The organism is Bartonella sp. AP21QHHD, from assembly GCF_042196205.1.
GTDB lineage: Bacteria > Pseudomonadota > Alphaproteobacteria > Rhizobiales > Rhizobiaceae > Bartonella.
Genome location: NZ_JBHIPT010000108.1, coordinates 1 through 57,671 on the forward strand (window position 1 = coordinate 1; position 57,671 = coordinate 57,671).

45 protein-coding genes and 2 pseudogenes (1 of these 47 running past the window's edge) are annotated in these 57,671 nt (G+C 38.3%); 22 read left to right on the forward strand and 25 right to left on the reverse strand.

All coding sequences use genetic code 11. From position 1 onward, the window contains the following. The 9 genes and pseudogenes from ACFIMC_RS07185 to ACFIMC_RS07225 form a co-directional block, all read left to right on the forward strand. Positions 1–96, forward strand: a pseudogene (locus ACFIMC_RS07185) (trwi protein); the annotation flags it as partial. Positions 97–335: 239 nt separating this feature from the next. Then, positions 336–464, forward strand: a complete 129-nt coding sequence (locus ACFIMC_RS07190; protein WP_375685722.1) for a TrwH protein — start codon at positions 336–338, stop codon at positions 462–464. Positions 465–478: 14 nt separating this feature from the next. Beyond that, positions 479–1,177 carry a type IV secretion system protein gene (locus ACFIMC_RS07195; RefSeq protein WP_375685724.1) on the forward strand — a complete coding sequence of 233 codons (699 nt, stop codon included), beginning with the start codon at positions 479–481 and terminating at the stop codon, positions 1,175–1,177. A 798-nt stretch (positions 1,178–1,975) separates the two neighbouring features. Next, positions 1,976–2,677, forward strand: coding sequence for a virB8 family protein (locus ACFIMC_RS07200; RefSeq protein ID WP_375653398.1), 702 nt, complete (start codon positions 1,976–1,978; stop codon positions 2,675–2,677). A gap of 13 nt (positions 2,678–2,690) precedes the next feature. Next, positions 2,691–3,497, forward strand: a complete 807-nt coding sequence (virB9, locus tag ACFIMC_RS07205) for a P-type conjugative transfer protein VirB9 (RefSeq protein WP_375606008.1) — start codon at positions 2,691–2,693, stop codon at positions 3,495–3,497. Continuing rightward, positions 3,497–4,654 (forward strand): type IV secretion system protein VirB10, encoded by a 1,158-nt coding sequence (gene virB10, locus ACFIMC_RS07210; protein WP_375606219.1) that lies wholly within the window; start codon positions 3,497–3,499, stop codon positions 4,652–4,654. Before virB9 ends, virB10 begins: the two co-directional genes overlap by 1 nt. Beyond that, on the forward strand, positions 4,629–5,690 hold the full coding sequence (gene virB11 / locus ACFIMC_RS07215) for a P-type DNA transfer ATPase VirB11 (RefSeq protein WP_375671983.1): 1,062 nt from the start codon (positions 4,629–4,631) through the stop codon (positions 5,688–5,690). Before virB10 ends, virB11 begins: the two co-directional genes overlap by 26 nt. Before the next feature lie 1,167 nt (positions 5,691–6,857). After that, positions 6,858–7,133 (forward strand): hypothetical protein, encoded by a 276-nt coding sequence (locus ACFIMC_RS07220; protein ID WP_375680967.1) that lies wholly within the window; start codon positions 6,858–6,860, stop codon positions 7,131–7,133. A 23-nt stretch (positions 7,134–7,156) separates the two neighbouring features. Continuing rightward, positions 7,157–7,408, forward strand: a complete 252-nt coding sequence (locus ACFIMC_RS07225) for a hypothetical protein (protein WP_375680966.1) — start codon at positions 7,157–7,159, stop codon at positions 7,406–7,408. Between the two features lie 1,596 nt (positions 7,409–9,004). Here ACFIMC_RS07225 and ACFIMC_RS07230 read toward each other — a convergent pair. The 7 genes from ACFIMC_RS07230 to rimM all read right to left on the reverse strand — a co-directional run bounded on the left by ACFIMC_RS07230 (position 9,005) and on the right by rimM (position 15,142). Then, complete coding sequence (locus tag ACFIMC_RS07230; protein ID WP_005774220.1) at positions 9,005–9,784, reverse strand: succinate dehydrogenase iron-sulfur subunit; 780 nt, start codon at positions 9,782–9,784, stop codon at positions 9,005–9,007. A gap of 14 nt (positions 9,785–9,798) precedes the next feature. Beyond that, a complete protein-coding gene (sdhA, locus tag ACFIMC_RS07235; RefSeq protein WP_375636535.1) occupies positions 9,799–11,643 on the reverse strand; it encodes a succinate dehydrogenase flavoprotein subunit in 1,845 nt (614 codons plus the stop codon). Between the two features lie 6 nt (positions 11,644–11,649). Beyond that, on the reverse strand, positions 11,650–12,036 hold the full coding sequence (gene sdhD / locus ACFIMC_RS07240; RefSeq protein ID WP_375612246.1) for a succinate dehydrogenase, hydrophobic membrane anchor protein: 387 nt from the start codon (positions 12,034–12,036) through the stop codon (positions 11,650–11,652). A gap of 18 nt (positions 12,037–12,054) precedes the next feature. Continuing rightward, positions 12,055–12,456 (reverse strand): succinate dehydrogenase, cytochrome b556 subunit, encoded by a 402-nt coding sequence (sdhC, locus tag ACFIMC_RS07245; RefSeq protein WP_375680965.1) that lies wholly within the window; start codon positions 12,454–12,456, stop codon positions 12,055–12,057. A gap of 495 nt (positions 12,457–12,951) precedes the next feature. Further along, positions 12,952–13,392 (reverse strand): 50S ribosomal protein L19, encoded by a 441-nt coding sequence (gene rplS / locus ACFIMC_RS07250; protein WP_375612245.1) that lies wholly within the window; start codon positions 13,390–13,392, stop codon positions 12,952–12,954. Positions 13,393–13,601: 209 nt separating this feature from the next. Then, complete coding sequence (gene trmD / locus ACFIMC_RS07255; RefSeq protein WP_375612244.1) at positions 13,602–14,300, reverse strand: tRNA (guanosine(37)-N1)-methyltransferase TrmD; 699 nt, start codon at positions 14,298–14,300, stop codon at positions 13,602–13,604. Positions 14,301–14,584: 284 nt separating this feature from the next. After that, positions 14,585–15,142 (reverse strand): ribosome maturation factor RimM, encoded by a 558-nt coding sequence (rimM, locus tag ACFIMC_RS07260; RefSeq protein WP_375618306.1) that lies wholly within the window; start codon positions 15,140–15,142, stop codon positions 14,585–14,587. Positions 15,143–15,274: 132 nt separating this feature from the next. Between rimM and ACFIMC_RS07265 the strand changes: the two genes are divergently transcribed. Next, entirely contained in the window at positions 15,275–16,096 is an 822-nt protein-coding gene (locus ACFIMC_RS07265; protein ID WP_375612242.1) for a SapC family protein, read from the forward strand. Between the two features lie 3 nt (positions 16,097–16,099). Further along, positions 16,100–17,068, forward strand: coding sequence for a tyrosine recombinase XerC (locus ACFIMC_RS07270; protein ID WP_375671984.1), 969 nt, complete (start codon positions 16,100–16,102; stop codon positions 17,066–17,068). A gap of 18 nt (positions 17,069–17,086) precedes the next feature. Here the strand turns inward: ACFIMC_RS07270 and ACFIMC_RS07275 are convergent, their stop codons facing one another. Then, entirely contained in the window at positions 17,087–17,359 is a 273-nt protein-coding gene (locus ACFIMC_RS07275) for a BolA family protein (RefSeq protein WP_375612716.1), read from the reverse strand. Between the two features lie 124 nt (positions 17,360–17,483). Here ACFIMC_RS07275 and ACFIMC_RS07280 point away from each other — a divergent pair, with 124 nt between their 5' ends. The 3 genes from ACFIMC_RS07280 to cobT all read left to right on the forward strand — a co-directional run bounded on the left by ACFIMC_RS07280 (position 17,484) and on the right by cobT (position 21,197). Further along, entirely contained in the window at positions 17,484–18,104 is a 621-nt protein-coding gene (locus tag ACFIMC_RS07280; RefSeq protein WP_375606021.1) for a J domain-containing protein, read from the forward strand. A 202-nt stretch (positions 18,105–18,306) separates the two neighbouring features. Continuing rightward, on the forward strand, positions 18,307–19,287 hold the full coding sequence (gene cobS, locus ACFIMC_RS07285; protein ID WP_375636542.1) for a cobaltochelatase subunit CobS: 981 nt from the start codon (positions 18,307–18,309) through the stop codon (positions 19,285–19,287). A gap of 14 nt (positions 19,288–19,301) precedes the next feature. Next, entirely contained in the window at positions 19,302–21,197 is a 1,896-nt protein-coding gene (gene cobT / locus ACFIMC_RS07290; protein ID WP_375671985.1) for a cobaltochelatase subunit CobT, read from the forward strand. Positions 21,198–21,246: 49 nt separating this feature from the next. On the opposite strand, the pseudogene ACFIMC_RS07295 reads toward cobT, so the two are convergent. From ACFIMC_RS07295 to rpmB, 3 genes and pseudogenes are all read right to left on the reverse strand, one after another. Beyond that, positions 21,247–21,393 (reverse strand): annotated as a pseudogene (locus tag ACFIMC_RS07295) (HaeIII family restriction endonuclease); the annotation flags it as partial. A 1,193-nt stretch (positions 21,394–22,586) separates the two neighbouring features. Beyond that, a complete protein-coding gene (locus ACFIMC_RS07300) occupies positions 22,587–23,270 on the reverse strand; it encodes a VUT family protein (protein ID WP_375671986.1) in 684 nt (227 codons plus the stop codon). Between the two features lie 120 nt (positions 23,271–23,390). After that, positions 23,391–23,708, reverse strand: coding sequence for a 50S ribosomal protein L28 (rpmB, locus tag ACFIMC_RS07305; RefSeq protein WP_375671987.1), 318 nt, complete (start codon positions 23,706–23,708; stop codon positions 23,391–23,393). 296 nt (positions 23,709–24,004) lie between these two features. Between rpmB and ACFIMC_RS07310 the strand changes: the two genes are divergently transcribed. The 3 genes from ACFIMC_RS07310 (at position 24,005) to ACFIMC_RS07320 (ending at position 27,625) form a co-directional block, all read left to right on the forward strand. After that, positions 24,005–24,787 (forward strand): SURF1 family protein, encoded by a 783-nt coding sequence (locus ACFIMC_RS07310; RefSeq protein WP_375632432.1) that lies wholly within the window; start codon positions 24,005–24,007, stop codon positions 24,785–24,787. Between the two features lie 720 nt (positions 24,788–25,507). Continuing rightward, on the forward strand, positions 25,508–27,127 hold the full coding sequence (gene purH / locus ACFIMC_RS07315; RefSeq protein WP_375680964.1) for a bifunctional phosphoribosylaminoimidazolecarboxamide formyltransferase/IMP cyclohydrolase: 1,620 nt from the start codon (positions 25,508–25,510) through the stop codon (positions 27,125–27,127). A 345-nt stretch (positions 27,128–27,472) separates the two neighbouring features. Further along, positions 27,473–27,625 carry a DUF1127 domain-containing protein gene (locus ACFIMC_RS07320; RefSeq protein WP_375612720.1) on the forward strand — a complete coding sequence of 51 codons (153 nt, stop codon included), beginning with the start codon at positions 27,473–27,475 and terminating at the stop codon, positions 27,623–27,625. Positions 27,626–28,551: 926 nt separating this feature from the next. Here ACFIMC_RS07320 and ACFIMC_RS07325 read toward each other — a convergent pair. The 3 genes from ACFIMC_RS07325 to htpX form a co-directional block, all read right to left on the reverse strand. Next, positions 28,552–30,297 (reverse strand): heparinase II/III family protein, encoded by a 1,746-nt coding sequence (locus ACFIMC_RS07325; RefSeq protein ID WP_375612721.1) that lies wholly within the window; start codon positions 30,295–30,297, stop codon positions 28,552–28,554. Between the two features lie 64 nt (positions 30,298–30,361). Then, complete coding sequence (locus ACFIMC_RS07330; protein WP_375634343.1) at positions 30,362–31,726, reverse strand: RsmB/NOP family class I SAM-dependent RNA methyltransferase; 1,365 nt, start codon at positions 31,724–31,726, stop codon at positions 30,362–30,364. Positions 31,727–31,773: 47 nt separating this feature from the next. Further along, positions 31,774–32,820 carry a zinc metalloprotease HtpX gene (gene htpX, locus ACFIMC_RS07335; protein ID WP_375634341.1) on the reverse strand — a complete coding sequence of 349 codons (1,047 nt, stop codon included), beginning with the start codon at positions 32,818–32,820 and terminating at the stop codon, positions 31,774–31,776. An 83-nt stretch (positions 32,821–32,903) separates the two neighbouring features. Here htpX and ACFIMC_RS07340 point away from each other — a divergent pair, with 83 nt between their 5' ends. Further along, positions 32,904–33,119 (forward strand): DUF1674 domain-containing protein, encoded by a 216-nt coding sequence (locus ACFIMC_RS07340; protein WP_273790074.1) that lies wholly within the window; start codon positions 32,904–32,906, stop codon positions 33,117–33,119. A gap of 135 nt (positions 33,120–33,254) precedes the next feature. Here the strand turns inward: ACFIMC_RS07340 and rpsP are convergent, their stop codons facing one another. The 4 genes from rpsP to ACFIMC_RS07360 form a co-directional block, all read right to left on the reverse strand. After that, positions 33,255–33,629 carry a 30S ribosomal protein S16 gene (gene rpsP, locus ACFIMC_RS07345; protein ID WP_375654305.1) on the reverse strand — a complete coding sequence of 125 codons (375 nt, stop codon included), beginning with the start codon at positions 33,627–33,629 and terminating at the stop codon, positions 33,255–33,257. 16 nt (positions 33,630–33,645) lie between these two features. Next, a complete protein-coding gene (locus ACFIMC_RS07350; protein ID WP_273790075.1) occupies positions 33,646–33,975 on the reverse strand; it encodes a chorismate mutase in 330 nt (109 codons plus the stop codon). A 24-nt stretch (positions 33,976–33,999) separates the two neighbouring features. After that, the gene (gene ffh / locus ACFIMC_RS07355; RefSeq protein WP_375671997.1) at positions 34,000–35,568 is read right to left on the reverse strand and encodes a signal recognition particle protein; all 1,569 of its coding nucleotides are present in this window, start codon (positions 35,566–35,568) and stop codon (positions 34,000–34,002) included. 230 nt (positions 35,569–35,798) lie between these two features. Then, positions 35,799–36,455: a carbonic anhydrase gene (locus ACFIMC_RS07360; RefSeq protein WP_375612226.1), complete on the reverse strand. Its 657-nt coding sequence runs from the start codon at positions 36,453–36,455 to the stop codon at positions 35,799–35,801. Between the two features lie 310 nt (positions 36,456–36,765). On the opposite strand from ACFIMC_RS07360, the gene ACFIMC_RS07365 reads away from it, so the two are divergent. Then, positions 36,766–41,430 (forward strand): NAD-glutamate dehydrogenase, encoded by a 4,665-nt coding sequence (locus tag ACFIMC_RS07365; RefSeq protein WP_375683777.1) that lies wholly within the window; start codon positions 36,766–36,768, stop codon positions 41,428–41,430. A gap of 1,313 nt (positions 41,431–42,743) precedes the next feature. Here ACFIMC_RS07365 and ACFIMC_RS07370 read toward each other — a convergent pair. The 4 genes from ACFIMC_RS07370 to ACFIMC_RS07385 all read right to left on the reverse strand — a co-directional run bounded on the left by ACFIMC_RS07370 (position 42,744) and on the right by ACFIMC_RS07385 (position 48,178). Beyond that, on the reverse strand, positions 42,744–43,730 hold the full coding sequence (locus tag ACFIMC_RS07370) for a DUF2125 domain-containing protein (RefSeq protein WP_375668526.1): 987 nt from the start codon (positions 43,728–43,730) through the stop codon (positions 42,744–42,746). Between the two features lie 798 nt (positions 43,731–44,528). Further along, positions 44,529–45,275: a glutamine amidotransferase gene (locus tag ACFIMC_RS07375; RefSeq protein ID WP_375638436.1), complete on the reverse strand. Its 747-nt coding sequence runs from the start codon at positions 45,273–45,275 to the stop codon at positions 44,529–44,531. A 147-nt stretch (positions 45,276–45,422) separates the two neighbouring features. After that, positions 45,423–46,982, reverse strand: coding sequence for a heme biosynthesis protein HemY (locus tag ACFIMC_RS07380; protein WP_375642816.1), 1,560 nt, complete (start codon positions 46,980–46,982; stop codon positions 45,423–45,425). An 11-nt stretch (positions 46,983–46,993) separates the two neighbouring features. Beyond that, complete coding sequence (locus ACFIMC_RS07385; RefSeq protein WP_375671991.1) at positions 46,994–48,178, reverse strand: COG4223 family protein; 1,185 nt, start codon at positions 48,176–48,178, stop codon at positions 46,994–46,996. A 308-nt stretch (positions 48,179–48,486) separates the two neighbouring features. Here ACFIMC_RS07385 and tsaD point away from each other — a divergent pair, with 308 nt between their 5' ends. The 3 genes from tsaD to ACFIMC_RS07400 all read left to right on the forward strand — a co-directional run bounded on the left by tsaD (position 48,487) and on the right by ACFIMC_RS07400 (position 52,199). Further along, on the forward strand, positions 48,487–49,581 hold the full coding sequence (tsaD, locus tag ACFIMC_RS07390; protein WP_375671992.1) for a tRNA (adenosine(37)-N6)-threonylcarbamoyltransferase complex transferase subunit TsaD: 1,095 nt from the start codon (positions 48,487–48,489) through the stop codon (positions 49,579–49,581). Positions 49,582–50,177: 596 nt separating this feature from the next. After that, the gene (locus ACFIMC_RS07395; protein ID WP_375634332.1) at positions 50,178–50,612 is read left to right on the forward strand and encodes an EVE domain-containing protein; all 435 of its coding nucleotides are present in this window, start codon (positions 50,178–50,180) and stop codon (positions 50,610–50,612) included. A 906-nt stretch (positions 50,613–51,518) separates the two neighbouring features. Then, positions 51,519–52,199 carry a response regulator transcription factor gene (locus ACFIMC_RS07400; RefSeq protein WP_375671993.1) on the forward strand — a complete coding sequence of 227 codons (681 nt, stop codon included), beginning with the start codon at positions 51,519–51,521 and terminating at the stop codon, positions 52,197–52,199. Between the two features lie 911 nt (positions 52,200–53,110). Here the strand turns inward: ACFIMC_RS07400 and ACFIMC_RS07405 are convergent. From ACFIMC_RS07405 to lysA, 3 genes are all read right to left on the reverse strand, one after another. Further along, positions 53,111–53,881, reverse strand: coding sequence for a class I SAM-dependent methyltransferase (locus ACFIMC_RS07405; protein WP_375629065.1), 771 nt, complete (start codon positions 53,879–53,881; stop codon positions 53,111–53,113). A gap of 222 nt (positions 53,882–54,103) precedes the next feature. Then, positions 54,104–56,533, reverse strand: coding sequence for a TIGR02302 family protein (locus tag ACFIMC_RS07410; RefSeq protein WP_375671994.1), 2,430 nt, complete (start codon positions 56,531–56,533; stop codon positions 54,104–54,106). A gap of 126 nt (positions 56,534–56,659) precedes the next feature. Then, a protein-coding gene (gene lysA / locus ACFIMC_RS07415; RefSeq protein WP_375671995.1) for a diaminopimelate decarboxylase crosses the window boundary here: on the reverse strand, positions 56,660–57,671 show its 3' portion. It continues 269 nt past the right edge of the window; 1,012 of the gene's 1,281 nt are visible here — the last part of the coding sequence; its start codon lies off the right edge, out of view; it ends in the stop codon at positions 56,660–56,662.

The window sequence follows — 57,671 nt, forward strand, 5'->3', positions numbered from 1 at the left end:
ATTATATCCATCATGCTGTTACTCAAACTATCAAGCATAGCCAATTCTCTCGCAAAAGGCATTACATTTGGACATCTATGGAGACATAGAAACTAGATGAGATAAAAAGCAATGGTTCCCGTAACAGACGCCCTTAATATCCATATGACAAAATAACGAGGATATCCAATCCTAAAGTAAAAAATATTTGCACTGAAATTGAGCTATTTTCATAAATTAAAATGGAATAAAAAAGTAAAATAATTACACACCATGCACTTTACTTTATGTTCAAAATAGGAATAATGACAATAAATATCAGGATGTATATAATAGTAAAAAAGAGTCATATTAAAATGAAGTCGATCATTCTTGTAATTTTGATTGCAAACCTTTTATCGGCTTGTGCATTAGCACCAAAGCTAAAACAGCCCAATGATAGGAACCGCGTGCCTATTAATAAAACAATCCCTGCCGAAANATGATTACCCTTTGGGGAATGATAAATTTAACTCTAACGTCTAACTTTAGTTGGGGTTCTGGAACTCAAGGCTCAACTGTTCAAATTCCTTTTTCAAAAGCAGAATATCTGGAAATTATTAAATTGTTAAAACAACAAATTGAAGAAAACGAAAAGCAGATCGAAAACGCGGAAAAAATCCATCAGTTTATAATAGGGCATAAAGTACTAACATCTACACTAGGAGAAAATTTTAGTTTTTTCTTACCAGTTTCGCCTTTTGTTTACCCAGACCCAAGCACAAACTACCAAACCACATATGTTGGGCACTATAGAGCTGTTTTTCGTCAACTTGTTCTCGACGAGAAAAGGCACGGCTTCCAGAAATTGCCGTATGATAAGATACGCGAAATAATTAATACACGTCTTAAATATAGTGGAATTGTCGAAAAAGCTGTAAGTTTACAAACTTTCAAAGACATAGATAAGCGCTTTAGACAAGTGGAAAGTTTCTTAGAGCAGATTAATAAAACACAAGATCTGAAAGAACTTTTTGATCTGCAAACGCGCATCAAGACCATGTCATCCATGATCCAAAATGAATATACAAAGCTACAAATGGTCAGAAATTTAAGCGATGACGAAGAGACTCTTATCGAACTACAAAAACGTAAATTGTATAGAAAAATTGTAACCTTTTACAACAAAAATATGCCTAAAATAAGATCTAACCAATAAAGCTCTTTACAACATTTGCTTTTTTCATGAAAACAAAAGCCGATGTAGAAGATTCAGTACTATCTGAACAATTCAGAGAGGCACAAAGGTTTTATCAAAGCTAAGATANGGCACATGCAAACAATGTTGATGGAAATCATGTAGGTGGTAACGTGCGGCTAAATCTTTTAAGGGCACAGATTCTTTCGGAATCAGATACTAAACAGAGTTCACCTGCTTCACCGCCACAACCTGCTCTACCAGCGGAATATCGGGAGCTTATTGATCTATTAAAAAAAGGGGAAATTATTGAGCTCTTAAAAAAACAGCTTGCGTTAAAAAAAGAACAACTTTCACAAATAGAAAAAGCCTATCAGGCTATAACAAAGAGTCAGAAAACTGAACCTCAAAAAATAGACTTTTCTAGTTTTTTTCTCAAAGAGCCAGAATCNACTGAATCTAGCTCCAGCAAATGCAGGTGTAAGCGTAACTTTCGAATCCCGAACACCACCTAAGGACCCAACTGTAGACTTACCACCTCCTCCACCGCCACCACCTGCTCTACCAGCGGAATATCTGGAGCTTATTGATCTATTAAAAAAAGGGGAAATTATTGAGCTCTTAAAAAAACAGCTTGCGTTAAAAAAAGAACAACTTTCGCAAACAGAAAAAACCTATCAGGCTATAACAAAGAGTCAGAAAACTGAACCTCAAAAAATAGACTTTTCTAGTTTTTTTCTCAAAGAGCCAGAATCNTAATGATAGGAACCGTGTGCCTATTAATAAAACAATCCCTGCCGAAATCAAGCGAGGAGACAGATGAAAACAAAACAAGCAAAACCAGTGAAAGCCGAACAACTTAGAAGTTATTATGAAGAAAGCCGTGGCTTAGAACGTGATCTTATCAATGAATTTATAAGGTCGCGCAGAACGGCATGGCGTGTCGCGAGTACTGTGGGTCTTTTTGGCTTATTCGGTATGATATGTGGAGTTGTTGGATTTTCTCAACCAGCTCCAACTCCCTTAGTATTGCGCGTTGATAATACGACGGGTGCAGTTGATGTTATCTCAATCATGCGTGAACACGAAGAAAGCTATGGTGAAGTTGTAGATAGATATTGGCTAAACCAATATGTGCTTAACCGCGAAACTTACGACTACGATACTATTCAACTGAACTATGACACAACAGCACTTTTAAGTGCGGCATCTGTTCAACAAGAATATTATAAAATCTATGATGGAGAAAATGCACGGGACAAAGTGCTTTCCAACAATGCACGTATCACAGTTAAAGTACGATCAATCCAGCCTAATGGACTCGGTCAAGCAACTGTACGTTTTACGACTCAGCAACTTGACAGCAACGGTGCTGCTACTGGACCAAAACAGCACCAAATTGCAACAATTGGTTACACCTATGTTGGTGCACCCATGAAATCATCTGATCGATTGCTTAACCCCCTTGGTTTTCAAGTAACAAGTTACCGTTCTGACCCAGAAATACTGTTGAATGATTAAGGAATTGATTGTTATGAAAAAACTTGCGTTCGTTGTTCTATTGTCTTCGTTTTCTTCTCTTTATACGGTACCTGTGCAGGCGCTCAAAAGTCCATCAAATTCACAATATGATCATCGCATTCGCTATATAACATATAACGAAGCCGATGTGGTTCAAATTGAAACAGTTCTTGGTGTGGCAACACATATTATTCTTGAAGAAGGTGAACAGTACATAACTCATGCCTTTGGCGATTCTGAAGCCTATGCCTTTGCTCATAAAGGGCGGCATATTTTTATTAAACCAAAAGCAGAACTTGCCAATACCAATCTCATCGTTGTAACCGACAAACGGAGTTATAAATTCCGACTACAATTTCGGAATGACCGTGCGGGATCAACATATGAATTGGCTTTCCATTATCCCGATTCAAACGATGAAAAGTCAGAAGAAAACAATCGGCGCCTTGCGATTGAACGTGGTTTTCACCAAAGCGTCAACGGCTATAATCTCAGTTATACCATGAGTGGTCACCAAGATATTGCTCCGATAAATGCTTGGGACAATGGGCGTATTACTTACTTTAAATTTCCCGCTAACATGGATATGCCATCGATTTATGTCGTAGATGCTGAAGGTAATGAAAGCTTAATACCACGCACCGTTATCGGCAGTTCTAATGATATTATCGCCGTTCATAAGGTCAATCCTAAATGGCTTATACGGCTTGGTAAACGCGCTCTAGCTGTTTTTAATGAAGCCTATGACCCCAATGGCGTACCAAACACAACAGGGACAGTATCTTCGGTGGTTTATCGTATCAATAAAGGAGGAAAATGATGTTTGACAATAAGGAAGGAGAGGGAAAAGGTACAAAACTGGACAACGTCGAACAAAAACATATTGAAGGTACCTATGGAGGGTCCGAACTAGGTTCTGAACGTCGTCCAACAATTCCAGGTACCCGTGCATTGTTAATGGTAGGACTTATTGTCATAGTAGCGATACCGATTGCCTTGACTTGGAAAGCTTTTAAAATGCGTAATACCGTGGAGGTTGAGGAAGAAAAACCACAACAAATAGTACAGCAAATTATACCAAACTATGTCCCTCGGATTATAGAAGAGCCAAAGATTGTAGAAGAAGCAGAAAAATCAACACAAACAGAAGATTCAAACTTGGATATTCCACCGGCATTGAGTAAACTTCTTCAAACAGCCATTCCTCCACATATGCTCCAAGATTCTGAAGAATTAGCACGCAAACGTATGCTCAGTTCTAGCCTTAACAACGGTGGTAGCGAAGGATCTACAGATACAAATAATAAAGCATCGAATAATGATAGAGGTAATGGCGTATTATTTGATAACCTTCAGCCCGTGCGTTTAGGTCAATCACATGCGATGCAACTTCGTAACCGTGACTTTTTGATTACACAAGGAACGCAAATAGATTGTACGTTAGAAACAAAAATCATTACATCACAACCCGGAATGACGACGTGTCATTTAACACGCGATATTTATTCCACGAGTGGACGTGTTGTTTTGCTTGACCGTGGTTCTAAAGTCGTTGGTTTTTACCAAAGTGGCATACAACAAGGACAAACGCGCGTGTTTGTGCAATGGTTACGCATTGAAACGCCTTCTGGTGTTGTTGTCAATCTTGACTCACCAGGCACAGGTCCTCTGGGTGAAGCGGGTATTGGTGGCTGGGTTGACAGACATTTTTGGGAACGATTTGGTAGTGCAATTATGGTAAGCATTATCGGTGATTTAGGAGAATGGGTAAGAGGAAAAGTTGGTAAAAGCAGCAAAGAAAATAAAGATAACTCACAAAATAAAGGAGCTCAGAATGCTGAATCTATAGCAATCGATGTTCTTCAAAATTCCATCAATATCACACCAACACTTTACAAAAACCAAGGCGAACGAGTAAATATTTTTGTTGCTCGTGATCTGGATTTCAGCGATGTCTACAGTCTCGTCACACGTTAACTCGATACAAAAAGATCAAGCAGTTTTTCAGCTTCTGCAACCGCTTGATTGTTTTTTAGAAGATCCCACGATCACTGAATTATCGATTTGCCGCCCCTGTGAAGTATGGACGAAAAGCTTTAAGGGTTGGCAAGTACATAGCGTACCAGAGTTAACAACCACTTTTTTGCAAACGCTTATTACAGCTATTATCGTTTATAACGGTATGGCTCCTAGAAGTATTAATTATGTGCTCTTGCCTGGTGGACAACGTGGTACAATTATACAAACACCAGCTGTTGTTGATGGTGCTCTTTCCTTTGTAATTCGTAAACATTCTCTCATAGTTAAAACGTTAGAAGAACTCAAAGAAGAAGGGGCATTTGACGATTTTTCTGATGTAAGTTTTAATAAGCCTTCAGCAAAAGAAGCCAATAACTTGTTATCGAGGCAGGACTTCACACGGTTGGAACCATTTGAAGTTCAACTCTTACAAAGTAAACGTGAGGGAAAAATTCTTGAATTTTTGAAAGAATGCGTCCTTCACAAACGCAACATTATTATTGCAGGCAAAACAGGATCTGGTAAAACAACATTTGCGCGCTCTTTAATTGAAAAGGTCCCTGTAGAGGAGCGTATTATCACAATTGAAGATGTTCATGAGCTTTTTCTACCCAATCATCCCAATCATGTACATATGATTTATGGTAACAATGTAGGCCGTGTTTCAGCTGAAGAATGCCTAGATGCGTGTATGCGTCAGTCGCCTGACAGAATTTTTCTCGCTGAATTGCGAGGCAATGAAGCATGGGAATATCTCAATTCGCTCAACACTGGTCATCCCGGATCGATTACAACAACGCATGCCAACAGCGCTTTGCAAACATTTGAGCGATGTGCCACCTTGATTAAAAGATCAGAAATTGGCCGGCAACTCGAGTTAGAAATGATAAAAATCGTTCTCTATACAACAGTTGACGTAGTGTTGTTCTTTAAAGATAGAAAACTCTCTGAAGTCTTTTACGACCCGATTTTTGCTAAATCAAAAATCGCTTAAGGGGAGCTTCCTCTCTCGGTAATATGAAGCAAACAAAAATAGCCGTAACTAATTGTTACGGCTATTTATTTAACTTTTCCTATTCTCTTTGCTTCTCCAATGGATTTTCTACACTCTTCATGAAGAAAAAAAGAAAAAAGTTAATAGACAACAACTCTACGAGAAAACCAAATTATACATAAGGCTCTCTTTATTCTCTTGCCTTTGATCATTCTTTCCATTTACCTTTTGAAAAAGTATCTTTGATGCAAAAAAGAAAAAATAGCTGCAAAATAAATATTTAAACAAAAGAAAAGAATAAATTTTGATTCGCCTATCAATGAAAGCTTCGTAAAATAGGTACTTTCGATCATCACAAATAATTATCGTCATCAAGACCAAAACTTATCGTTTAAAAATTCTAAGCACTATTTTCAAGTGATTAATAAATATGTTTTTTAACCAAACAATCTCCAAATACGGAAAACCTCATACGAAATAAATTATCATTTCGATTTAGCATCCATAAACCACGTTCTATTTGGTAATAAAAAGTATAGTGGTATATAGACGTCTTCTTCGGACGAAGAAAGATTCTTAACCTCCAGTTGTTCGTAAACAACCAAATTTCTCTTAAGAAAGCTTTGCTAACCATATCACGTGGCTTATGTCCCTCTCCTAAAGATGATATCCATAGACTACATAAGGTAAGCTCTACTCTGAATATTCCTGCTCTCTTCTCTGCACCACAAAAGGCAAAAATTCCTAAAAGAACAGATCTACAATCACTCTTCTTAAGATGCATCACATTGTCTTATAAAGAGTGTTCATTATTTTGCGTGTTGGATAAAAGATCTTAGTACCGTAGGATTCTCTCATTTCAAAGCTGTTTATTAACCAAAACCATGTCTCTTGCACATTATAAGTAAATAAAGCCGTATAGAATGAAACTGTACAAAAAAGCACTAAAAATGCCTTTTATAAACCATCCAAAATGCCAAAAATTGTCACAACATTGGGAGTTTGCAAAGTGTCTAATGGCGCCCAACTTGTTCTTTTATGAAGTGTAAAAATGGAGATGCTCTATAAATTTTATATTATTCATCGGGGCTTTACCATTATACCATCCACGAACTCTGTAGTGAAATAAGCTTAGGCACCTTAAAGAAAGGTTTCTTAAAAACAAGCGTGCAAATTGACAAGCAAAGTGTATTTGGTTCGGGGCGTTCTGTTTTACATAAGGGTTTTGATCTTATTAAAGAACGAGAGAAACAAAAGCGTGAAGCAATGCGTAATCTCTATTATTTAAAAGACATTACTCTAGATGCTTTTAAAAGTCGTAAAGCAGAATTTAAAAATGATGCTAAAAATGGAAACTTGTTTGCACCTTTACAGCTTCATATTCTCCTCAAATTAGGAGGCTGTATAGCGACTTTCAAAGATTACGCCAACAGAGATACATAATACTCTTAACTCCCATCTGATAAGTGAAAGCTGCAACAGCAAAAGCTCTTTTAGAAAAACAACGCCATAAAGTCATTAATAAACCGGCAATGAATTGGAGAAATGTTCCAGATTTTTATCAAACACTCTGCAAAGCAACAATAATGATACAACTGGCTTTGCATCTGCTTATTCTTACAGGTGTTCGTACCCATCTCTTGCATCAATTCGTGAAGATCAGATTGAAGAGGATATATGAACAATTCTTGGCTCGAGAATACGAACGGTCTGCGTGATACTACAGGAGATTTCGCATGCCATTATGATCACAAATATTAAAAATTTTAAAATAAGCACGCTTGTTTTTTCGCAATGATTTCTGTTTTCTGTAACCGGTCGTAGTCCTTATTAATGTGAATTTCCTATCACAATATATAAGAGAGATTAGACTAAAAACCTGTCCACGTAGATTTCGCTCTCATTTACGTAATTGGCTAACAGACTCCACCTATCACACCTCAAAGGACGAAGCCTCTTAACACGCAAACTAATCTGCAAACAATCCGCCCCCTCGCCTAGCAGATTTCACCTTCTAACCACTCTAATTACCACATCCTAAATACGATAGTGTTTTATGGCACAACAGAATAAATACCAAAACAATGACTGATTATACCGTTAATACTTGGACACCTCTTTTTCATGTTAAGAAATATCTTTTATGCTGAAAAATAAAAAACACTTTTACTGCTTAAACAACTTTCTTAGGCATACATACAAGAACAATGAAATACCCTAACATAATAAATAAGATCTAAACCTAGAAATCTCTATTTTTTATAGATAAAAACATATAAAATCAAAACCTCCGAAACTCGTCAAAATACAACATATTTTCTTTGATTATTGAATTTATTCAACTCAAACGAACCTACAAACACCGCTTATTCCACATTCGCAACATGTGTTCTTAGAATTCTTACTATCGTTTTCTAAATTTTTAGAGAAACCTATAAATTTGCTATTTTTCAAACGTCTTATCTGCTCTTTAATGAATTTAAATCTATGACGTTACAATAATTTTAAATTACTTCCCCCTGAACTGTATGATCTATCTCTACAATAGATAGGGATTTTACGTTCTCCATTTTTTAAGAACTATAAATTTTGTTTTTTAATGCTATTAACAATCCAATCTTTAAAATAAAAAATATGACCTTTAAATATATAAATGATGTTATCAAAAATTCCTAATCCTGAATATTCGCAATGTTTTCGATATTATAATAAACGTATCGTAAAATGACAAACTGTCATAATGATCACTTCTTTGTATTTCATATGAATAATTTACATGCGTTATAATATTTGTATCAGCATTTATTTTTTGTGCTATATTTATACAGAGTGATCTTTTTTATAAAAAATGATCAATTGAATCTGCGTCAAAGTATAAATTATGATGCGAATTTAATAAAAATAAAAACACATGGCATATTGATTTTATTGTTTTTACATAGAATGCTATTTAAAGTATAGTTTACTCGAAAGACTAATGCCTTTTTAAAGGCAATAATAACTATACTAACCGCCTTATAGAAGCCAATAAATTTTTAGAGATTAAGCCTCAAAGAGGCACAAAAAACACGCACAATTTTCTATTTTTCTTTTTACTGTTCATTAATCGGTTAATTTTCAAAGATAATATTCAACTATGAGTTTTCTACTCAGCCATTGCAAGAATTGCTTAAATTTTTAGGGATTACTTCACTTTTAGAATGATGATAGCTACTGCGCCCCCCATAAGCAGCCGATCTTCTTTTAGAGATTTAATTGCTAAAAGGAGATACAATTTCCCACCTTGCGCTTTATTTTGATCAATCAGTAAATTTTCAAAGGCGGCGTTCAACCATGAGTTTTTTAATTTCAGCAATCGCTTTCGCTGGATTTAATCCCTTTGGACAAGTTTGCGCACAATTCATAATCGTATGGCAACGATAAAGGCGGAAAGGATCTTCTAAATTATCAAGACGTTCACCACACATCTCATCACGTGAATCCGCAATCCAGCGATAAGCTTGAAGCAAAACAGCGGGCCCCAAATAACGATCACCGTTCCACCAATAACTTGGACATGAAGTCTGACAACACGCACACAAAATACATTCATAAAGGCCATCGATTTTTTGGCGATCGGAGTGACTTTGTAACCATTCTTTTGCAGGTTCAGGAGAAACTGTTTGCAACCAAGGCTCAATGACTCGGTGTTGTGCATAAAAACGCTTTAAATCAGGAACCAAATCTTTAACAACCGGCATGGAAGGCAACGGATAGACCTTAATGGGATGTTTTACATCATCCATCCCTTTGGTACAAGCTAATGTATTGGTTCCATCAATATTCATCGCACATGAACCACAGATGCCTTCACGGCATGATCGACGAAGTGTCAAAGTTGGATCAATATGGTTTTTAATAAACAAAAGCCCATCAAGAATCATAGGACCACAAGCAGAACGATCCACATAATAAGTATCTAAATGAGGATTTTCCTCATCATCAGGCGACCAACGATACACGTGAAATTCCGTCAGCTTTGTAGCACCTTCAGGTTTAGGCCAAACCTTTCCCGGTTTTACTTGAGAATTTTTGGGAAGCTTAATTTGTACCATATTTCATTCTCCCCTTAATAAACCCGTTTTTTAGGTGCAATGCGCTTTAAATCGATCCCACCATCAGCTTCAGATGTTAACGGGTCCACATGGACAGGTCGATATGATAATGTCACCTTACCCTCTTTTGACAAATGTGAAATCGTATGTTTACGCCAGTTTTTATCATCACGCTCTGGATAATCTTCACGAGCGTGAGCGCCACGGCTTTCTGAACGTGCTTCGGCAGAATGAACAGTCATGATTGCATTCGCCATGAGATTTTCAAGCTCTAATGTTTCAACCAAATCAGAATTCCATATCAGAGAACAATCTGTGACTTTGAGATCCGACAATTCCCCCCAGATTTTATTCATCCGTTGACATCCCTGTTTCAAAGAATCTTCTGTACGGAAGACTGCTGCATCTTCTTGCATCGTGCGTTGCATTTTTTCACGCAATACAGCTGTTGGTATTGCCCCTTGTGCAAAACGTAAACGATCAAAACGCGCTATAATTTCGTCAACAGCTTCTTCATTGATGGGTGGAATTTCTGCATTCCGATCAATAACTTCACCCGCGCGAATGGCAGCAGCACGACCAAACACCACAAGATCAATTAATGAATTTGACCCCAAGCGATTAGCACCATGAACAGAAGCACATCCTGCTTCTCCTACCGCCATCAGCCCTGGTTGAATACGATCAGGCGAATCAGCCGTTGGATTGAGAACTTCCCCGTAGTAATTGGTAGGAATCCCACCCATATTATAATGAACCGTTGGCAAGATGGGGATAGGCTCTTTTGTTACATCCACCCCTGCAAAAATCCGTGCTGATTCTGAAATCCCTGGTAAACGCTCATGCAAGATTGCAGGATCAATATGATTGAGAACCAAATGAATATGATCCTTCTTAGGTCCAACGCCACGCCCTTCACGAATTTCAAGTGTGATACAACGCGAAACCAAGTCACGTGAAGCCAAATCCTTAAAGGAAGGTGCATAACGCTCCATAAAGCGTTCACCTTCAGAATTGATTAAATAGCCTCCTTCACCACGAGCTCCTTCTGTAATTAAGCAGCCAGAACCGTAAATCCCTGTCGGATGGAATTGCACAAACTCCATATCCTGAAGTGGCAATCCAGCACGTGCGATCATTCCACCACCATCACCCGTACAGGTATGCGCCGATGTCGCAGAAAAATAAGCGCGTCCATAACCACCGGTTGCAAGAACAACCATTTTGGCAGAAAAACGATGTATTGTACCATCATCGAGATTCCATGCCACAACCCCCGTACAAACCCCATCCGTCATGATGAGATCGAGTGCAAAATATTCAATAAAAAATTGCGCATTATGCTTTAAGCTTTGTCCATAAAGCGTATGCAAAATGGCATGGCCTGTACGGTCAGCTGCTGCACAAGTACGCTGAACAGGTGGACCTTCACCAAATTGTGTCGTATGTCCACCAAAAGGACGCTGATAAATTTTGCCTTCTTGCGTTCGCGAAAAAGGAACGCCATAATGTTCTAATTCATACACAGCAGCAGGAGCATTACGCACCAAATATTCCATTGCATCGGTATCGCCCAACCAATCAGAACCTTTCACGGTATCATATAAATGCCACTGCCAATTGTCAGGTCCCATATTTGAAAGCGATGCAGCAATTCCCCCTTGTGCTGCAACCGTATGTGAGCGCGTTGGAAAAACCTTCGTAATACAAGCTGTCTTTAATCCTTGTTCTGCCATACCCAGTGTCGCACGTAATCCTGCACCACCTGCCCCAACAACAACAACATCAAATTTATGATCCACAGTGCGATAAGGGGCGTTACCTGCTTTAGCACCCAGAGATGATCCTGTACCCGCCATACTTGTTTAACCCCCTAATGCAATTTTCAAAAGAGAAAAAATAATGATACCACCTATGAGAAAACAAAATAAAATATTTAACGTCAAAAAGAATATCCGAAAACCTTCACGTGGAATATAATCTTCAATCACTACCTGCATACCAAGTTTCATATGATAAAGGACCGAAAAAGTCATCAATCCCATCAAAATAGCAACAATAGGATGTGCAAGTCTTGCACGCACAATACTATAATCCTTGCCCACAAGCGAAAGAATAAGAACAATAAAAAATATCAAAAGTGGTAGATTGATAAACCCCGTCAAACGTTCTAGCCAAAAATGCTCTGTTCCTTCATGAGCACTGCCACGCCCCCGTACTTTTCCAAGTTCCGTTCGAAAATCTTTTTTCATGTCTCTTTTCACCCCCAGCTAAACAACGGTATATCCAATAATCCAAATCGCAAAAGTAACAATAAGAGAAATAAACACTGTCGCCCAAGCAGTGACTGTTGCCTTTTCTTTTGCCAAAAGGCAAGGCTTCAGATCCCAAACAATGTGGCGAACACCACCAACCATGTGATGAACCCCTGCCAAAGTATAAAGAAACAAAATACACAATCCAAACCAAGAACTATAAATTTCGTAAACTGTTCTAAATGTCTCCTCGCCACACGCAATAGCAATTAACCAAACAGCAAGAAAAACCGTTCCAACATAAAGTGCCATACCCATAATGCGGTGTGCAATGGACATGGCCATAGTAATTGTCCAACGATAAATACTTATATGAGGGGAACGAGGGCGCTCTTTTATCCTAGTTGTCTCTATCATAAAATATCCTGACCTAGTTTATCATAAAATATCCTGACCTGGTTTTTGCAACCGCAATGAACGAGAAAGTTCGCGCAAAACGACTAAACATACTCTCTCGTTTTTACTTGTTTGGCATCTCAAGATACCGATATTACAGGTCGGTTGTCTCAAATAACGGATTAAAGGTCACGCATAAAAAAACCGATTACTCCCCGGATATGATCCGCAAAACTCGCCTTAATCTAATACACTTTTATCTTCACGTCAAAGGTCTAAAATCTTTTCCAAATATAAACAGACATTTTTTCAGATTAAACTTATCCTTTTGAGTATCCACGATATATGCAATGGTCTCTTAAATTGCACCCATGATTAAGAATAAAAAGAGGAAAAATTGATAGATTAAACATTTTTATGTCCCCTCCAAGCCTTTTAAAAGGCAAAACGAATCAAGAAAGACACAAATAAGCGGCATAAAAGCCGCTTTTGCATAAAGTTTAGCCGATATAATCTTTACTCAGAAACTTGCTTTTCAACATCTGTGCTGACAGATGCTGCTTCTACTTTCTCAACAACCTTTTCAGCTTTTTTCCGATAATCTCTCTTTTCAGCGATACGTGCAGCTTTACCTCTCAAGCCACGTAGATAATAGAGTTTTGCACGGCGCACTTTACCACGGCGCACCAGCTCAACACCTTCAATCAAAGGAGAATAAACAGGAAATACCCTCTCCACCCCTTCGCCATAAGAAATCTTGCGTACTGTAAAGGTCTCATTCAACCCACCGCCTGAACGCGCAATACAGACACCTTCATAAGCCTGAACACGCGTCCGTGTACCTTCTGTCACACGCACCATAACACGGACTGTATCTCCTGGCTGAAATGCTGGAAATTGGCGCTTTTCTTCAATTTTTGCACATTGTTCAGCTTCAAGCTGTGCGATAATATTCATTTCTTTTATCCTTCATGTTCTTTATCGAACAGTCAGAGCGCTCAACTCTTACCAAAAAAGCCTTTATTAAGAATAAGGAGCTCTTTAGGCTATGTCTTACACAGGAGCGAATACACCATTCCTTCATTTTAATTTTGGAACTACAGAAAACCTTTTATAAAAAACTCTCTAAAAAGAGAGCCATGCAATACACCACCTTATCATATGAATCAAGTTTTCTGATGATTTTTATTATAACGCGCATAAAGATCAGGGCGACGTTGACGTGTTAACAATTCGGCTTGGCTTTGACGCCAATCTGCGATCGCTTTGTGATGACCTGAGAGCAATACAGGCGGAATACCCCGCCCTTCGAAAAGAGAAGGGCGGGTATATTGCGGATGTTCCAGCAAGTCATTTTCAAAACTTTCACACCTTGCAGAAGCTGCATTCCCCATCACTCCAGGCAGAAGACGTATAATAGCATCTAAGATAACCAATGCGGCTGTTTCACCCCCTGAAAGAATATAATCACCAATAGAGACTTCTTCTAGTTCTCGTGCCTCTATGACTCGCTCATCAACCCCTTCAAAACGTCCACAAACTAACGTTACACCCGTATCACGAGCCAAGCTATGCGCGTAAGCTTGGTCAAAAGGACGCCCACGTGGACTCATCAACAATCTTGGCGAATCCTGTGGACAGCAATCAAGAGCAGCCGCCAATACATCCGCCCGCATTACCATACCAGCTCCCCCACCAGCAGGTTTATCATCAACGCTATGGTGTTTGTCTAAAGCAAAATCCCTAATCTGTACCGTCTCCAGTGACCAAATTCCACGCTCTAAAGCTTGCCCTGCTAAAGAATACCCTAAAAAACCAGGAAACATTTCAGGATAAAGGGTTAAAACGCGCGCCTGAAATTTCATTTTATTTCTTATCCTTATTTTCTTAAACAGACTCTTAATAGCAAAAATAGCACAAACAAGACTTTTAACGCTATAGCGTTAATCTGAGTCTTCTTGATCTGCGCCATATTTAATACGATCCTTCTAAATACTTGCACTAAAAAAGACTCTAAAAATTCAGGACTATTTCGAGATAAAGTGCTTACAATATCTGCTCAAAAGAGCATTTTTAATATTTTCACACATTCCACTTTTTATTGACGAAATTCATCTGTTGTTTTTTACCTTCATCTTTATTTTTAGATTCAAGCTATTTCCTTTTTATCATTGTCTCCCCCATCAATTAAACCAGCGGCCATGGGATCAACAACAAGAAAACCAGAATCCATACAAATTTCTGGTACCGCCGCCTTACTAAAGGGAATAAGAACTCTTTTACCTGTATTCAAACGTATTTCAAGCAAATCACCAGCCCCGAAATTAAAAAAACCACACACTTCACCTAAGATTTTCCCCCCACAATCTTGGACACACAAGCCTATTAAATCGACTTGATAAAACTCATCCTCCATCAAATCATCAATTAATTGATCACGCGTCACATAAAGGCGAATCCCTTTTAAAGACTCAGCCGCATTACGATTTTCTACCCCTTTAAAACGTACAATCGCCTTATTTTTTTGTATGCGAAGAGTTACAATTTCATAAGAACGCCCCATATCATCATAAAGAGTGCTGTAAAACTTGAAACGCTGTGGCTCAGCACTTAGAATTTTAACAAAAACATCTCCTTTTATACCATGAGGCATACCAATAATGGCAAGATAGACTTTATTTTTAAGCTTTTCTTTATTATACTTCATGCAAAAATATTATCTCTCAAAAATGAACCCTTCAATCTTATAGTTTTCTATTCAATCTTGTTGCCATATGAGACAATCTTCTAAAAGACCTTTCTTGGTAACAAAAAACAAATTAATAAAGGAGAAAGTCTTATGGCAAATATTATGCTATTTTACAAAGATATCACACCAATCAACAAAATTTCCCATAAAAATCTAAAATTTGCTCCTCCAACTGATATGTCTTTTGCCAAGGATACTCATTGGGTTCCTTTAGCAAGTACTGAATATTTTCAAGCAGCGCTAGACTATCCTATTTTATTTATGTGCGCCGAAGATGAACAAAAAAAACGGCACTACACATCCGCAGCTCTTGTCGGTCTTTCTAATGACGAAAATGACTATATCGCTTCTGATAAAAGTTGGAAAAACAATACTTATGTTCCAGCTTTTGTCCGTCGCTATCCTTTTGTTTTGGCACAAATTAGCAATGAAAAAGAACTTTCTGTCTGCTTTGATCAACAGTCCGGTATGTTTAATGAAGTTGCAGGAACAGAACTTTTTAATTCCGATGGCTCTATTTCTCCTTTTATGGAAGAACGTATTCGCTTTCTTGAAAGTTTTAAAATCGCTATGGAGAAAACCTCTGAGTTTATTGATGCTCTTGTAGAAATGGATCTTCTAAGCCAAAAATCCATCAATGTGAAAAACGATAAAGGTCTCTCAGCGCAATTGGAACATTTTTGGGTTGTTGATGAAGAAAAATTGAATAAATTATCAGCAAGCCAACTTGCCAAGCTTCATAAAAATGGCTTTTTAGGATTAATTTTTGCGCATTTGATGTCAACACACAATCTTGTGAAAATACTCTCTCTCAAAGGTGAAAAGCAACTTATCAATCGTGAAGAGCAACCCCAAAACAAGAATGGTCATTCTAACGATGAAAAATCTAAAAAGAAAGAAACTCTCAACTAGATAATGCCTATCAAAAACGACAAGAGAAAAGATGAAAATATTCCTCTTATTCCAGCAGACCATGCAATTTTAAAAGCAAGGAAAAATTGGTTAGAGTGTCTTACCCAAACACGTCGTATGTCAGCACAAACAGTGCAAGCCTATGAACGTGATACGCGGCAATTTTTGTCTTTTCTCTGTCAGCACTTAAATCATACACCAACCCTTACAGATCTTTCTCATTTACGCATCAGTGACTTGCGTGCTTATCTTGCTTATCGGCGTACAAACAATGTAAGTGCGCGCTCTTTAAGCCGAGGGGTGGCAGGCATCCGTTCTTTTTTCAAATACTTATCACGTGAAGGAATCGTCAATGTTCCCGCGGCTCAACTTATCCGAAGCCCCAAACACCCCAAATTGCTCCCAAAACCTTTAGCGATAAAATCAGCACTTCACATAGTCAAACAAGAAAATCAACTGGAAAATGAACCTTGGATTAGCGCTCGTAATGCTGCTGTCCTCATGCTTCTCTATGGCTGTGGAATGCGAATATCAGAAGCCTTAAGCCTCACACCAGAACAATTTTCTGATCCTAAAAAAACAAGTTTATTTATAACAGGAAAAGGCGGCAAAACACGCCTTGTTCCTCTCATCAAAATTGTTTACGAAGCTGTACAAAATTATCTCAAATGTTGCCCATATCCTTTATTGGATAACCAACCCATATTTCGTGGGGCGCGAGGCGGTCCCCTACAGCCCGCCATTATTCAGAAAACTGTACGCAACTTACGAGCAAGCCTTGGTTTACCAGAAACTGCAACGCCTCATACACTGCGCCATTCTTTTGCCACCCATCTTTTATCACGGGGGGGAGATTTACGCACGATTCAAGAACTTCTTGGGCACACTAGTCTTTCCACCACACAAATCTATACCCACGTCGATACAGACCATTTGTTAAAAATCTATCAAAAGGCCCATCCCCGTTCCTAAAAACGTCTCATCAAAAAATTAGAGTGTTTCAACCTCAAGTGCCAAAGCATGAACACAAGTAGCTAACTCTTCTTGTAAAACTTTATAAATCGCTCGATGTATTTCTACGCGTGTCATATTAGAAAAAGAAGAAGATAAAATTTTCACTCGAAAATGTGTTTCTCCTTTACCATCAAAAGCATGTTCATTATGAGGATGCCCCTCATGAAGATGACTTTCGTTAATCACTTCAAGCTTTTGCGGATGAAAAGCATCCTGAAGCTTTCTCTGAATTATTGTTTCTATAAACATTTTTCATTCCTCAAACAAAATGAACGTGCAAAGATACACCTTTTTCATAATAGAATAAGTGTGAAAACAAATTTTTCAAAAGTCAATTCTTGTAAAATTAATCAATTTTGCATAAACCAATAATATGACAATAACATCTAAATTATTCGATTCAATTCGCATAAGCTCAAATAAAAAACAAAAAGCTGAGCCAGAAGCACAACAGTGTCAGTGGGAAGGTTGTGAAAAAACAGGGTCCCATAAAGCACCAGCAGGTCGAAATCACGAAGGACAATATTTATATTTTTGTATTGAACACGTACGCGCCTATAATAAAAATTTTAATTACTTCTCTGGTCTTAGCAATAAAGATATCGCAAAATTTCAAAAGGATGCTCTCACAGGACATCGTCCGACATGGCCTACAGATCTGAGCAATGGTACATCGAAAAAAACAGCCGCGAATTATGCAAAGATTCGCTCTGGCACAGCTGCCTATCAAAATCGCATGCGCGATCCCTTCACGCTTTTTACTGGGCAGCATTCAAGCAATAAGTTCTCACGAAAATTAAAGCCCTTAGAAGCAAAAGCTTTTGATACACTGGGACTACAGGCAAACGCTTCAGCAGAAGACATCAAAATGAAATATAAAGAGTTGGTAAAAAAGCACCATCCTGATTCCAATGGTGGTAATCGTGCTTCAGAAGAGCGCTTTCGTGATGTTTTACATGCTTACAATTTGCTAAAAAAGTCTGGTTTGTGCTGAAAACATGCGCTTATATGAGTCTATTTTCATTTAGACCATCATTATTTGCGCAAAATGTTACTTTTTTTGCAAAACATTATAGAATACGTAAAAAAATCTTTCTTCAATATCTAAGGCTCTCATTATAGAGCATTGCATAAATACTTTAACTCTTGTATCGTTTCTAATGAATAAATAGCGTCCTCTCCCTTCCAGAAACATAATGACAAATCTTACCGTTGAAAATTTGCCCGATATTACACTTTGTGCTTGCGATCTATTTCATATTGAAACAGATCTGAAAGTCCCTGCTTTTAGCACAAAAAGTCCCCATGTTCCTGATATCGATCCTGATTATCTTTTTGATCAGCAAACAACTTTAGCGATTCTCGCAGGTTTTACCTTTAACCGCCGTGTAATGGTTTCTGGCTATCACGGTACAGGGAAATCAACGCATATTGAACAAGTTGCTGCACGTCTTAACTGGCCTTGTCTTCGAATTAATCTCGATAGTCATGTAAGTCGTATCGATCTTGTAGGAAAAGATGCTATCGTTTTAAAAGATGGCTTACAAATCACTGAATTTAAAGAGGGCATTTTGCCATGGGCTTATCAAAATAATATTGCTCTTGTTTTCGACGAATATGATGCGGGGCGTCCCGATGTTATGTTTGTCATCCAACGCGTTCTTGAAACCTCTGGAAAACTAAGCTTACTTGATCAAAGCCGTGTCATCTCTCCACACCCAGCATTTCGTCTTTTTGCAACGGCAAACACCATTGGTCTTGGTGATACAACCGGTCTCTATCATGGTACCCAACAGATCAATCAAGCTCAAATGGACCGCTGGTCTATTGTTACGATACTCAATTATTTACCCCATGATAAAGAGGTTAATATCATTTGTTCAAAGGTCAAATCTTTTCAAACGGCTGAGGGAAAAAAGACAATTTCACAAATGGTTCATGTTGCTGATATGGTACGCCAATCTTTTATCAATGGAGATCTTTCAACTGTCATGAGTCCACGTACCGTCATTACTTGGGCAGAAAATACAACAATTTTTCAAGATGTCGGCTTTGCCTTCCGATTAACCTTTCTCAATAAATGTGATGAACTCGAACGTGCCACTGTTGCAGAATTTTATCAACGCGCCTTTGGACAAGAGCTTCCCGAATCACTCATTCATGGTGTTTCGCCTTAAGGAATCTGTCACTCATGGCTACCGATATTGGCGACAACAAAAATCCGGCAAAAGATTCTTCCAACAACACTCTTAATGCTGAAGCTTTTAAAAAAGCACTTTCCACCTGTATGCGTGCGATTGCAGGCACAAACAACCTTGAAGTTTCCTTTAGTCATAACCGACCATCTTTAAGCGAAAGTTGCGCGCGTTTACCAGAATTACCTCAATACGCAACGAATAAAGACATCACTATTACCCGCGGACTAGGTGATTCCATGGCTCTGCGCAAAGCATGGCATGACAACCGCATTCACATGCAATTTTCTCCACCAGAATCAGAAGCACGTGCTATCTTTGATGCCCTCGAACAAACACGTGTTGAAGCAATTGGTACTTTAGCCATGGAGGGACTTGCAAAAAATCTTGATGTCATGCTCGCCGATAAATACAAAAGAGCCCATTATCATAAAATTAGCAACCAAAGTGAAGCCCCCATCCAAGAAGCGATTGCACTTTTATTGCGTGAAAAAATAACAAAGCGCGCAGCTCCAAGAGAAGCGGGTTCTGTCTTAGAATTGTGGCGTAAAGAACTCGAACAAAAAGCAGCATCACAACTCAATGAACTCCCACATCATATTTACAACCAACAAGCTTTTGCACAGATTGTTCGCCAAATGCTTGTTACACTCAAAATGACAGTGCAACAAGCTGAAGCTTCTAACAGTGAAAACAATAAAAAATTAAAAAATGCGTGTGAACCTCAAGACCAAAGAGAAGAAGAGAGTAAAAACAAAAAACACGCTCAAAGTGAAGAACAAACCAGCACTGAACAAGAAAGTGATGTGCAAGATGATGGAAAAACACAAGCGACACAATCAAACAACAATGATCAAGCTGACGGCGAGCAAAAAAATGGACCTTGGCAAGAAAAGCCGAGCAAACCCAAACACCTTTTTTCTGATTCGGAACAAATGGAAAGACTTGGCAATTATAAAATCTTCACCCGTCAATTTGATGAAATTTTGGAAGCAACAGATTTTTGTTCTGAAAACGAGTTAGATCACTTACGCCGTTATCTTGATAAGCAAATCAATCATCTCCAAAACATCGTTGGACGTTTAGCAAACCGTCTCCAGCGCCGCTTGATGGCGCAACAAAATCGCAACTGGAACTTTGACCTTGAAGAAGGATATCTTGATACAACACGGCTTCCACGTCTAATTATTGACCCCATGCAACCCCTTTCTTTTAAAATGGAAAGCAACACCCAATTTCGGGACACAGTTGTTTCACTCCTCATTGATAATTCTGGCTCAATGCGCGGACGCCCCATTAGCGTTGCTGCAAGTTGTGCTGATATTTTGGCACAAACTCTTGAACGTTGTGGTGTCAAAGTTGAAATTTTAGGTTTTACCACCAAAACTTGGAAAGGGGGAAAATCGCGCGAACAATGGCTTACCCAAAACAAACTCCATAATCCTGGACGCCTCAATGATTTATGCCATATCATCTATAAAAGTGCTGATACCCCATGGCGTCGCGCACGACGCAATTTAGGTTTAATGATGCAAGAAGGATTATTAAAAGAAAATATCGACGGAGAAGCTTTGATTTGGGCTCATCAACGCCTTTTATCACGGCGTGAACAACGTCGCATCCTCATGGTCATTTCTGATGGTGCTCCTGTTGACGATTCGACACTATCGGTCAACTCCAGCAATTATTTAGAAAAACACTTACGCGCAGTGATTCAAGAAATCCAAACACACTCCCCTATCGAACTCATTGCCATTGGAATTGGTCATGACGTCACACGTTATTATCAACGTGCTGTAACAATTATGAATGCTGAAGAACTCGCCGACGCCATAACAAAACAATTAGAAATACTTTTTAGTGATAAAAGAACTCATATTCATAAGAAATAAACCTGCCTTGAATTAGCAACGATTACATTTTAAAAAATTATCTCTATCATTAAACCATCGGAATTTGATGGCTAACAACCTGAGAAGATAATCCCACAAATTGAATATCGAATTTTAAAGAAGCTTCTACTTTACTGGATGCATTATGAGCTCTAAAAGAAATGCTCCAACCATCTTCAAAAATTGTAATGAGTTTGTTTTTACTTTCTGGTTATATTGCGACTGATAAAGTTTTGCTTAGAACTTTCCATTTACGACCATATCCCAGAGTACCCTTCAAATTAAAAGACTGAATAATCACCCATTTTTGTCTCGATCTTGTGTTATTTTATTATATTTAAATATTGAAATACACGTATATAGAAAAGTATCTCCTCTAGACATAGCTCTAAAATGCTGATCTCACAGAAAATATAATGCCTAGACTTTCACCTTCAGTAACACAAAAAGATAAAAGCTGTATTTATTATACGCAAAAGAAGAATCATCCAAAGAGGATATTTTAAACACTAAGAATTATTTTATAAAAGAATCGGCATAAATGGATTCATAGCAATTTTTCGGCAAAAATCGCTAAAGCAAGCGAAAGCCAACCTGTTCCCTAACCTTCCCAAAACAGTACTCACCACGGGTGATCTATCAACATAAGCTCCCATCTCATGGATAAAAGAAAAAATCTTTACTCACATAAAATATAAGAAAAACACGAAAAAAATATTACTTCATTCACGAAAAAGAACACACCATTATATATCTTATCCGCACTCCTACTTTAAAGAAACATTCTTCCTTGCTTCCAAGCTTATTTCACGACAGCGCCCATATATGGCATAATGCAAAATCCAGAATTATCCTTTACTTTACAAGCTACAAGCCAAAAGCAGAATCCTACTTTCAAGTTTCCAATGTTTTTAAGATAAATCAATATACTTTCAGCGCCTAATATTGCACTTTTATTGCATTAAAGCTCTTCATAAGAAGTATTTCTTTCTCAAATGACGTTGTCCGCACGCCAATTCCTCTTATAACATAGGCAAGCAAATGATTTTTATTAACTCAATATAAGAGTATTTAAAACGCGTAAAATTTTATGATATTGGGCTCTTTCACTCAAATGAAAAATATAAGTTATCATTTTAAATCAATCTATTAATAAACATCAGTTGCAATTTCTGTCACATTGAATCATTTGTAAAAAGCATATTTAGCCCCTTCTCAAACAAATGACTTTATCTTTTCCTCACAAGAGAATTTTGAAATAAAAAAGCGTTTTGTGTTGGAGTTCTTACTTAAGTTGGTAAATGATAAAGTATCCATTATAACTAACGTGTCACACCAAGCATAGCATACAATTTTCTTGGCTTCAGGAAAACAAAAAGACAAAAATCCTTATTTGTGACAAACAAAAGAGGAATCATCTTTTGAATGACATTGATAAAGAGGAAGCTTTACGATGTTAAGAATTGTCCCATAAGGAATCAACATCAACAGACTCATAATAATTTTTACCGAAAAATCACCAAAAGCAAGCGATAGCCAAACTGGCATGCCTATCCCTCCCAAAACAGTACTCTCCACCAGTGAACTATCTGCATACCCTGTTATCTTATCAAAAACAGCAAACGAGCTAGAAAAAGCAAGAGCAAAAAACAGCACTGTATCCAAAGCTGAACCAACCAACGCTGCTGCTAAAGGTGCTTTCCACCATGTTTTACGTCGCAAAGGAGTAAAAATCACAATATCAAGGAGTTGCCCAAATAAAAATGCAAAACTAGAAGCAAGTGCAAGCCGTGGTGTCGCCAATATCCAAGAAACAAAGACACCCGTAAAAAAACCAGCATAAACCACACGCCGCGCAGCAAATGGACCATAAAAACGATTGGTCAAATCATTGATTAGAAAAGCAAATGGATAGGTAAAAGCCCCATAAGTCAACAGCGCATTCAAATCAAACCAATAGACAGGATATTGAACTAAAATATTAGAAGCCGTGACAGCAAGGCACATTGCAAAAATAGAAAAAACAACATACCTTTTCTTTTGCTGTTCTAATAAAAGACCGCTTGAAGACATTTTTTTTAACCTGGGATATGGAACCAATAAAATGAAACGATCAACCTGCAAAAAACTTAACTTCTAGAACAGAAAACCGAAATCAAAGCGTTAATAAACCAAAAAGAATGGCGCTAACAATTATGCTGCCTGTTCAGCCTTTTGCTCACCTTCTTGCTCAGCTTTTTTCTTAATGATTTGGCGTTTTAGCAAACGCGCACGTTGCGACAACTCTTTATCGTCTGCTTTAATCAAAAAACCATCAAGACCACCGCAGTGCTCAACAGAACGCAATGCATTTGCTGAAATACGCAAGCGATAACTTTGCTGTAACACCTCTGAAATCAATGTCACATTGCAAAGATTTGGTAAAAAACGACGCCGAGTCTTATTATTCGCATGGCTAACATTATTACCATACAGAACCGTCTTCCCTGTCAATTCACATGCACGAGACATAAACTTCACCCTTAAACTCTAAGAAACTTTCAAATCCCCATACCCAAAAGACACAATGAACGCAAAACACGCGCAATGCAACCTTGAACGGGCATCATTGGGAAGTTTCTTTCTAATAGGGGGTCGACAACAAAAGGTCAAGTCTTTTATAAAACCTTTTTCATCTCTTGTTGGCTCATTTTTCATCTTTTTCCTCAATAAGGCGTGCAAATTCTGCCAAAAAGCGTACAAAATGTTTCTTTTAATATATACCATGTTAGAATAAAAGCCTATTGTCCCGAAAGGAAGCACAAATCATGAGCAAAAAAGACCCCCCCATGACAAAGCTTCAGGGAAATTCTTGCCGTTTTTCTTCTTTTTTATTTGGAACTTTATGTATTTGTTTTTTTCTTCTCTTCAGTGCATTAGGTATATGGCAAGTACAACGGTTAAACTGGAAAACAAATCTTATCACCAGTACCAATCAGCGCATTCATTTACCCCCCATAAAAGCCCCTCCAAAAAATCAATGGTCAGATGTTACTTTTGAAAAATATGAATATCAACCTGTTATTATCACAGGAAAATTTTTAACAGATAAAAATATTTTAGTCACTGCTGCCGCTCAAAATACTACAGGCTATTGGGTTTTGACTCCTTTACAAACTGCTGATAATACACTGATCTTTATCAACCGTGGCTTTATCCCCATGGATGAACGTAACAATTTTCAAAACACAGAGCAATCACATACAAATGCCTTATCTCAGCAAAATTCTACCACAGACACAGAACAAACAACGATTATAGGTTTATTACGCATGAGTGAAAAAAATGGATTTTTCCCGCGTAAAAATAATCCTGACAAAAATTTATGGTATACGCGCGATCTCCCCGCTATAGCACAAAAACTTGGTTTGTCCACTGTTGCCCCTTATTTCATTGATGCCAGAAAAACATCTCCACAAGCAAAACTTCCCGTCGTTGGTCTTACGATTATCCATTTTCGAAATAATCATCTCGTTTATGCAATCACGTGGTTTATTTTAGCTGCTGGTGTGTTAGGAGGTTTTCTTTTTCTGCTACGGCAAAAAAACTAAAAAAAATACCTCTTCCATCTCAAGTAACAAAAATTTTTAGAATCTTGAAAACTGATAAAGAGAATAAAATCTACCAACTTGCGCCTTTGTTAAATTAAAGATCATAGGCATACAATGAACTTTATACCATCCACAAAAGATTTACGCGACACTCTATAAAAAAACATCATAAAACAAGGGTTTATTCATTAAAAATGTAATGCCCAAAAATGTGAAGCAATGCATTATCTCCACTCTATAAAAAATTCACTCTTAAAAAACATTGTCATAAACGCTTTTGAAAAATATAAAGTTAAATTTAAAAATGATAGGAAAGATGAGCACTCATTTTTGCCTTTATAATTTTATATTCTTGCTTCATTAGATTATTTCCCATTTCAGAGATTACTCCAATTGATATACGCAATACTTTCGCCTTCATCTAGTATAAAGGCTAATATAGCAGAGAACATACGGATGCATTTTTTGTTTCAAAACTGCTATGAAGATGAGATATTGAGTTATAAGCAACAAAAAAATATTTAATGTCTCAATGAGACTTTTATACCTATCACCACACCTCAAATGAGAGGTTTTTACAGGATAATAGAAAAAGGTGAATCATCCTATATTCTAAAAAGACAGTTTATCCTTTCAGTGTATTTTGCTAAAGGCTTATGCTATAAACGTATAAGCGTGTTTTACTAGAATTTTAACTCTTTCATTTTTAAGGCTGCTGTTATGGGTGTTGTTGCCAAAAATTTTCCCATACCTGATCTTCATCGGGTTCGTCGTGTTCTCTTTTCTGTGTCTGATAAAACGGGTGTGGTTGCTTTTGCACAAGCCCTTCATGCTACTTACAATGTTGAATTGATTTCAACAGGAGGAACAGCAAAAACCCTCATAGCAGCTGGTTTACCCGTAAAAGATGTTGCTGAAGTTACCGGATTTCCTGAAATAATGGATGGGCGTGTAAAAACACTCCATCCTTTGATTCATGGTGCTTTGTTAGGGGTAAGAGAAGATCCTAACCATAGGGAAGCTATGGAAAAGAACAGCATTCATGGAATTGATCTTTTGGTGGTGAATCTTTACCCTTTTGAAGAGACGATCCTTTCGGGAGCTGATGGGCAAACGATTCTTGAAAATATTGATATCGGTGGACCGGCGATGGTTCGCGCCGCGGCAAAAAATTATGCTTATACCGGTGTTGTAACAGCGATAAAAGATTATGATTCGATTCTAGCTGAATTAAAGCAGCATAATGGATGTTTAAGCTTATCTATGCGTCATCAGCTAGCAATGCGCGCTTATGCACACACCGCTGCTTATGATACGGCAATAGCATCGTGGTTTGCAAGGGATTTAGAAATTGAAACTCCATCGTGGCAGAGTTTTTCTGGTCATCTTGAAAGTGTTATGCGCTATGGAGAAAATCCACATCAACAGGCAGCATTTTATCGCAATAATGAAAAACGTTTTGGTATTGCAACAGCAAAACTTTTACAAGGCAAAGCGCTTTCTTATAACAATCTGAATGATACAGATGCAGCCTTTGAACTTGTGGCAGAATTTAATCCGCAAAAAACCGCTGCTGTCGCTCTTATTAAACATGCCAATCCTTGTGGTGTTGCGGAAGGAGAAAATTTGAAAGAAGCTTATTTGAAAGCTCTTATGTGTGATAATGTATCGGCATTTGGTGGAATTGTTGCTTTAAATCAAACCCTTGATGAGGAATGTGCTGAAGAGATTGTTAAAATTTTTACAGAAGTGATTATTGCTCCTGATGCCACAATGGCGGCACGTGAAATTATTGCCAAGAAAAAAAATCTTCGTTTGCTCATTACAGGTGGAGTTCCTGATCCACGTTGTGGAGGACTTCTTGCGAAAACACTTGCAGGAGGCATTTTAGTGCAATCACGTGATAACGTGGTAGTCGATGATCTTAAATTGCAAGTAGTGACAAAGCGGGCACCAACTCAAGATGAAATGCGTGATCTTCAATTTGCTTTTCGTGTAGCAAAACACGTTAAATCAAATGCTATTGTGTACGCGAAAAATAGCGCAACAGTTGGAATTGGAGCCGGACAAATGAGCCGCATCGATTCAGCAAAAATTGCTGCAAGTAAAGCAGCAGAAAGTGCGCAAAGAGCAGGCTTAACAGAAACCCTTACAAAAGGATCTGTTGTTGCATCAGATGCATTTTTTCCTTTTTCTGATGGTTTATTAGCAGCAGCTGAAGCAGGAGCAACAGCAGTTATTCAACCAGGAGGCTCCATGCGTGATGAAGAAGTTATCGCCGCTGCTGATGCACAGGGGTTAGCGATGATTTTTACAGGAACACGTCACTTCCGCCATTAATAATTTTGCTGCTTTTCTTTTCGTATGAGACAAATGTTTCAAGGAATTTTTCATAATTATCGTATGACTATTGATAAATGTTGAAATGGAAGCAGTTATTCAATCCAAAGAAGCTACACGTGAAGAAGTTTATCACCGCAGAAAATGCACATAATTTAGCCATTGGTTAGGGATAAGATGTTCTTGTTGATGTTTTTAATGGTTAACTTTTCGCATGAGAAAAATGTTAAAGGGACATTATCTTGTATTAGATGCATACCTGCTATGATATTATAACACAACTCTTTTTAGTAATATACTCTATTCTTAAACTAAAGAGTGTAATGAAAAGTTTGAGTAGAGGATATGAATATTCTACGTTTTTATAGTAATTGGCGCCGTTATCGTCGAACCGTTAATGCGTTAAGTCGTCTTTCAACATATGAACTCAGCGATCTTGGAATTTGTCGAGGTGATATTGATTCAATTGCACGACGTTATTCGCGTAGATCTTTATGAAAATTGTTTAAGATATTTGAGAGAATGCTTTGCTATAAAAAAGCGCGCATTTTGTGGTTTGTTATTATAACTTCATTTTTAGTATAATAACAAAGAGCAGAAGAGTTATTTTTCTCGGCCATTGTTATGTATTGTTTCTCGAATTTTCAATGCTTCTGTGATGTACAACATTTGATTTGTAATAATAATTTAGCGTTATTCATATTAAATTAGAACCCCGAATACCGTAAAATTCTTCCATTTCAAATCTGTGTATGTTGAATCAACCAAAACCATTCGCCTGCACGTTACAAGCGGGGGAGCTGTATGGATAAAAGCTATTAAGAAAAGGCTAAAAATGCCTCTTATGAACTATCTCTAGTGCCAAGAGCTTGTTACAAACATTGGGCACTGATAAATAGTGTGATAGTGCCGAACTGCTCCTTCATAAGCATAAAGATGGGGGGTGCTTAATGGATTTACCGTTATACCCATCACGGGCATCGTCGCAAAATAGGCTTGGAAGCGTTAAGGGATTTTTCTTTAAAATAAGTCCGTGAATATACAATACAATAGCGCTCTGTTTTTCGTGAAGAGCGTAATCCTATTAATGCAACTCTCTCAGAGAGAAATATTGATCCCAACAGCACACTTAAAAACTTATCGAAGATAAGCAACGGCTTAATTTTCTCTCCATATCTTTAAAGGATCAAAATCCTTAACTAGTACTCATCTGTCAACAATGGTCTTTCAAAAAACCTTTTTTCTGGAGCCAATCCCTTTTAGCATCACCTCATGAGATTCTATGAGCAAACCTTGCCTAAAAACATCCAACCCATACTCTAACAAAACTCTTCATGTATAAAATTGATATGATCTTCAAATTTTGAGAATATTACCACAATAAACAATAATGTTTTGCGACACGCAAAATAAAACGCAATATACTATGGGTTGGAACAATGTTCTAATTTTTTATCAAACGCTTTACGGATAAAACGCCAACGAACTTTTTCCTGAAATGCAGGACGAAAATATAAAACAATCTGTTGTGTCCGTTGTGGACCTGTTAATTCTGCAAAATCAATCGAATCTTCAAGACAAATATCTGCGTCAGGCGATATAAAATACCATATTTGTTCACTCTTCACGTTCTCGTTCTTTACGGCTAAACACACACGTTTGCCATCATAGTTAACTTCAACTTGTGGATGAAGATGAAACCGAACAGCAACATAATTTTGTTCATTTTGCACACTCTTGTGTCTCTTTCTCCCTTTATTTGGCATAAAAAAGCGATCAAAACCTTCGATCGTATCTCCATTTGTCGCCAAAATAAGACCACGCTCATGAATAAGATTAAAGGGTCGCACATAACCATTATGACTCGCAATAAAACCTGTCTTCTCTGAATCCTCTATACGGCACACTTGAACATCTGTTGGTCCATCAAACAAAAATGGCGCGCCATTTTTCTTTTTATGATAAAAAGCACCCACTGAACAATCATTAAGCGTAGCTGTTGAATGTGCTGCAGTAACACGCCCTAAATGTCGATACTCTTCCCGCCCATCAGGATTAACACCGGCATTGATAATAAAACGGTGCCCTTGTGAAGACATTTCAAAAGACAAACACCCCGAACAAGCCTGCTGTGCTACAGAGCGAGGTGGAAACTTTCCTGTATCTGCAAGCACTGTTGTTTGATTGGCTTTTAAGCGCTGAAATCCTGAATAACGGGCATAACTAAAAGGATGTCCTCCTGTTTCATCAAGCTCCAAAAGTGATGATAACCGTTCCGATACAAGGGGACCAACCCCATTAAAATGGGCCAACGTTTGATCCTCATGGATAAAGAATCGTAAAGCTGGCAACATACGCTCAACAGAATCAATCAAAATACGGGGTGCTGTTTCATTGCTACGCATAAAAAGATGCCGTAACGACAATAAATCCGATAACAAATTCAGCAAAATAACAGGACTACGGGAAATATGCCCACCATCAACTAGGATTTGACGGGAAAGCTCCTCTATAAGTGTGGTTTGTACCTTTTTTTTCACTGCCGCTGAAACAGGCAAAGCAAGAGATGCGAATGTCAAAGCCACTGCTGCTTGTAAACGTTGATCATTGTGCTCCATACTACAAACTGTTACGCGCAAATAACGAAATTGCAAACCAAGTGCACGTAAAAAGCGTTTTTCAAACCGTTCACTTGCCCCTTCTAACAACATTTTCGAATGACAAATCCATGAAATCAAGCGCCGCGCCACAACAGGATCACTCCAAGCAAGCCCTTTTACCTTCTTACCAGCATGGTCAAACCAGTCTTCTAAAAGAGAGCGTGCATGTGCAGAAGCTAAATCACTTCCTGCTGCCTCCATATGGCGCAACCAATGAAAATCATGTAGAGCCGCTTCCCATTCTAGCGTTGGTGGAACCAATGAAAACGGCGAAACAGCACCAGAATGAACAATGTGACCAGCAAAAGCAAAACGACCATGATAAAATTCATGCGCCATCATCGGATCAGCTACATGCAAATCCATGGGATGCGCTAAAATTTTATGAGGACGAAACCCTGAAAATCGCCAACGAAACAATGGTCCAACCCATAAACGCCGCATAACATTCTGTATCGTATCGATACAGGCTGCCACTTTTACCTGAGGAGCTTTTACCGCAACCGCCAAAATTTCATCTCCATTTATGCTGAATCAAATACAATTTCGACCATTTTTGTAAATGAAGCGTTAATTAAGCAATTTTTCGTAAGCGCGCAGCGAAAAAACCATCCATTCCTAAAAATACGGTTTTCTCAGCATCAAAATTTTTATGACAAAAATCCGCAGGCGTTGTCCGTAACACCCCCTCACAAAGCAAATGCTCCAGTGCTCCTATTTCCTCTGGACAAATAGGGTCTAAAACAATGTCATTGCGTGTCGACAAAATTTTCTCAATAAGATCTTCACCTTCTTCTCTTGCCAATGAACAATTGGAAAAAACAATCCGCCCCTCTACCTTCACCAAAGAAATTGCTGCGACAAGCAAATCATATTGCAACGCCGCTAACTTGACGATATCATCCTTCGATTTCGTCCATAAAATATCTGGATGACGACGGATTGTTCCTGTAGAAGAACAAGGAGCATCAAGAAGAACCGCATCAAAAAGCTGTGTGGGATAGAAATTTCTCACATCGCCCTGCCAAATGTGAACTGAAAAATGAAGCCGTTCCATATTTTCTTTTAAACGCTTTATGCGGTTAGCAGAAAGCTCAATTGCAGTCACCTCAGCCCCTTGCAAAGCCAATTGTGCTGTTTTTCCCCCAGGGCTCGCACAAAGATCAGAAACGCGTTTACCCTCAATACTCCCAAGTAAACAAGCAGGCAACGATGCAGCGAAATCTTGAACCCACCAAGACCCTTCACGATAGCCTGGTAAATCAGAAACAGAACACTCCAGACGATTCAATCGAACAGAACCATTGGGCAATACCACACCACCAAGCCTTTCAGCCCATCCACCACTATCAGATTTCACTGTCAAATCGAGAGGGGGTTCCACACTTTGAATTGCGATAATCTGATGTGCCTTTTCTGTTCCATAAGCTGACACTAAAAGTTGTCCAAACCACGCTGGAACACCTTCAATGGTAGGAACTTGTTGGCGTAAAGGCTCTGCCTCACGCGCAACATTGCGCAAAAGAGCATTCACTACCCCTGAAAAACGGCGCATTCGAGGATCAAGTTTCGCCACACGCACAGCTAAATCAATAGCCGCATGATCAGGAATATCAAGATAAAGAATTTGTGCAACACTGATATGCAAAAGATTCTGAAGTGAAAGTGCTTGTGAAGGCAAAGGACGCGCCAAAAAGCGTGAGAGAGCCGCCATAATCTGCCCTCGATGACGCAATGAAGCTGTTAAAATAGCCCGACATAACAAACGATCTCGTTGTGAAAGTTTTAAATATTGTGGATTTCCGTGTTCATTATCTGTCAAACCAGAAAGAGGCGTGTACTTATCAACTACCGCCCCAAAAAGACGCACACACACCTGCCGAACAGCTAATCCTGGAACATTTTTTTCAGACACATGCCCCGCTTTTTTGTGTTTCAAAACACCACCTTTATATCACAGTTTTCTCAAAAGCTCCCTCAATAACTCTATGAACGAGATCTTTTTGAATTTTCATAACGAAGCCAAGAAGGACGTTTTGTAACACGTTGAAAAGAACTGTTTTCCTGTTCACCTAATACATGAGTCTGACCACTATGAAAATCTCCATAGTTCATCCCGCTGCTTTTTTCATGTATAGCGTCTTCTTTATTCCATCCCACACTTTTGGCAAGAGCCCCTTTCATCTCTTCTGCTTGCTGATAAAGAGCAGCGATACGATTTGCAGTTGCTGGATGTGTCGAAAAAAGACTATCCGCTCCCTCACCGCTCAAAGGATTAATAATAAACAGATGCGCGGTTGCTGGATTATGCTCTGCTTCTTCATTATATACCCCACGTCCCCCATCAGCAATCTTACGCAATGCCGAAGCCAACCATAAAGGATTACCACATATTTCAGCCCCTCTACGATCCGCAGCATATTCCCGTGTACGGCTAATCGCCATTTGCACCAGCATCGCTGCAAAAGGCGCCACAAGCAATGCAATAAATCCTCCAATTGCCCCTGCGCCATGAGAATCTTCTGAAGAGTTACGCTGTCCTCCCATAAAGAAAGCAAAATTACCAAGCATTGAAATTGCCCCTGCAATCGTTGCGGTTAGAGTCATTGTTAACGTATCACGATGCTCAATATGTGCGAGCTCATGCGCCATAACGCCGGCAATTTCCTCAGCGCTTAACCGCTCTAACAACCCAGTACTTGCAGCAACAGCTGCATTTTGCGGATTACGTCCCGTCGCAAAAGCATTTGGCTGTGCATTCTCAATAACATAAATTTTTGGTTGAGGAAGAGAAGCTTTTTTAGCTAAATCGCTTACAATCTTATAATAAACTGGTGCTGAATGCTGATCAACTTCACGCGCCCCGTACATGCGTAAAACGATTTTATCTGAATTCCAATAAGAAAAAAAGTTTAAACCACTTGCCATCAAAAGAGCAATGACCATGCCACCACCCCCTCCAACAAGATAACCAACTCCCATAAAAAGAGCAGTTAAAAAAGCCAAAAGCATAGCTGTACGCATTATATTCATTACTCAAAAAACTCCATGATAAAAGTCAATCAATACTATATGATGGTGTTTTCTTTCTGCTTCTTCAATGGAATAGGTGTAAAATGAATAAAAAAGATGAGAAAACAAGCAAAAAAAATGCAACTGTCGTTAAACAGCAATCTCTTTCTCCCGCAGCACAACGCGCCCTTAAAGAAGCTGAAGAAAGACGAAAACGCGCAGCAAAAAAAGAACAACCTTTAGAAAACGGCGGACGCGGCGGCAAAGACCCTTCCCGCTATGGAGACTGGGAAATTAAAGGCCGCGCCATTGATTTTTAAAACCATTGATTTAAAAAAAACGGCGCAATTTAAACAAGCAGCTTTTTAATGAAAATCCGTTTTTGATAGACAAAAACGGATAATATTTATTTTTCTAAAGCTTTTAAAAACACATTGATTAAACAATCATGCTTCTTATGCTGAAGCAGATTCTGCTTCAGCCGCTGCCGCTGCTTCTTCTGCTGCTTGCTTTGCTGCTGCTATACGTTCTTGTGCTTTTTTACCCAGTTCACCTTTATGTGGATTATTACGAGTTGGACGCTTTTTCAAGCCAGCTGCATCTAAAAACCGTAAAACGCGATCTGTTGGTTGAGCCCCTTGCCCAAGCCAATATTGGATACGTTCTTCATTAAGTTTCACCCTCGGTCCATCTTTAGGCAACATTGGATCCCATGCACCAACACGTTCAAGAAACCGCCCATCGCGCGGACTACGAACATCTGCAACGACGATATGATAGTAAGGACGTTTTTTTGAACCTCCACGGGACAAACGAATTTTCAATGCCATATTTTATCTCCTATTGTCAGCTCTGGCTTTCGTTTAAATTGACTTTTTTTGTTTTTTGCTCTTCAGCAATAACTTCATGATGACTCACAACTTCTTTAATAATAAATTTTAAAAATCTTTCAGCAAAATCAGGATCAAGATCACTATCCATAGCCAATTGCCGCAAACGCGCTACCTGATATTGCTCACGCAGAGGATCTACTTTAGGTAAATCATAACGCGCTTTTAAGCGCCCAACAGCTTTCGTACAACGAAACCGCTCTGCTAAGATATGAATCAAAGTTGCATCAAAATTATCAATGGATGCTCGTAAATGTGCCAATTCGTTTAATACTGTTTCCTGCATTATATTCCTTTCCCTCTTTACATCTTATTTTTTCTTAGGATGCTGAGGAAAATTTCCCCCATCGACAATGCCATTGGAAAGACCAGGAAATGTAGGTCCACGCTTAGGAAGTCTGGGCAAGAGCTTCCCTCCATTACCATTTTCAATTTGCTTTTGAAGCGTTGAGAATTGCTTTGGATCCAATCCCGACAAATCCGGCATAGCTGGAGAATCCCCTCCCAAGTTTCCCATACCACCAAAACCCATTTTGGAACCAAGGCCTCCCAACATCTTTCCCATAAAACCACTTTTTCCTTTACCACCCATGGCTTTCATCATATCAGCCATTTGGCGATACATCTTCAAAAGTTTATTAATATCAGCCGCTGTCGTACCAGACCCCTTAGCAATTCGTTGTTTGCGGCTATGTTTTAAAAGCTCTGGATTCGCCCGCTCTTTGGGTGTCATAGATGAAATAATGGCCAATTGACGATCAAACAAACGATCATCAAACCCCGCAGCCGCAATCTGCTCTTTGACCTTCCCCATTCCTGGCAACATGCCCATAATACCGCCCATTCCACCCAGTTTTTTCATTTTCTGCAACTGTTCTGCAAGATCATTCAGATCAAATTTTCCAGCTTGCATTTTTTTTGCAAAAGCAGCAGCTTTCTCGTGATCCATTGTTTCAGCAGCTTTTTCAACCAAAGAAACAATATCCCCCATTCCGAGAATACGATCAGCAATACGACTGGGATGAAATTCTTCTAAAGCATCTATTTTTTCACCAGTTCCAATTGCTTTAATTGGTTTACCTGTAACAGCACGCATAGAAAGAGCAGCGCCACCACGCCCATCACTATCCATACGTGTTAAAATAATCCCCGTAATCCCTACACGCTCATCAAAAGAACGAGCAAGATGAACGGCATCTTGCCCCGTCAAACTATCAGCCACCAACATAATCTCATGAGGAAGGGAACATGCTTTAATTTCAGCCAATTCGAGCATCAAAGCTTCATCAATATGATTACGTCCTGCTGTGTCAAGAAGAAGCACGTCATAACCACCCAATTTAGCAGCCTGTACGGCACGTGATGCAATATCAACAGGCAGCTGACCCGCAATAATAGGCAAGCTTGCAAGTTTTGCCTGTTCTCCCAATTGGCGCAATTGCTCCTGTGCAGCGGGACGGCGTGTATCTAATGACGCCATGAGAACTTTTTTATTGTGCTTATCAGTAAAACGTTTTGCAAGCTTTGCTGTTGTGGTTGTTTTTCCCGAACCTTGCAAACCAGTCATCATGATAACAACTGGAGCTGGTGCATTTAAATCACTCAGAACGCTTTCATTTCCAAGAATATGAACCAATTCATCATGAACAATTTTAACCACCATTTGGCCTGGTTTAATTGATTTAACGATTTCGGCCCCAACAGCTTTTTCCCGAACTCTATCGGTAAAAGAGCGCACAACATCAAGAGCAACATCAGCTTCCAATAAAGCGCGACGAATTTCACGCAGCGCCTCTACAACATCCTGATCCGATAAAGCGCCACGTCCCGTCAAATGAGACAGGATAGAACCAAGTCGCTCTTGCAAGGATTCAAACATCATTTACCTCATTGTTGCATAACAAACAAACCAAAATAGCATCCGAGAACGCATCGCGCCGTCGGATGTTGACCTCTGAGATCTCTTTATACCCTTAAACTGGGGTCTCAGTCGGTGGCTCCAAGTTAATTTTGTCACTGAAAGCTTGCTCCTTCAAACAATAAAACCCCAGCTTTGTCAAGTTTTATCATAAAATATCTTTTTATACGAAGAAATAAAAACAACAAATACTATACTTCAAAACTTTCAACTTCAACACGCATAAAACAACCTGTTTCCTGTTCCATGCTCCATAATTTTCCGCTAGAGATATCAAACCAAACACCATGCAATGTCAAAAAACCTTGATCTTTGCGAAGCTTTATCCACGGAAACGTCTCTAAATTTCTCAACGAATGGCGAATAGAAAGCTGCTCTAATGCCGTCTGTTTTTCTGGCCAAGACAACGACTTATTATTCAAAACGATTTCTGCTGCTGGTGCTAAAAGACTTATCCATTGACCGATAAAATCATTTGATAATAAAGATTTATATGTCTCATTAAGAGCAGTACGAATGCCTCCACAATGGGCATGACCAAAAACGACAATATGTCTCACCTCAAGCAATTGCACAGCATATTCAAGAGCTGCTGATGTTGCGTGATATTGGTCATCAGGAGAAAAAGGAGGAACCACATTCGCCACGTTGCGCAGAGTGAAAATTTCCCCTGGCTTAGCATCAAAAATCATTTCTGGTACTGCACGCGAATCACAACAAGCAATGACCAAAACTTCAGGTTTCTGCCCCTCAATCGCCAATTGCTGATAATCTGCTATTTTATATAAAAAATGATTGTTTATAAAGTTTTGGTAACCACTTAAAAGTCTTTCTGGTAAATGCGCCATTCTCTCTTTACTTTTGCTTCTTTTTTTACTTTCATTTTGTATATTTTAAAAAACAAACTATTAACATACAAAAATACTAAAAGCGCCCTTTCCTTGAAGCAAAATATTTCTTTAAAGTACAAAATATTACTAAAAAATAGCAAAAACAAACTCATTCTTTCCAAATAAAGAGCTATTTTCTTTAGAAAGAAGGTGTTACAGTATATAAAAAATATAATGGTCTGCTTTTAATAAAGACCCCTTAAGAGCAAAAAGGGAGAGTGAATGTGTTGCACCAAAAAAAACAGAGACAAAAAACACCCAAGATAAAATAGAACAAATCCTTTTTGCCCAAACCGATAAAGAAGATATTGCTTATTATGAAAATGAAGAACTTCAAAAAGCCACAGCCATCGCGGTAAAAGCTTTTAATCTCCATCAGACGGGAAAAAATACCATCTGCTTTGAGCAAAATTTAACCCGCAGTAACAAACCTATAACCGTTATCACGCTTGTCAATGATAACAAACCCTTCCTTCTGGATTCTATTTTAAATGTTTTTAATCAACACAAAAACCATATCTATTTGATTGCACACCCCATTATTGATTGTGCTTCTGGAAAACGCATCAGTCTGATGCAAATTCACATCGAGTCATTAAACAAACAGCAAATACAAAAACTTGAAAATGAACTCACCTTAGTTCTTGAACAGGTTAATGCTGCTGTACAAGACTGGAAACCTATGCTTGAAGAAGTTGAAAAGCATATTCATGCCTACCAAATAAGTCTTCCCCCGCACTACAAACAAGAAGGCGAAAAGGCCATTGAGTTTCTTCACTGGCTAATGGACGATAATTTCATTTTCCTTGGTATGCGCACTTACAACTTCATTAAAGACCAAAAACCCCTAAAATCCTTTACGGCAAGTAATATTGAACTTGGTATACTCACGGATGCTTCTATTCATATTGTTGACGATAAAAGTATGAAAGAACCTCCTCAAGAAGTTTTATCCTTCATGGAAAGCGATAATCTGTTTATCGTGACAAAAGCGAACAGCCGCTCCAAAATTCACCGTTCTGTTTGGCTCGATTATATTGGTCTTAAAATCTTTGATAAAGAAAACCAACTCTGTGGAGAATTACGCATTGTAGGGCTTTTTACCTCCTCAGCTTATACACGTTCTATTTTGCAAATTCCTTTCTTAAAAGAAAAAGCCCGAACTATTATTCAACGTCTTGGACACAATCACGCCGATTATTCAGGAAAAGCACTCATCAGTGCTTTAGAAACCTATCCAAGAGATGAAATGTTTCGCTCTGATGTTGATACATTGACAGAAAACACTAAGCTTATTCTACAATTAGATGAACGCCCACGTTTACGGGTTCTTGCCCACACTGATTCTTTTGGACGCTTTGTTTCTATCCTTGTCTACGTACCGCGTGACCAATATAGCAGCAGCCTGCGTGAAAAAGTTGGCGAACATTTTGTAGAGCTTTATAAAGGTGACTTTTTTGAATCTTATCCGCTATTTTTGGAAAGTACCCTTATACGTGTCTATTATATCATCCATCGCAAAGGAAACGAAACTGTTCCCCTTCACGAGCGCTCCACACTTGAACAACATGTACGTTCGATTGCACGAAGTTGGGAAGACAGGGTTCAAGCCATCGCTCTTAACAAGAAAATAACAGAGCAACAAACACGTCTAGCCAGTGAATTCCCCAACAGCTATCGTGATTTATTTTCAGCTGAAAACGCTATTAACGATGCCGGACATATTCTAAGTCTTCATGATGAAAAGCCCCTTTTCGTGATCTTTTATCACGCACAAAACAAAGAAAAACAGTGCATTTCTCTTCGGCTTTTTCACCGCCATGAAGCACTTGCCCTTTCCAAACGTGTACCACTCCTTGAAAATATGGGGTTTCGCGTTATTGCTGAACAAACCCTTGAATTACCAGATGGCAATGGGCGCTCTGTGTATCTTCATGATATGCAGCTAGAAAGTACTTTCCAACGCTGTATCGATTTTGAAAAAGACGGTCAAAAACACGCCGAAACCTTTGAAGCCATTTGGGCACAAAATGCTGATAATGACGGCTTTAATGCTCTCACCCAAACAGCTGAGCTTGATTGGCATGAAATTGTTATTTTGCGCCATTATGGGCGCTATCTCCAACAAGCTGGAATTCCTTATTCGCAAGATCGCGTTGCCCAAACTTTAAATGCTTATCCTGACATTACCCAAGATCTTTATGCTTTATTTCATTTAAAATTTCATCAAAGCCATACAGAAAAAGAACGAGAAAAAAACCAACAAGTTATTCAAAAGCGCATTGAAGAAAAATTACGGAAAGTCTCTGGTTTAGATGATGATCTCATTTTACGCCGTTATTGTAACCTTATCGAGGCGAGTTTACGAACGAATGCCTTTACGCCTCTTCCTGATGGAAGTCCACGGCGTATTTTAGCCACCAAATTAAATCCACGCCAGATTGAAGGTTTGCCTGAACCGCGCCCTTACCGAGAAATTTTTGTTTATGGACCAGAAGTTGAAGGGGTCCATTTGCGTTTTGGACCTATCGCTCGTGGCGGCATTCGTTGGTCTGACCGTGCATTAGATTACCGCACCGAAGTGCTTAGCTTAGTCAAAGCCCAACAAGTTAAAAATGCGGTTATCGTTCCTGCAGGTGCAAAAGGTGGATTCTATCCCCATCGGCTTCCCCAAACAAATGACCGTGCTGTCATCATAGAAGCAGCACGACAAGCTTATACAGACTTTATAACAGCTTTGCTCTCCATTACAGACAATCTGATTAACGGCAAAATAAGTTCTCCCCACAATGTCATCTGTCATGATGACCCTGACCCCTATTTTGTTGTTGCGGCGGACAAAGGAACAGCAACTTTTTCTGATACAGCCAACGCCATCAGCCAAGCAAACCACTTTTGGCTTGATGATGCTTTTGCCTCTGGAGGTTCAGCAGGTTACGACCACAAAGACATTGGTATTACAGCTAAAGGTGCATGGGAAGCCGTCAAAAGACATTTTAGAGAATCATTTAATCACGATATTCAAACAACGCCCTTCACCTGTGTCGGTGTTGGCGATATGTCTGGTGATGTCTTTGGCAATGGAATGCTGCTTTCCAAACAAACAAAATTGATTGCCGCTTTTGATCACCGCGATATCTTTATTGATCCAGATCCGAACATAGACGAAAGCTATGTAGAGCGTACGCGTCTCTTCAGACTACCTCGCTCAAGCTGGCAGGATTACGATAAAACCAAATTATCAAAGGGCGGTGGCATCTTCTCACGAAAAGAAAAAACCATTACTCTCTCACCTGAAGCAGCACAAGCCATTGGTTTCGAAAAACAAACAGGAACACCCTTTGAAATTATCTCTGCTCTTCTCAAAGCCCCTGTTGATCTTTTATGGTTCGGTGGCATTGGTACTTATATCCGTGCTGCAACAGAAAACGATGCCCAAGTAGGTGATCGAGCAAATGATGCAATACGCATTACCGGAGAACAAGTGCGTGCAAAAATTATTGGTGAAGGAGCTAATCTTGGTGTTACACAACGTGGACGGATTGAATATGTCTTAAATGGTGGTCGATGCAACACGGATGCCATTGACAATTCTGCTGGTGTGAATTGTTCTGATATTGAGGTCAATCTCAAAATTGTTCTTGCATCAGCACTACGTGCCAAAACGTTAACCCGCGAAGAACGCAATAAGCTCTTGAAAAAAATGACGCCTCAAGTCGAGCAACTTGTCTTGCGCAACAATTATCTACAACCCCTTGCGCTTTCTTTGGCGGAAAACCAAAGCACTACTGATTTGCCCTATCAAATACGCTTTATGCACGATTTAGAACAAAAAAAGCTTCTAGATCGTAGAGTTGAAATACTCCCTGATGAGCAAATTTTACGACAAAGAACAACCCAAGGCAAAGGTCTTCTCCGTCCAGAACTCGCCGTTATTTTTGCCTATGCTAAATTGACCTTAAAAGAAGAAATTGCTAATAGCCCCATTGTTGATGATCACTATTTCAATACAGCCTTGCTGAACTATTTTCCAACCCAAATTCAAGAAAATTTTAAGAAGGAAGTTATTAACCATCAATTGCGTCGTAATATTATCGCAACGCTGATTGCCAACGATATTGTAAATCGTGGAGGCCCCACTTTTGTTAATAGACTACACGATGCAACAGAACAAAAGACTGAAAATATTATTCGCGTTTTCATTGCCATCCGCGATGGTTTCGAAATTCCTCAATTGTCTGAGCAAATTGATAAGCTTGATAATAAAATACTCGGTCTTGTCCAAAATAAATTCTACGCAACAATGACCCCAATGCTCTTTGAAACAACCAATTGGGGTTTGCACAACATAGATCTCTCACGTCCATTAGAAGAAATTGTAAAAACAATAAAACAAGCCCGTAGCGTTATTGAAAAAGAGCTTATGCATTCTCACGGCAACGATATTAAGCAAAAGATTGAAGAAAAAGCATTACACTACAGCGAAGAGGGAGCACCAAAAGCATTAGCGAAACAATTAGCTCTCTTGGAAGCTGCTTCAACAATCTGTGATATTTCTTTGATTGCAAAACAAAGCAACAGTGATCTTATTAAAACCGCAGAGATCTACTTTTCACTTGCGCAAATCATTCGTATAAACCGCATTAACGAAGCAAGTCGTATAATTCCTGTAGTAGATTATTATGATAGTATGGCTTTAAGCCAAGCCAAAGAAAATGTTTCTGAAAGCTTTCGGCAAATCGTTATGAAAATCCTCAAAAATTATGGAAAGAAAAAAGATCCTTTTGACACTTGGAAAAAAACAGAAGAAGATCATATTCACAACATTACAAACCGCATTAGCGCCCTTATTGAAAATGATCTCAATATTTCTCGTTTTACTTTTGCAGCAGGATTGATTTCTCAACTTCAAAATATTGGCTTTCAAACCTAAAGAAAATACAAAACGACCCCCTCAATCTCCCGTTCTATCCCACCACCACAACAAACCAACTAAGACAGAGCAGAAGTTTGCATTTTAGACATAACACCAAAAATAAAAATCTCGCTATTTATCACAATAGAATTGTTTGCAACAATTTCAAAAAAAACAACAGGATTGATTTCTCACCCTAAAAACATAAACTTTCAGACTTAAAAGCAGTACAAAACAGCTAAGCTTTTGCTCCGTTCTATCCATCCATGACTAATCAACAAGGGAAGAACGGAAACCCTATCCCGCATTTTTAGACAGAGCACTCAAAATAAAAAATAAATTCAAATTTTACTGTCAAATATCCTTCATCATAAAAATATAATATATTGATTTACAATCATAATTTTATCATTTTTATGATAATCCGATATTCTAAATTTGTCTCATTTAAAATCTATTTATATTCAATTAATTAACCCCATTTCCCCTTGCATATTGCAAATGGGAAAGCCGAATAGATAAAAACAGTAAAGAAAGGACTAAAAATGCCCCTCATAAACCGCCACAAGTGCCAAAAGCTGCAGTAAGATTGAGAATTAGCAAATATAAGCAAATATAATATGATGATGTTTTCCCCTAGCTTGTTACTCCGTAACCGAAAAGATGATGGTGCTTAATGGCTTTATCCTTATACCATTCACAGGCGACATCGTGAAATAGGAAGCACTGAGAAATATTTTTTTAACAAATGCGTAAATATGCAATACAAATATATTCTGTTTTACGTGGAAGGCATATAGCTTCATTAAAAAATATCAGAAATAAAAGGATAAGCTTAATCCATTATTTAAAAGATATAACTGTAACTGCTTTTGAAATGCGTAAAATCGAATAAAAAATGACAGTAAAGATGGATGTTGATTTTCCCCTTTACAACTTCATATCTTCCTCCAACTAGGCTATTTACTTGTTTTAAGAGGTTACACCCAAACAGATATATGCAATATGCTCATTCCATATATAAAGAAAAAGGTTCCTAACAAGTACCATACCACCTGTATAAAAAGGCAATTCAGCATACTTTAAAATGCCACTTTTTCCATAGAAACACTGTTGCTATATGTAGTTTGACATAAGATTTTGTACTAAGTGAAAAGAGGTTGGACGAGTTAGGAGTAGGTGATAATTTTTTATTTTTATAGCTATTTTTTTACCATTAAATACGCATTTTGTTAAAATAGATTTTGACACTCTAAAATTGCAAAAAAGTGTGAAAATCAGAAAAAGTTGAAATTTGGTAGTAAAAATGAAAAAAGGCTTTGGTACAACACCTAAAGTGGAGCAAGACGACCAAGTTTTAAAAATCCCAGTTTTACCCACCCATTGTTAATGAGCAAGGAAAGAACGGGAGCGCCGTCCGCATTTTTAGGCAAAGCACCCAAAATAAAAAATAACGCTTGAAGATTATTGGCTTGCGCGGGAAATAAGCGCTGCAGAGTGTTAAGAAGCTTCATGGACTGAATAAGGACAAGTTCAAATTTTGCTGTCAAATATCCTTCATCATCAAAAGAAAAAGGTCCACTAATACGCACTGCACCACCTGTATGAAAAGTCAATTCACCTTGCTTTAAAAGTCCACTTTTTCCATACAGTCGCTGTTGCCAATTTTTTTCTTCATGTTCAAACAGAAGAGAGGCATCATTTAAAATCCATTTCAAATTGCCATCAATTTTAGGAATATCAACAAAAGAAGATTTTAAAAAGGGAGAAGCATCAAAACCGTCAAAAGTTATATGTCCCGATAAATCATTCTTTTCATGTTTAAGATCAAGTCGAAAAAATTCTGCCGTTATTTTTTGAAGCATATCTTGTGGTTCTAACGGCTGAATAATCACGTCATGCGTATTTTGCAAAGATGCCGGATCTTCAATATTTTCTTGTGTCGTTTTTTTATCTGTCGTTGGTGCTCTTAATGCTTCTTGAAGCTTTTGATCTTCAGGGGAAGAGGAAAAAGATGAAATCTCAAGCCCTTCAGCTATAAACTTCAATGTTTTACCCGTTTTCCAATAAGGCTCTGTTTCAATCACCAAATTGCGCCAATGCGATACTATGGGAGTTTTTCCGGAAAAAACAATTAATGCAGGAGAATGAACATTAAACTCGACCAAATGAGGTGCGTAAATTGGTGCACCAGCTGTCAAACGCCCCGTCGATAAAGAAACCCCATGTAAAGGCCAAGAAAATTGAAACTTGTCACAAACAACACCGACACGTAAAGGATAACCATCCTTGTGCACATTCTCACATACCGCCGCCATATTATGGGAAGATACTTTTGTGAATATATCAGAAACATAGTCTTCTATTTTACGCGAAAAAAAAACCAGAGTGCGCTATAAATAAATATCAGAGCAAGACAAAAGAGCCCACAAATTAAATAACTCAAAGAAAAACTTTTTTGTGATGATGGTATTTGAAAGGATTTAGACAATATTCAAACTTTCTTTATCTCTTAACTTCCTCCCCACCCTAAAAAGGATAAAGATTCCCAACCACGTTCAGTTTATACACAATCCAACTTCTTAATCGACCGGATTTTATCTACTGATCACTTCAAGAAGTCCCTATACATCGTTCTAAAGTACAGTATCTCATAAGCTCAATAAACAAGATTTTCTTAAAAAAAACCCATTACACCCTTTAACAAAAAACACCTCATGTGTAAAGTTTTACATAGATTTTCTACCTCTAGCTTAAACCATACTGTTTTACAGCACAACAAAAATGATAATGAATAGTGTTTCTTAACGATAAAGCCATTGAGCCCCCCATCTTTACGCTTATGGAGACCCCAAAGCCAGCACCATCATTATATTTGGCTAGCCCCCAAATGTTGCGACAGCCCTTGGCACTTAAGACAGTTCATAAGAAGCATTTTTAGTCTTTTCTTATACAGTTTTTGCCCACACGCCAGCCCTACTTGTGACATGCAAACAAGAGGTTTTTATTGAGTCAACATACACAGGTTTGGAATGAAAAAACCTTACTATATTCGGGGTTCTCATTCAATATACAAAACCGTGAATTACCTATATAAATCAATTCGTTGTCAACAATCACACAAGTACGGGCGGTGTACAAAAAATCCGGTGTAATGCGCTTTCAAACCATTGGCTCAAAGCTCGATCATAGATTAAACGACCTTTCAAGTGTGCACAAGCAGGTTGAGCACCTTTTTCAGTCAATTTATGTGCCGAACGCACGACCAAACGCCGCATCATAGCGCGTGTAAATTCAGCATGAAACTGCAAACCCCATGCATTGTTTCCATAACGAAAAGCTTGTGTAGGATATGTATTCCCTGTTGCCAAAAGCATTGCCTCTTTCGGTAAATCATAAATACCTTCATCATGGAAATGGTAGACCATCTCTGGCCAATTCATCAATTCCTTCCCTTGTGGGGTTGCTTCTAGTGGATACCAGCCGACTTCAACAGTCCCATCACTTCTTGTACCAACGCGCCCCCCTAGATTTCGCGCTAACATTTGTGCTCCAAGACAAATACCCAAAAAAGGCTTATTTTCCTTTAGTGATAACGAAATCCAATCAATTTCCTCACCAATATAGGCTTCGCTGTCATTCACACTCATCGGTCCCCCTAAAATAACAACGCCGGCATAATGCTCTAATGTATCAGGGAGTTTTTGTCCAAAAATAGGACGATAAATATCAAGAACAAAACCATTTTGTTGTAAAAATTTTCCCAACCGACCAGTATAGGTAGAGCGCCGATGAATAACGACAGCAATCCTTGGTTTGTTATTTTTTTGTTTTTTATCAAGACATCTCTGATTTAAAAACATTTTTTAACCAATCACCTCTGCTACCAAGCAAAACTTTATTTTTAAAGCATAAGAGAATAATTTTATTGGACAAGACTAACGATATTTTTTCTTCTAGGTCAATTGTTTCTTCTGAGAAAACATTCGTATTATCAACATTGGTGCAATTTAAAATAAACGAAATTTTTTCCTCGATAAAGATGTTTCTTCTTCTGTTTTAACCCCTGGATCATCAACATTTAAGTGAGTTTGACTGAACATTTTTACATCTTTTTCTTTTATATCTTGTTTCTCCACCTGCACATTATGCAAAAGAGAATCATCTACAGGTGTTAATTTTTCAAGCTTCTTATCTCCAACATCATCACTTTTTCCCATAACATACTCTTTGTCTTGCCTTTTCGACACAATATTGTCCGCCTCTAATGTGAGAGAAGGCATACAAGGAGGCGCCTTCCATTCAAAACAGCCCAAACGTCCACTGATTGGAGAAACCACTGACCAAGAAGAAAAAATGGCCCCATCACACATCCACACTGGATCACGTTCAGCACGAAGTGCTAAAGAAAGCCATTGACGCACAGCACCTTGATTGTTTCCCTGTGCCTCTTCAATATCTGCCAACAATAAATAAACACTTTCCCGTGGATGACATTGTAATGCTTTTTGTGCCTTCTCTCTTGCTAATGCTGTTTCACCAGCATCCAAAGCTGCTTTAGCAATAAGGAAAGCCGACTCAAATGCATCTTTATTATAAGAAGCAAGTGTCTTAGCCCTTTTCAATCGCCCAATGGCTCCTTCTTCTCTTTCAAGATAAAGCGCTCCCAAGTCAGGATGAGGCTCCTTTTGCCAAGCCGCTATAATCATTTTATCCGCTTTACGCGTTTCGTTTAATTTATAAAGAATATCAGCAGCAATAACTATTATTGGAACAAAATCAGGCGCCAATTTATGGGCTTTCAAAATAGCTTCACGTGCTTGTACAGGATGTGTATCAAACAAAGAAAGAGCCTGCCCACTTAGTAGTAAAACCTGTATATGCTGCCGCTCTGGAATCGCGCGAATAGAACGCGGGAGAGCTTTTTGCGTTCTTTCAAAAATAGTAAGTGCCTTATCCCATTTACCCTCAGTACTTAACCGATCAAGCACCGCCTGATGCGCCCATAAAAGTGCTGGCGATAAAGTCAGTGCCTCTTCAGCATATTGTTGCGCTGCCTCATAAGCTTTACTCTTCATTGCTTCACGAAACAAACCATAAAGTCCAACCAGTTTTGTCGGATCTTCCTTTCTCATCTCTTCATAAAGACCGATGGCGCGAACAGAGTCATTTTGTAAAGACAAGGTTTGCGCTTGTAAGAGTTTTACCAATGGCTCTTGTTTCCCTGCAAGATATTTAGCAACACGTGCTTCCATTTTTTGCGCAACCATACTATCACCAGCAAAAGTTGCAAGAATCCCCTTTGAAAGAGCTTCGTAACCACGCTTTTGATGGCGTTTATAAAAATAATTGGAAAGAGCATTCGGTATGGAAAAAAAGAAAGACAATAACCACCATAAAAGCACCAGCGTTACAAAAAATAAAATAAGCACACTTAACACTGTAAGAAATGAAGCAGAAAATCTGAAATGCAAAAATGTGAGAACAAAAATACCATTGTGATTAGCAACCCACGTGAAAGCTAAACCGAGGATACAAACAACAAAAATATAAATAAAAACACGTATCATCTTGGGCCTATTTACATCTTTGTTGCTTTAAAAGATCCTTGTTGCACAGACAATAACAATTGCTGCAACAACTGTTGAATAGCAATATGTCTTTCAAGCTGCTTAACAAAATCCATTGAAACATCTTTTGCACTTTGGGGCAATGATTGCCATTCGCTCAAAGCCTTTTCGTAATCACCAGCTTGAATGGCAACTTCCATGCGTGCCGCAATAGCCCCCAGCGTTGTCCCTTCAACATTTCCAATCGGTCGCGAAACAATGAGCCCTTTTATCCACGCTAAAATTCGGTCAAAAAAACCAGCATCTGACGCAACAAGATTTTGCGTACCAACAATTGCATCAGCAACATGAGCAAAATCAACTGAAAGTTGTGCTGAACTTGGAAGACCCACAGTAGCTGTTTTTTGCAACACATCAAGTCCATTAATCGAAGGCGATAATTGCCGCAACAGCTTTAATTCATTATTATAAGATCCACCACGCTCTATAGCATTTTTTAATGAACTAATTGCAGTAAAGAGCGCGGTATCTATTTCTTTTTTCTCACTATTTTTAACAGCAGTTTCTTCCTGTAGTGCTTCTAACTGTTGTTTTAACGCAGCAAGATCATTTGCATTGCTCTGCCCAACAGACAAAGCCGTCTCTATCTCTTTCGACTTTCTAACAAAAGTTTGTACAGTTTCTTCAAGAGCTTTTACTTTTTCCTCTAAAATCGCAAAAGCTTTTTTGCTTTCTTCTTTCGATAGTTCATCATTTTTCGTTGTTTTAAACTGTTGTGATGAAAAAGAAGAAAACTCTGTTTTTAACGTATCAATTTCTTGAAAGACCCGCCTCAATTGTTCCTTTGTGTCTTCACCTTGACTTTTTGCGGCTTCAGCAATCTGCAAAGCTTTTTCTCCTCCAGCAGAATTTTCCACAAAAGGAGAAGGAAAAAAACCAGCCCATTGAAGCCCCATAAAAACTCCCAAAGCAATGAATCCTCCCAAAATCCCAGAAAGGGACAAGAAAAGCCAAGTTGTACTAGAGATACTTTTATCCTGACCTTGCATATTCTGTTTTTCTCGCGCATGAGATTCTACAGAATTATGGATTTTTTCCTCTGAATCATGGGGAACAGCTTCATGTTCAATAACTGGTTTCTTACGGCGCGTACCAGCATAATGTGGTTTAACTTTTGGTTTTGAAGAATCGACCATCTCTGTCACTTTTCGTGCACACTTTTTTTAATGATAAAATAATAAAATGAAAAAAGTTTTAAAAACGCAGCTTTTCTCAATAATATTTACAATTATCGCCTTTAATAGACAAGTTTTAAAAAAAACATTTGCATTTTATACTCGAAAATACAGCTTTATTTTTTAATCCATGATATCATAAAATTCAAAGAAAATGCCAAAACACATATTTTTCATAGAAAAATCAATTCTAAGAGAAATACTTTGCATCTTTTTCTGTTCATGGTACGCACGCAGGAAAGAAGCTTCAATATAAGGTTTTGTTTAAAATGCGTCTGCTGGGAATAGAAACAAGTTGTGATGAAACGGCAGCAGCTGTCATTGAGTATAACAATGAATCAAACAGCCAAATTCTTTCCAATGTTGTTTGGAGTCAAATTGATCACCATGCACCTTACGGCGGTGTTGTTCCTGAAATTGCTGCTCGTGCCCATGTTGAAGTTCTTGATCATTTAATTCTGCAAGCACTAACAGAAGCAAACACAAAATTAAAAGATATTGATGGCATTGCAGCCACCAGTGGACCTGGTTTGATAGGAGGATTGTTGGTAGGCGTTATGAGCGCAAAAGCACTCTCTCTTGCCACTGGCAAACCATTTATTGCGGTAAATCACTTAGAGGGACATGCTTTAACAGCTGTGTTAACGCACAACGTCAGCTTCCCTTATTTATTACTTTTAGTTTCAGGGGGTCATACACAAACAATCATTGTTCATGGAGTAGGCAACTACCAACGTTTAGGAACCACTATTGATGATGCATTAGGAGAAGCCTTTGATAAAACAGCAAAACTTTTAGGTCTTCCTTATCCTGGTGGACCAGCACTTGAAAAAGCAGCTTTATTTGGTGATAAAAATCGCATCCCTCTTCCACGTCCTTTAAAAGGTGAAAAACGATTAGATTTTTCTTTTTCAGGACTCAAAACTGCTGTTCGACAAGCCGCAACAGCCATAGCTCCTCTTACAGAAAATGATATTGCTGACATTGCCGCAAGTTTTCAAGCCGCCGTAACCGATACAGTACGTGATCGCGTTCACCTCGCTCTACAGCACTTTGCCCACCAATATCCTCTCTCTCATGATCAAGAAAAGCGTTCTCCTGCTTTGGTTGTCGCAGGCGGTGTTGCCGCAAACCAAGCCATTCGCTCTACGTTGCAAAAACTTGCCCATCAACATGGTTTTGAATTTATAGCCCCTCCTCTTTCCTTGTGTACCGATAATGCTGCAATGATTGCTTTTGCCGGTGCACAAAAACTCGTACGAGGAGAAACAAACTCTCTTGACATTGCACCCCGCTCACGCTGGCCATTAGATGAAAAAGCCCCGCCCTTGATCGGGATGGGACGCCGTGGAACAAAAGCATAATAAAATTGACGTCCTACACACATCTTAAAGAACGAAGATTTCTACTCAATCCGGTCTATAGATAGTCCGAATTCTCTATCGAGCAGATTCCACCTGCTTCCCACTCACACAATTCACTTAACCCAAAGATCGACACGTAAACCTAAATATTCACCACACATTCTTAAAAACTTCATGTTTCAAAAAACTACCTTATATCATTACACTTCAAATGACGGTATTTTACAGCATAATAAGATCTACTCTCTCCCACGAAGCATAGATATGAATGCCATTCGTTGACCTCATCATCTTTGATCATTTATTCGTTTCATTGTCATTGTAATCTTAAAGCTTTTTAGAACCAATTTTCTTAATTTTTTCCAACAAACTCTTATAGTAACCGCATTTCAAACCATAGCTGAAAAGATAAGCAAAGAGCAAAATACTTTTATACAACATGAAATATCAATGGAGCGTGTCTCTCTACTACACATTATTTTGAAACAAGAAAAAATAGATAATAGTCGTTCTTTACCCCATTTTAAAAATCATCGTTGATGGTATTACAAAGATGCTTATAAAAATGCATAACAGTCTATGAAAAAGGAGAACTCATGGCTTATTGGCTTTTTAAATCTGAACCCCATAAATGGTCATGGGAGATGCAAAAGAAAAAAGGAGCTGATGGCGAACAATGGGATGGTGTACGCAATTATCAAGCCCGTAACAATATGCGCGCTATGAAATATGGTGATAAAGGTTTTTTTTATCATTCAAATAAAGGTTTAGAAATTGTAGGAATTGTAGAAATATGTGCTGAAGCGCACCCTGATTCTACAAGCTCTGATCCACGCTGGGAATGTGTGGACATCCGTGCACTTTGTGACATGCCAACACCTGTTTCATTAAAACAAATTAAAGCCAATCCCAAACTAGCAAATATGGTGCTGGTCAAAGCCAGCCGCTTATCAGTGCAACCCGTAACAGAAGATGAATGGAAAGAAGTCTGTTTAATGGGCAACCTTAAGGAGGAAATGCTTTTATCTTAAAACAATAATTTTTATTCATTAACTCATATAAAAAGATGCTTCATAGCGCAGAAGAATAAGCTCAACACATCCTTCTGTTGAGGTATTCTCATGCTAAATGCATAAATATGATATTTTTCTTTGTCATTTTTTATCCTGCACTCTTTCTCAATACAGTCTCCTTCCAAATTACACAAAAAACCTCTTTATGATGCATCTTTTCGGCATTGCTAAAGGCAAAGCTTGCTCAACGATTATAATAAGCAACACCACGAACATAACACACAATCCCCTTCGCACACAAATGCAACAAAAAAACAAAACTGAACGTGGATAAAAACAATAAAAACGATCGTGAAGTTCTCCTAAACAGTGCATATGTGCTAAGTGTTGCACAATTCTCTTCACGCTTAAAAAACGCATCATATTGCGTGTTTATTGTTTTGCATGTTGGACGAGTGCACCTCATACCGCAGGATTCTCTCATTCCCAACCTGTTTTATATTGAATCAATCAAAAGCTATTGGCTTGCACATTCTAAGCGGAGAAAGTCCCATATAGATAAAAAACGTGAAAGAAAGCACTAAAAATTCCTCCTATGAATCGTCTCAAGTGCCAAGGACTGTCCGCAACACCCACGAGCTGGCAAAGTGAATGATAGTGCCAGCTTGTTTCTCCATAAGCGTAAAGATGATGACACTCAATAGCTAAAACACCTTCTAGAACATAAAAAACGCTTCCAACCAATACGTAAAATACCCTGCAGACGGAATACCTTCTTTTCAGCAAGCAACCATTAGAAATTATAAAAGTTTATTTTTTAGAAGCGCTCTTTTTTAATTTTCCTCTTTTAATTTTTCTTGCATGAAATCTTATTTTTCATGAAACTATATCAATCAGTGCATCAACATGCCTATAAGGAAAAACATGAACCACTATACTCTTTTAATCGTTGAAGACGATGATCTACGCCCCATTTTAGTAGAACAATTGCAAATGCATCAAGAGTTTAAAATTTTCCAAGCAAAAACAGCAGAAGCGGGAATGAGAATAATCCAAGAAGAAAATATTGATCTCACTATTTTGGGATTTCAACTTCCTGATCTTGATGGCTACAAAGCCGTTAAACAATTACGCACCCAAGGATTTCGTGCCCCCATTATCATGATAATAAATTATGATACAGACTGTGATAATATTTTAGATCTTGAAACAGGCGCCAATGATTATGTAATAAAACCCTTTCGCTTTGCGGTGTTATTAGCGAGAATTCGAGCACAGTTGCGCCAATATGAACAAAATGAAGACGCAACCTTTCATATTGGTCCCTATACTTTTAAACTAAGACAAAAACTTCTTCTTGATCAATGCAACAATAAAATCTGTCTCACAGAAAAAGAAGCAGCGATTCTTAAATGTCTCTATTATGCCAATGATAAAATTGTCAGCCGTGAAACATTGTTAGAACAAGTTTGGGGTTATAATGAAAATATTATCACCCATACTTTAGAAACCCATATCTATCGTTTGCGACAAAAAATCGAAAAAGATCCCTCCAATGCACAAATTCTCATGACAGATCAAAATGGTTATCGTTTAAATCTTTAATTCGAGATTTACTGTTTCAAAAATAATTTTAATATCCTAAATGAAAACAGAAACGAGATGAAAAAAACTTCACGTATAATTCGAATGCTATTACATATACATAGAACTTACTCTTATCTGTACTCTTATGACAAAATATATAACATTATGAATAAAAACGAAATATTCCAACATGAGAACCAGAAACAAAAATGCTTTCAACCCTCACGATATACTTTGTAACTTCTGTTTCACATGCTTTTGTTCTTTCTAAAGTTTTTAATATGTTTCGCATATAAATAATCGTGATATCTTTTAGCAACATTCTTGATCATAACTATCATCTTTAGATGAGTGCTATTTATGATTATTTTTTCAGAAAAACCGCTCCACGCACTGCTTTATCTCATATTCACTAGCCTAAATTGAGAGATGTTTTTTATCTTTATAATTTTCTTCTATTCTTTATGATTTTATCTCCTCTTAAGAGGTTATATAATTAATGATATAACGCTAAATGTTTATCCTAACGATAAAGCCACTGAGCACCACCATCTTTACGTTTATAAAAGAATAAGCCAGCACCATCACACACTTATGTTAGATCTAGATGTTGCAGAGGAGCCCTTGATACTTGAGATGGTTCATAAGAAGCATTTTAATCCTTCCTTGTACAGTTTTTAACCACCATAAACCATATTATGCAAGATCCCTTGGACTCTGCTATTTTTACGAAGATACCAGTATTTTTTTCTTTTAAAATGTTTCCACTATTCATGAAATATGGTTCGGTATATAGATACTTGAGATTTTTATTCACATACCAATTCCACATATTAATGTACAAAAGAATATTTTTAAATTGTAAATGCAAAAAATTGAAATAAGAGAATCCTTCTATACTTTCGGTTCTTATGACAATGACAAAATGATTAATTATCTTTATAAATTAAAATATTTCTTGTCTGTGGTGATAAAGCAGGAATAAAAATACGTCGCGACTGACGACGCTGTACGAGCAAACCCTGATAAACACGTTTTTGTGCCTGACACATTAAGAGTCCACCAAAATAAGGCAAAAGATAGCGAGCAAATGGCTCGTAAAAAAATGAGAACAACCGCGAAAAATACCCCGTAGAGGGCATATAGTGTACAATTTCTTGTATTGGTCCAGAAACAAAATTTGTTTTTTCGAACAAACGAGTAATTTGTTGCCGACTATAGGGTTCGCCATAACCAAAGGGCGTAGTAATATTGCGCGCCCAAAAGCCAGAGCGATTAGGTACAATAACGATCAAGTGGCCATTGGGTGCTAAAACACGCCATATTTCATTCAACGTTTCAAATGAATTTTCTGTATATTCTAATGCATGTACCAATAAAATACAGTCAACTGACGCATCCGGAAGCGGCAAATCTTCTTCAAAAACAAGCGCTGTAGCAACTTGCTCAGAACAAGGCCAAGGCGAAACACCCTGAGAAGCTGGCATAAAAGCAAAACATTGTTGGGCACGTTCACGCAATGTAGAAAGATAAGGAAGTGCATAACCCAATCCCATAATCCGTTTATCCGTAAGATCAGGCCACCATAAATTCAATTGGTCACACAGCGTTTTTTGCACACGCAGTCCAAGTGCAGAAGCATAAAAATCTTTCAGCGTAACGATATCCAACTCAACATACCATGTAGAAACAAATTTCAAACATTACAGATTTTCATATACCAAACCTATATGGACTTCTGCTTTTTTTCCGCAATAGCGAACATTTCAATATTGCATATTTTAAACTTAAATGATTAAAAAATCAGTACAATAGGATGATTATTGCCTTACAAGCACTTTAATCATTTTTTTGGAGATAAACCCCATAGAGGTTCTTCATATACTGTTTTTGACATCAATTAAGAAAAAAGCCAACACTGGTTAATTAAAATGAAGCAATCTTTCAAGATAGTTTTTTTCTTCTTCTGAAAGATGCTCTTTACCAAGACGTTTGCGAATTTCATCCAAAATCTGCCGCGTACGCATTTGATCACTTTCTTGTGGTAGTGCCTCGCCTTCTTGTTCTTCATCTGTTGTTGAAGAAAGTGGACGTCCTAACGGATCTTTAGGACCAAAATCAGCATTTTGATCATCTCCCGTTTCTTTAAGTGTTTCGCGCATTTTTTTCAAAACATTTTGTGCACCTTGCCTCAAAGATTCCAAAGCATCAGACTGATTTTGTATAGATACCTGATGATTTCCATTATCAAGCGCATTTTCCGCAGAATTCATTTTTTCTTCTGCCCTTTTCAATGCGCCCCCTGTTTCAAATCCTTGTTCTGATAATTCTTTTTCTAATGTTGATAATTCAGATTGCAATTCAGCTTGACGTTTTTTTAAAGATTTTTTTTGTGTTTCCGGTACATTTTCTCCGCGTTTTTGTTCCATCTCTAACTGATGTGTTTCATTGAGAATTTCTTGCTGACGACGCATTAAATCTCCAAGCTGGTCCATCTTTTCTTTCATTTGTGCAGATTGGCTTTTTTCTCCCTCATTTTGATTGCCTTTTTGCACATGCAAATGATCAAGCGTCTGTTCAACTTCCGCCAAGAGTTGTTCAGCTGCTAAAGAAGAGCCCGTTTTAGCCATTTCCTCAATTAAATTTAGCTTTTCTTGTAATGTAGATTCAGAAAGATTAGGACTTTTTGAGCTTTTAGAATTTTTAGAAACTTGACTATCCGGTGCTTTTTCAGCCAAAGCACGAATATACTCATCCATAGCTTGACGTAAATCTGCCATAAGCCGTTCAATTTCTGCCGCTGAAGCACCATAACGCAGTGCATCACGTAAAGCAGCTTGTGCTTGTTTTAACTTTTTTTGCACGGATTCAAGCTGATTATCTTCAATACCCAAAGCAATTTGCCATAAATAATCCACCACATCGCGCAAATCCTCGTCTGTTTGTGCTAAAGAAAGTCTTGTCCACGCACTTTGTAGAACAATAAAATGCAATGCATTTTGCAACCCCTTTTCTGGACGCACAAGCAAAGCAGAAAGCATATCCAATACACGCTCTTTCACAGAAGCATCAAGAGCTAATAGACGACGCAATTCAACCACTGCGCGTGCAACAGGATTCGAAAAAACACGCTGTGGTAATATCATAACAAAAGTTTTGCTACGCCCTTTCTGCCCCGCACCATCTTCTGCCACCAAAGTAATTTTGACTTGCGAACCTGCCCATGGATGCGCTGATATATCCTGCACCATTCGCATTTTCCCCTTTCCACCACGCGGAAGAAGAAGCTCTATTTCCGGAGCATTATAAAGAGAAGAAGCACTTTTATTCTGAGGAAGAAAAGGCTCTATTTCAACAAAAGCCTTTGTCACACCATAATCATCATCCACCACATATCGTAACTCCAATGATCCCGTTAAAATCCTCCCTGGTTTTTCCAACCAATGAATTGTTGGAAGCGTGTCCTTAATTATCTGCAAATGCCATTGCTGTTTTTTACGACGTGATGATACAAATAAATTTATTGGATGCTTTAAATGTGTTTCAAAATGAACAATTGGATCATTCAAAGCTGTTTGTTCCGTTTTCTCTGAAAACGAAACTTCCCTCCCATCTTCTACAGACTTTGCTTTTACTGTAATGCCAGCCCCATTGACAACACGCACAACAACATTACTCCCTTCAGGGATTTCTCGTTGTGTTTCCTCATCTTTTGTCAAATAAATCGGTGCCACACCGGTATAAGCAGGTGGTGTTACCCAAGCATCAATCCGCATGAGTTTTTCATCAACGACAGGACGAAAATCAAAGGCATCAGCCAAACGCCCCCCTTGTGAACCAAAAGAAAAACTAAAAGCGCACACAAAAAGAAGAGCACACAAAGCCCTCAAAGCCAAAGGATCATAATCCGCACTATTAAGAGAGATAAATCCAGTTTTTAAATGGTATAATTGCTTTGCCATTCGGCGTTGATGTTCACGCCAAATAACAGCACTAAAATCTTCATCATTTTCAGAACATAAACGATCTGTCTGAATATTCAAAGGCTGGTGTCTAAGATCATTGACGCATTCAAGGCGGCAATTTACTTCCCGCATTGTGGGAAACCGAAAACGAATAAGAAAAAATAAACTCGCCCCAGCACAAATAAGTATAACCCCAAGTAAGAGCAAATGTGACCAATAGCCCAAAATACCAAAAAGTCCCAACCAGCTAAACGAACAAAAGAGACTAAGAACGAGGAAAAATGGCAACAACCGTACCCACATCCGTTCAAATGAAAGGATCCCCCACATCAAAATGCGCACACACAAAAGCTTCATTGCAAAACCTTTGATGTTTTTATTTTTCATAAACAAGCATTTATCCCCTTTTATCGTGGTGCATTAAGATCATAAACCCCATACAAAACAATTTCTAGAAAATAAATTGTTTCATCAAAGTTTAGTAAAAATAAGACCCAAAATATTTAATAATGCTCAATCTAATTTGGGCTCAATCCAATCTGGAATATGATCACAGCCTATCAATTGTGCATAATCAAGGCGTGGACGAATGACTGCATAACGCGTATCCTGAACCAGAACTTCCGGCACCAAAAGTCGACTATTATAAGTGCTTGCCATCACTGCGCCATAAGCCCCTGCTCCTGTTAACATCAAAACATCACCCGCTTTTAACACTGGTAAAGAACGTTCCAAACCTAAATAATCACCAGTTTCACAAATAGGACCGACAATATCAGCATTAATCAGAGGGGCATCTATTGGTGTTTTTTTCACTGGCATTACATTTTGCCACGCATCATAAAGCGTTGGACGCATGAAATCATTCATCGCCGCATCAACAATAACAAAATTTCGTCCTTCCGCCTTTTTTAAATACACAACCGATGTCACCAACACACCGGCTTCACCAACAATACTACGCCCAGGTTCTAGGATAATATTGATCCCTAAAGGCGCAATATGTTTCTTTACCAGTGCTGCATACTCAAAAGGAGAAGGTACTGGATGCTTCTCATAACCATAAGGAATACCAAGCCCGCCCCCAATATCGATATGGGTTATCGCATAACCATTATTCCATAATTGACGCACAAAATCTGCAACAATAACAAATGCATCTTCAAACGGTTTTAAATCACAAATTTGACTGCCAATATGGAGATCAACACCACACACATGAAGACCAGGCAATTGAGCTGCTTTTTTATATACATCACCCGCCAAAGACAGTGGAATACCAAATTTATTCTCAGACTTACCTGTTGTAATTTTCTTGTGAGTCTTAGCATCCACATCAGGATTAATGCGTAAAGAAATACGAGCCGTTTTTGAAAGCGCAGCAGCCCGCGCCGATAATTGTTCAAGTTCTGGCTCTGATTCAACGTTAAAACAATAAATATCTTGTGCAAGAGCAAAATCTATTTCTCTCACTGTTTTACCAACACCAGAATAAACAATATTCTGCGCAGGAATACCAACAGCA

Excerpts from the sequence above, each read along its gene's own strand:
- ACFIMC_RS07195 (WP_375685724.1), top strand. The coding sequence starts at position 479 with ATGATAAATTTAACTCTAACGTCTAACTTTAGTTGGGGTTCTGGAACT.
- ACFIMC_RS07200 (WP_375653398.1), top strand. The coding sequence starts at position 1,976 with ATGAAAACAAAACAAGCAAAACCAGTGAAAGCCGAACAACTTAGAAGT.
- virB9 (WP_375606008.1), top strand. The coding sequence starts at position 2,691 with ATGAAAAAACTTGCGTTCGTTGTTCTATTGTCTTCGTTTTCTTCTCTT.
- virB10 (WP_375606219.1), top strand. The coding sequence starts at position 3,497 with ATGTTTGACAATAAGGAAGGAGAGGGAAAAGGTACAAAACTGGACAAC.
- virB11 (WP_375671983.1), top strand. The coding sequence starts at position 4,629 with ATGTCTACAGTCTCGTCACACGTTAACTCGATACAAAAAGATCAAGCA.
- ACFIMC_RS07230 (WP_005774220.1), bottom strand. The coding sequence starts at position 9,784 with ATGGTACAAATTAAGCTTCCCAAAAATTCTCAAGTAAAACCGGGAAAG.
- sdhA (WP_375636535.1), bottom strand. The coding sequence starts at position 11,643 with ATGGCGGGTACAGGATCATCTCTGGGTGCTAAAGCAGGTAACGCCCCT.
- sdhD (WP_375612246.1), bottom strand. The coding sequence starts at position 12,036 with ATGAAAAAAGATTTTCGAACGGAACTTGGAAAAGTACGGGGGCGTGGC.
- sdhC (WP_375680965.1), bottom strand. The coding sequence starts at position 12,456 with ATGATAGAGACAACTAGGATAAAAGAGCGCCCTCGTTCCCCTCATATA.
- rplS (WP_375612245.1), bottom strand. The coding sequence starts at position 13,392 with ATGAATATTATCGCACAGCTTGAAGCTGAACAATGTGCAAAAATTGAA.
- trmD (WP_375612244.1), bottom strand. The coding sequence starts at position 14,300 with ATGAAATTTCAGGCGCGCGTTTTAACCCTTTATCCTGAAATGTTTCCT.
- rimM (WP_375618306.1), bottom strand. The coding sequence starts at position 15,142 with ATGAAGTATAATAAAGAAAAGCTTAAAAATAAAGTCTATCTTGCCATT.
- ACFIMC_RS07265 (WP_375612242.1), top strand. The coding sequence starts at position 15,275 with ATGGCAAATATTATGCTATTTTACAAAGATATCACACCAATCAACAAA.
- ACFIMC_RS07270 (WP_375671984.1), top strand. The coding sequence starts at position 16,100 with ATGCCTATCAAAAACGACAAGAGAAAAGATGAAAATATTCCTCTTATT.
- ACFIMC_RS07275 (WP_375612716.1), bottom strand. The coding sequence starts at position 17,359 with ATGTTTATAGAAACAATAATTCAGAGAAAGCTTCAGGATGCTTTTCAT.
- ACFIMC_RS07280 (WP_375606021.1), top strand. The coding sequence starts at position 17,484 with ATGACAATAACATCTAAATTATTCGATTCAATTCGCATAAGCTCAAAT.
- cobS (WP_375636542.1), top strand. The coding sequence starts at position 18,307 with ATGACAAATCTTACCGTTGAAAATTTGCCCGATATTACACTTTGTGCT.
- cobT (WP_375671985.1), top strand. The coding sequence starts at position 19,302 with ATGGCTACCGATATTGGCGACAACAAAAATCCGGCAAAAGATTCTTCC.
- ACFIMC_RS07300 (WP_375671986.1), bottom strand. The coding sequence starts at position 23,270 with ATGTCTTCAAGCGGTCTTTTATTAGAACAGCAAAAGAAAAGGTATGTT.
- rpmB (WP_375671987.1), bottom strand. The coding sequence starts at position 23,708 with ATGTCTCGTGCATGTGAATTGACAGGGAAGACGGTTCTGTATGGTAAT.
- ACFIMC_RS07310 (WP_375632432.1), top strand. The coding sequence starts at position 24,005 with ATGAGCAAAAAAGACCCCCCCATGACAAAGCTTCAGGGAAATTCTTGC.
- purH (WP_375680964.1), top strand. The coding sequence starts at position 25,508 with ATGGGTGTTGTTGCCAAAAATTTTCCCATACCTGATCTTCATCGGGTT.
- ACFIMC_RS07320 (WP_375612720.1), top strand. The coding sequence starts at position 27,473 with ATGAATATTCTACGTTTTTATAGTAATTGGCGCCGTTATCGTCGAACC.
- htpX (WP_375634341.1), bottom strand. The coding sequence starts at position 32,820 with ATGAATATAATGCGTACAGCTATGCTTTTGGCTTTTTTAACTGCTCTT.
- ACFIMC_RS07340 (WP_273790074.1), top strand. The coding sequence starts at position 32,904 with ATGAATAAAAAAGATGAGAAAACAAGCAAAAAAAATGCAACTGTCGTT.
- rpsP (WP_375654305.1), bottom strand. The coding sequence starts at position 33,629 with ATGGCATTGAAAATTCGTTTGTCCCGTGGAGGTTCAAAAAAACGTCCT.
- ACFIMC_RS07350 (WP_273790075.1), bottom strand. The coding sequence starts at position 33,975 with ATGCAGGAAACAGTATTAAACGAATTGGCACATTTACGAGCATCCATT.
- ffh (WP_375671997.1), bottom strand. The coding sequence starts at position 35,568 with ATGTTTGAATCCTTGCAAGAGCGACTTGGTTCTATCCTGTCTCATTTG.
- ACFIMC_RS07360 (WP_375612226.1), bottom strand. The coding sequence starts at position 36,455 with ATGGCGCATTTACCAGAAAGACTTTTAAGTGGTTACCAAAACTTTATA.
- ACFIMC_RS07370 (WP_375668526.1), bottom strand. The coding sequence starts at position 43,730 with ATGGCGGCGGTATGTGAGAATGTGCACAAGGATGGTTATCCTTTACGT.
- ACFIMC_RS07375 (WP_375638436.1), bottom strand. The coding sequence starts at position 45,275 with ATGTTTTTAAATCAGAGATGTCTTGATAAAAAACAAAAAAATAACAAA.
- ACFIMC_RS07380 (WP_375642816.1), bottom strand. The coding sequence starts at position 46,982 with ATGATACGTGTTTTTATTTATATTTTTGTTGTTTGTATCCTCGGTTTA.
- ACFIMC_RS07385 (WP_375671991.1), bottom strand. The coding sequence starts at position 48,178 with ATGGTCGATTCTTCAAAACCAAAAGTTAAACCACATTATGCTGGTACG.
- tsaD (WP_375671992.1), top strand. The coding sequence starts at position 48,487 with ATGCGTCTGCTGGGAATAGAAACAAGTTGTGATGAAACGGCAGCAGCT.
- ACFIMC_RS07395 (WP_375634332.1), top strand. The coding sequence starts at position 50,178 with ATGGCTTATTGGCTTTTTAAATCTGAACCCCATAAATGGTCATGGGAG.
- ACFIMC_RS07400 (WP_375671993.1), top strand. The coding sequence starts at position 51,519 with ATGAACCACTATACTCTTTTAATCGTTGAAGACGATGATCTACGCCCC.
- ACFIMC_RS07410 (WP_375671994.1), bottom strand. The coding sequence starts at position 56,533 with ATGAAAAATAAAAACATCAAAGGTTTTGCAATGAAGCTTTTGTGTGTG.